This is a genomic window from Mesorhizobium carmichaelinearum (assembly GCF_900199455.1).
Taxonomy (GTDB): Bacteria; Pseudomonadota; Alphaproteobacteria; order Rhizobiales; family Rhizobiaceae; genus Mesorhizobium; species Mesorhizobium carmichaelinearum.
The window spans coordinates 55,750-109,944 of the sequence record NZ_FZQR01000009.1 but is presented as its reverse complement, the minus strand read 5'-3'; the positions used below and the strand labels follow the sequence as shown (position 1 = coordinate 109,944).

59 protein-coding genes (2 of these 59 cut by a window edge) are annotated in these 54,195 nt (G+C 63.7%); 32 read left to right on the top strand and 27 right to left on the bottom strand.

The genetic code is table 11. The features are described 5' to 3' along the window. A protein-coding gene (locus tag CKW40_RS21225; RefSeq protein ID WP_095201818.1) for an HlyD family secretion protein crosses the window boundary here: on the top strand, positions 1 to 114 show its 3' portion. Its footprint begins 990 nt before the window's first position; 114 of the gene's 1,104 nt are visible here — the last part of the coding sequence; its start codon lies beyond the left edge, outside the window; its stop codon occupies positions 112 to 114. Positions 115 to 121: 7 nt separating this feature from the next. Beyond that, on the top strand, positions 122 to 1,684 hold the full coding sequence (locus tag CKW40_RS21220) for a DHA2 family efflux MFS transporter permease subunit (protein ID WP_095201817.1): 1,563 nt from the start codon (positions 122 to 124) through the stop codon (positions 1,682 to 1,684). Here the strand turns inward: CKW40_RS21220 and CKW40_RS21215 are convergent. The 3 genes from CKW40_RS21215 to CKW40_RS21205 all read right to left on the bottom strand — a co-directional run bounded on the left by CKW40_RS21215 (position 1,576) and on the right by CKW40_RS21205 (position 4,203). Further along, positions 1,576 to 2,388, bottom strand: a complete 813-nt coding sequence (locus CKW40_RS21215) for a hypothetical protein (protein ID WP_143748351.1) — start codon at positions 2,386 to 2,388, stop codon at positions 1,576 to 1,578. The genes CKW40_RS21220 and CKW40_RS21215 overlap by 109 nt on opposite strands. Positions 2,389 to 2,560: 172 nt before the next feature. Further along, a complete protein-coding gene (locus CKW40_RS21210; RefSeq protein ID WP_095201815.1) occupies positions 2,561 to 3,802 on the bottom strand; it encodes an RNA polymerase sigma factor in 1,242 nt (413 codons plus the stop codon). Then, positions 3,799 to 4,203 (bottom strand): YciI family protein, encoded by a 405-nt coding sequence (locus CKW40_RS21205; RefSeq protein WP_095201814.1) that lies wholly within the window; start codon positions 4,201 to 4,203, stop codon positions 3,799 to 3,801. The genes CKW40_RS21210 and CKW40_RS21205 overlap by 4 nt, the downstream gene beginning before the upstream one ends. A gap of 199 nt (positions 4,204 to 4,402) precedes the next feature. Between CKW40_RS21205 and CKW40_RS21200 the strand changes: the two genes are divergently transcribed. Beyond that, positions 4,403 to 5,317 (top strand): DMT family transporter, encoded by a 915-nt coding sequence (locus CKW40_RS21200; RefSeq protein WP_095201813.1) that lies wholly within the window; start codon positions 4,403 to 4,405, stop codon positions 5,315 to 5,317. A gap of 30 nt (positions 5,318 to 5,347) precedes the next feature. Here the strand turns inward: CKW40_RS21200 and CKW40_RS21195 are convergent, their stop codons facing one another. Next, a complete protein-coding gene (locus tag CKW40_RS21195; RefSeq protein WP_179298055.1) occupies positions 5,348 to 6,238 on the bottom strand; it encodes a LysR family transcriptional regulator in 891 nt (296 codons plus the stop codon). 156 nt (positions 6,239 to 6,394) lie between these two features. Between CKW40_RS21195 and CKW40_RS21190 the strand changes: the two genes are divergently transcribed. The 3 genes from CKW40_RS21190 to CKW40_RS21180 are packed head-to-tail and all read left to right on the top strand — an operon-like array spanning position 6,395 to position 9,164. Then, positions 6,395 to 7,528 (top strand): aldo/keto reductase, encoded by a 1,134-nt coding sequence (locus CKW40_RS21190; RefSeq protein ID WP_439331001.1) that lies wholly within the window; start codon positions 6,395 to 6,397, stop codon positions 7,526 to 7,528. 38 nt (positions 7,529 to 7,566) lie between these two features. Then, entirely contained in the window at positions 7,567 to 8,556 is a 990-nt protein-coding gene (locus CKW40_RS21185; protein ID WP_095201810.1) for an aldo/keto reductase, read from the top strand. Positions 8,557 to 8,570: 14 nt separating this feature from the next. Continuing rightward, positions 8,571 to 9,164, top strand: a complete 594-nt coding sequence (locus tag CKW40_RS21180) for a flavodoxin (RefSeq protein ID WP_342202938.1) — start codon at positions 8,571 to 8,573, stop codon at positions 9,162 to 9,164. Here the strand turns inward: CKW40_RS21180 and CKW40_RS21175 are convergent. Continuing rightward, complete coding sequence (locus CKW40_RS21175) at positions 9,161 to 9,361, bottom strand: hypothetical protein (protein WP_095201809.1); 201 nt, start codon at positions 9,359 to 9,361, stop codon at positions 9,161 to 9,163. The two genes, CKW40_RS21180 and CKW40_RS21175, sit on opposite strands and share 4 nt — an antisense overlap. 251 nt (positions 9,362 to 9,612) lie before the next feature. Between CKW40_RS21175 and eglC the strand changes: the two genes are divergently transcribed. The 3 genes from eglC to CKW40_RS21160 are packed head-to-tail and all read left to right on the top strand — an operon-like array spanning position 9,613 to position 14,204. Further along, complete coding sequence (eglC, locus tag CKW40_RS21170) at positions 9,613 to 11,097, top strand: endo-1,3-1,4-beta-glycanase EglC (protein WP_095201808.1); 1,485 nt, start codon at positions 9,613 to 9,615, stop codon at positions 11,095 to 11,097. Positions 11,098 to 11,132: 35 nt separating this feature from the next. Next, entirely contained in the window at positions 11,133 to 12,878 is a 1,746-nt protein-coding gene (locus tag CKW40_RS21165; RefSeq protein ID WP_095201807.1) for a type I secretion system permease/ATPase, read from the top strand. Between the two features lie 3 nt (positions 12,879 to 12,881). Next, on the top strand, positions 12,882 to 14,204 hold the full coding sequence (locus CKW40_RS21160; RefSeq protein WP_095202018.1) for an HlyD family type I secretion periplasmic adaptor subunit: 1,323 nt from the start codon (positions 12,882 to 12,884) through the stop codon (positions 14,202 to 14,204). 69 nt (positions 14,205 to 14,273) lie between these two features. Here the strand turns inward: CKW40_RS21160 and CKW40_RS21155 are convergent, their stop codons facing one another. Together CKW40_RS21155 and CKW40_RS21150 are read right to left on the bottom strand one after the other, a co-directional pair. After that, complete coding sequence (locus CKW40_RS21155) at positions 14,274 to 15,584, bottom strand: hemolysin family protein (protein ID WP_095201806.1); 1,311 nt, start codon at positions 15,582 to 15,584, stop codon at positions 14,274 to 14,276. A 73-nt stretch (positions 15,585 to 15,657) separates the two neighbouring features. Beyond that, on the bottom strand, positions 15,658 to 16,572 hold the full coding sequence (locus CKW40_RS21150; protein WP_095201805.1) for a LysR family transcriptional regulator: 915 nt from the start codon (positions 16,570 to 16,572) through the stop codon (positions 15,658 to 15,660). Positions 16,573 to 16,697: 125 nt separating this feature from the next. Here CKW40_RS21150 and CKW40_RS21145 point away from each other — a divergent pair, with 125 nt between their 5' ends. Continuing rightward, complete coding sequence (locus tag CKW40_RS21145; protein WP_095201804.1) at positions 16,698 to 17,720, top strand: zinc-dependent alcohol dehydrogenase family protein; 1,023 nt, start codon at positions 16,698 to 16,700, stop codon at positions 17,718 to 17,720. A gap of 13 nt (positions 17,721 to 17,733) precedes the next feature. Here the strand turns inward: CKW40_RS21145 and CKW40_RS21140 are convergent, their stop codons facing one another. Then, the gene (locus CKW40_RS21140; protein WP_095201803.1) at positions 17,734 to 18,444 is read right to left on the bottom strand and encodes an LssY C-terminal domain-containing protein; all 711 of its coding nucleotides are present in this window, start codon (positions 18,442 to 18,444) and stop codon (positions 17,734 to 17,736) included. 109 nt (positions 18,445 to 18,553) lie between these two features. On the opposite strand from CKW40_RS21140, the gene CKW40_RS21135 reads away from it, so the two are divergent. Beyond that, positions 18,554 to 19,273 (top strand): gamma-glutamylcyclotransferase, encoded by a 720-nt coding sequence (locus CKW40_RS21135; RefSeq protein WP_095201802.1) that lies wholly within the window; start codon positions 18,554 to 18,556, stop codon positions 19,271 to 19,273. 7 nt (positions 19,274 to 19,280) lie between these two features. Here CKW40_RS21135 and CKW40_RS21130 read toward each other — a convergent pair whose 3' ends face one another. From CKW40_RS21130 to CKW40_RS21120, 4 genes are all read right to left on the bottom strand, one after another. Next, positions 19,281 to 20,087: an extensin-like domain-containing protein gene (locus CKW40_RS21130; protein ID WP_095201801.1), complete on the bottom strand. Its 807-nt coding sequence runs from the start codon at positions 20,085 to 20,087 to the stop codon at positions 19,281 to 19,283. A gap of 151 nt (positions 20,088 to 20,238) precedes the next feature. Next, entirely contained in the window at positions 20,239 to 20,478 is a 240-nt protein-coding gene (locus CKW40_RS43055; RefSeq protein ID WP_143748350.1) for a hypothetical protein, read from the bottom strand. 201 nt (positions 20,479 to 20,679) lie between these two features. After that, complete coding sequence (locus CKW40_RS21125; protein ID WP_179298066.1) at positions 20,680 to 21,723, bottom strand: extensin-like domain-containing protein; 1,044 nt, start codon at positions 21,721 to 21,723, stop codon at positions 20,680 to 20,682. 199 nt (positions 21,724 to 21,922) lie between these two features. Further along, entirely contained in the window at positions 21,923 to 22,348 is a 426-nt protein-coding gene (locus tag CKW40_RS21120) for a DUF3775 domain-containing protein (RefSeq protein WP_095201799.1), read from the bottom strand. A 141-nt stretch (positions 22,349 to 22,489) separates the two neighbouring features. Between CKW40_RS21120 and CKW40_RS21115 the strand changes: the two genes are divergently transcribed. Both CKW40_RS21115 and greA read left to right on the top strand, forming a co-directional pair. Beyond that, the gene (locus tag CKW40_RS21115) at positions 22,490 to 23,026 is read left to right on the top strand and encodes a tetratricopeptide repeat protein (protein ID WP_095201798.1); all 537 of its coding nucleotides are present in this window, start codon (positions 22,490 to 22,492) and stop codon (positions 23,024 to 23,026) included. Between the two features lie 273 nt (positions 23,027 to 23,299). Then, positions 23,300 to 23,773 (top strand): transcription elongation factor GreA, encoded by a 474-nt coding sequence (greA, locus tag CKW40_RS21110; protein ID WP_008877613.1) that lies wholly within the window; start codon positions 23,300 to 23,302, stop codon positions 23,771 to 23,773. A 245-nt stretch (positions 23,774 to 24,018) separates the two neighbouring features. Here greA and waaC read toward each other — a convergent pair whose 3' ends face one another. Genes waaC through rfaD form a run of 3 tightly spaced genes read right to left on the bottom strand, consistent with a single transcriptional unit; the run spans position 24,019 to position 26,920 of the window. Further along, the gene (waaC, locus tag CKW40_RS21105) at positions 24,019 to 24,993 is read right to left on the bottom strand and encodes a lipopolysaccharide heptosyltransferase I (protein ID WP_095201797.1); all 975 of its coding nucleotides are present in this window, start codon (positions 24,991 to 24,993) and stop codon (positions 24,019 to 24,021) included. Continuing rightward, positions 24,990 to 25,997 carry a lipopolysaccharide heptosyltransferase II gene (gene waaF, locus CKW40_RS21100; RefSeq protein WP_095201796.1) on the bottom strand — a complete coding sequence of 336 codons (1,008 nt, stop codon included), beginning with the start codon at positions 25,995 to 25,997 and terminating at the stop codon, positions 24,990 to 24,992. Before waaF ends, waaC begins: the two co-directional genes overlap by 4 nt. Continuing rightward, positions 25,970 to 26,920: an ADP-glyceromanno-heptose 6-epimerase gene (rfaD, locus tag CKW40_RS21095; RefSeq protein WP_095201795.1), complete on the bottom strand. Its 951-nt coding sequence runs from the start codon at positions 26,918 to 26,920 to the stop codon at positions 25,970 to 25,972. Before rfaD ends, waaF begins: the two co-directional genes overlap by 28 nt. 144 nt (positions 26,921 to 27,064) lie before the next feature. On the opposite strand from rfaD, the gene CKW40_RS21090 reads away from it, so the two are divergent. The 6 genes from CKW40_RS21090 (at position 27,065) to gmhB (ending at position 31,235) form a co-directional block, all read left to right on the top strand. Beyond that, positions 27,065 to 27,301 carry a type II toxin-antitoxin system Phd/YefM family antitoxin gene (locus tag CKW40_RS21090; RefSeq protein WP_095202016.1) on the top strand — a complete coding sequence of 79 codons (237 nt, stop codon included), beginning with the start codon at positions 27,065 to 27,067 and terminating at the stop codon, positions 27,299 to 27,301. Continuing rightward, positions 27,294 to 27,707 (top strand): hypothetical protein, encoded by a 414-nt coding sequence (locus CKW40_RS21085; RefSeq protein ID WP_244571236.1) that lies wholly within the window; start codon positions 27,294 to 27,296, stop codon positions 27,705 to 27,707. Before CKW40_RS21090 ends, CKW40_RS21085 begins: the two co-directional genes overlap by 8 nt. Positions 27,708 to 27,748: 41 nt before the next feature. Then, on the top strand, positions 27,749 to 28,381 hold the full coding sequence (locus CKW40_RS21080; protein ID WP_095201794.1) for a LysE family translocator: 633 nt from the start codon (positions 27,749 to 27,751) through the stop codon (positions 28,379 to 28,381). 137 nt (positions 28,382 to 28,518) lie between these two features. Further along, positions 28,519 to 30,009 (top strand): D-glycero-beta-D-manno-heptose-7-phosphate kinase, encoded by a 1,491-nt coding sequence (gene rfaE1, locus CKW40_RS21075; protein WP_095201793.1) that lies wholly within the window; start codon positions 28,519 to 28,521, stop codon positions 30,007 to 30,009. 7 nt (positions 30,010 to 30,016) lie between these two features. Then, positions 30,017 to 30,589, top strand: coding sequence for a D-sedoheptulose-7-phosphate isomerase (locus tag CKW40_RS21070; RefSeq protein WP_095201792.1), 573 nt, complete (start codon positions 30,017 to 30,019; stop codon positions 30,587 to 30,589). Beyond that, positions 30,543 to 31,235: a D-glycero-beta-D-manno-heptose 1,7-bisphosphate 7-phosphatase gene (gmhB, locus tag CKW40_RS21065; RefSeq protein WP_095201791.1), complete on the top strand. Its 693-nt coding sequence runs from the start codon at positions 30,543 to 30,545 to the stop codon at positions 31,233 to 31,235. The genes CKW40_RS21070 and gmhB overlap by 47 nt, the downstream gene beginning before the upstream one ends. Positions 31,236 to 31,250: 15 nt before the next feature. Here gmhB and CKW40_RS21060 read toward each other — a convergent pair whose 3' ends face one another. Then, entirely contained in the window at positions 31,251 to 32,045 is a 795-nt protein-coding gene (locus tag CKW40_RS21060) for a glycosyltransferase family 2 protein (protein ID WP_095202015.1), read from the bottom strand. 238 nt (positions 32,046 to 32,283) lie between these two features. After that, positions 32,284 to 32,763, bottom strand: a complete 480-nt coding sequence (locus CKW40_RS21055; RefSeq protein WP_019860544.1) for an Lrp/AsnC family transcriptional regulator — start codon at positions 32,761 to 32,763, stop codon at positions 32,284 to 32,286. Between the two features lie 255 nt (positions 32,764 to 33,018). Here CKW40_RS21055 and trxB point away from each other — a divergent pair, with 255 nt between their 5' ends. Then, on the top strand, positions 33,019 to 33,993 hold the full coding sequence (trxB, locus tag CKW40_RS21050) for a thioredoxin-disulfide reductase (protein WP_095201790.1): 975 nt from the start codon (positions 33,019 to 33,021) through the stop codon (positions 33,991 to 33,993). A gap of 90 nt (positions 33,994 to 34,083) precedes the next feature. After that, the gene (locus CKW40_RS21045; protein WP_095201789.1) at positions 34,084 to 34,980 is read left to right on the top strand and encodes a LysR family transcriptional regulator; all 897 of its coding nucleotides are present in this window, start codon (positions 34,084 to 34,086) and stop codon (positions 34,978 to 34,980) included. A gap of 33 nt (positions 34,981 to 35,013) precedes the next feature. On the opposite strand, the gene CKW40_RS21040 is transcribed toward CKW40_RS21045, so the two are convergent. The 3 genes from CKW40_RS21040 to CKW40_RS21030 form a co-directional block, all read right to left on the bottom strand. After that, complete coding sequence (locus CKW40_RS21040) at positions 35,014 to 35,514, bottom strand: methyltransferase family protein (protein WP_095201788.1); 501 nt, start codon at positions 35,512 to 35,514, stop codon at positions 35,014 to 35,016. Between the two features lie 886 nt (positions 35,515 to 36,400). Beyond that, positions 36,401 to 38,452: an elongation factor G gene (locus CKW40_RS21035; RefSeq protein ID WP_095201787.1), complete on the bottom strand. Its 2,052-nt coding sequence runs from the start codon at positions 38,450 to 38,452 to the stop codon at positions 36,401 to 36,403. A 201-nt stretch (positions 38,453 to 38,653) separates the two neighbouring features. Further along, complete coding sequence (locus tag CKW40_RS21030) at positions 38,654 to 40,183, bottom strand: putative bifunctional diguanylate cyclase/phosphodiesterase (protein WP_095201786.1); 1,530 nt, start codon at positions 40,181 to 40,183, stop codon at positions 38,654 to 38,656. 231 nt (positions 40,184 to 40,414) lie between these two features. On the opposite strand from CKW40_RS21030, the gene CKW40_RS21025 reads away from it, so the two are divergent. Both CKW40_RS21025 and CKW40_RS21020 read left to right on the top strand, forming a co-directional pair. Then, the gene (locus tag CKW40_RS21025; protein WP_095201785.1) at positions 40,415 to 40,810 is read left to right on the top strand and encodes a (R)-mandelonitrile lyase; all 396 of its coding nucleotides are present in this window, start codon (positions 40,415 to 40,417) and stop codon (positions 40,808 to 40,810) included. Positions 40,811 to 40,834: 24 nt separating this feature from the next. Further along, entirely contained in the window at positions 40,835 to 42,352 is a 1,518-nt protein-coding gene (locus CKW40_RS21020; protein WP_095201784.1) for an MFS transporter, read from the top strand. Positions 42,353 to 42,417: 65 nt separating this feature from the next. Here the strand turns inward: CKW40_RS21020 and CKW40_RS21015 are convergent, their stop codons facing one another. Then, positions 42,418 to 43,620, bottom strand: coding sequence for a pyridoxal phosphate-dependent aminotransferase (locus CKW40_RS21015; RefSeq protein WP_095201783.1), 1,203 nt, complete (start codon positions 43,618 to 43,620; stop codon positions 42,418 to 42,420). Positions 43,621 to 43,839: 219 nt separating this feature from the next. Between CKW40_RS21015 and CKW40_RS21010 the strand changes: the two genes are divergently transcribed. The 3 genes from CKW40_RS21010 to CKW40_RS21000 all read left to right on the top strand — a co-directional run bounded on the left by CKW40_RS21010 (position 43,840) and on the right by CKW40_RS21000 (position 46,340). Beyond that, entirely contained in the window at positions 43,840 to 44,736 is an 897-nt protein-coding gene (locus CKW40_RS21010) for an EAL domain-containing protein (protein WP_095201782.1), read from the top strand. Further along, positions 44,733 to 45,581 carry an EAL domain-containing protein gene (locus tag CKW40_RS21005; protein WP_095201781.1) on the top strand — a complete coding sequence of 283 codons (849 nt, stop codon included), beginning with the start codon at positions 44,733 to 44,735 and terminating at the stop codon, positions 45,579 to 45,581. The genes CKW40_RS21010 and CKW40_RS21005 overlap by 4 nt, the downstream gene beginning before the upstream one ends. Positions 45,582 to 45,731: 150 nt before the next feature. Further along, on the top strand, positions 45,732 to 46,340 hold the full coding sequence (locus tag CKW40_RS21000; RefSeq protein WP_095201780.1) for a glutathione S-transferase family protein: 609 nt from the start codon (positions 45,732 to 45,734) through the stop codon (positions 46,338 to 46,340). A 121-nt stretch (positions 46,341 to 46,461) separates the two neighbouring features. On the opposite strand, the gene CKW40_RS20995 is transcribed toward CKW40_RS21000, so the two are convergent. The 3 genes from CKW40_RS20995 to CKW40_RS20985 all read right to left on the bottom strand — a co-directional run bounded on the left by CKW40_RS20995 (position 46,462) and on the right by CKW40_RS20985 (position 47,399). Continuing rightward, the gene (locus CKW40_RS20995) at positions 46,462 to 46,716 is read right to left on the bottom strand and encodes a type II toxin-antitoxin system RelE family toxin (protein WP_095201779.1); all 255 of its coding nucleotides are present in this window, start codon (positions 46,714 to 46,716) and stop codon (positions 46,462 to 46,464) included. Then, a complete protein-coding gene (locus tag CKW40_RS20990; RefSeq protein ID WP_095201778.1) occupies positions 46,713 to 46,913 on the bottom strand; it encodes a hypothetical protein in 201 nt (66 codons plus the stop codon). The genes CKW40_RS20995 and CKW40_RS20990 overlap by 4 nt, the downstream gene beginning before the upstream one ends. A 273-nt stretch (positions 46,914 to 47,186) precedes the next feature. Then, the gene (locus CKW40_RS20985; protein WP_010910991.1) at positions 47,187 to 47,399 is read right to left on the bottom strand and encodes a cold-shock protein; all 213 of its coding nucleotides are present in this window, start codon (positions 47,397 to 47,399) and stop codon (positions 47,187 to 47,189) included. A 278-nt stretch (positions 47,400 to 47,677) separates the two neighbouring features. On the opposite strand from CKW40_RS20985, the gene CKW40_RS20980 reads away from it, so the two are divergent. Next, on the top strand, positions 47,678 to 48,007 hold the full coding sequence (locus tag CKW40_RS20980; protein ID WP_064989843.1) for a hypothetical protein: 330 nt from the start codon (positions 47,678 to 47,680) through the stop codon (positions 48,005 to 48,007). Positions 48,008 to 48,077: 70 nt separating this feature from the next. Here the strand turns inward: CKW40_RS20980 and CKW40_RS20975 are convergent, their stop codons facing one another. After that, positions 48,078 to 48,968 carry a LysR family transcriptional regulator gene (locus CKW40_RS20975; protein ID WP_095201777.1) on the bottom strand — a complete coding sequence of 297 codons (891 nt, stop codon included), beginning with the start codon at positions 48,966 to 48,968 and terminating at the stop codon, positions 48,078 to 48,080. 195 nt (positions 48,969 to 49,163) lie between these two features. Between CKW40_RS20975 and CKW40_RS20970 the strand changes: the two genes are divergently transcribed. Continuing rightward, positions 49,164 to 50,066: an MBL fold metallo-hydrolase gene (locus tag CKW40_RS20970; protein WP_179298052.1), complete on the top strand. Its 903-nt coding sequence runs from the start codon at positions 49,164 to 49,166 to the stop codon at positions 50,064 to 50,066. Positions 50,067 to 50,172: 106 nt separating this feature from the next. Here the strand turns inward: CKW40_RS20970 and CKW40_RS20960 are convergent, their stop codons facing one another. Next, positions 50,173 to 50,742: a methylated-DNA--[protein]-cysteine S-methyltransferase gene (locus tag CKW40_RS20960; protein WP_095201776.1), complete on the bottom strand. Its 570-nt coding sequence runs from the start codon at positions 50,740 to 50,742 to the stop codon at positions 50,173 to 50,175. A 181-nt stretch (positions 50,743 to 50,923) separates the two neighbouring features. On the opposite strand from CKW40_RS20960, the gene CKW40_RS20955 reads away from it, so the two are divergent. Both CKW40_RS20955 and CKW40_RS20950 read left to right on the top strand, forming a co-directional pair. Next, entirely contained in the window at positions 50,924 to 51,874 is a 951-nt protein-coding gene (locus CKW40_RS20955) for a lytic transglycosylase domain-containing protein (protein WP_095201775.1), read from the top strand. A 5-nt stretch (positions 51,875 to 51,879) separates the two neighbouring features. Continuing rightward, on the top strand, positions 51,880 to 52,368 hold the full coding sequence (locus CKW40_RS20950; RefSeq protein ID WP_095201774.1) for a GNAT family N-acetyltransferase: 489 nt from the start codon (positions 51,880 to 51,882) through the stop codon (positions 52,366 to 52,368). Here the strand turns inward: CKW40_RS20950 and CKW40_RS20945 are convergent, their stop codons facing one another. Continuing rightward, positions 52,369 to 52,704 carry a hypothetical protein gene (locus CKW40_RS20945; protein WP_095201773.1) on the bottom strand — a complete coding sequence of 112 codons (336 nt, stop codon included), beginning with the start codon at positions 52,702 to 52,704 and terminating at the stop codon, positions 52,369 to 52,371. Between the two features lie 179 nt (positions 52,705 to 52,883). Here CKW40_RS20945 and CKW40_RS20940 point away from each other — a divergent pair, with 179 nt between their 5' ends. Both CKW40_RS20940 and CKW40_RS20930 read left to right on the top strand, forming a co-directional pair. Then, positions 52,884 to 53,627 carry a DUF899 family protein gene (locus CKW40_RS20940; protein WP_095201772.1) on the top strand — a complete coding sequence of 248 codons (744 nt, stop codon included), beginning with the start codon at positions 52,884 to 52,886 and terminating at the stop codon, positions 53,625 to 53,627. Positions 53,628 to 53,888: 261 nt separating this feature from the next. Then, positions 53,889 to 54,195 carry the 5' portion of a cupin domain-containing protein gene (locus tag CKW40_RS20930; protein WP_095201771.1) on the top strand. It continues 158 nt past the right edge of the window, so only the first 307 of its 465 coding nucleotides appear in the window; it begins with the start codon at positions 53,889 to 53,891; its stop codon lies beyond the right edge, outside the window.

The following is a 54,195-nucleotide window of genomic DNA, read 5'->3' as shown; positions in this document are numbered from 1 at the left end:
AAGATCGTCCAGCGCGTTCCCGTCCGCATCACCATCGACCCGGACCAGGCGCGGAAGGTTGCGCTGCGGCCGGGCCTGTCCACCGTGGTCACGGTCGATACCGCGTCGCGCTGAGGACGCCATGTCAGAGCGCGCCGCCCCGCAATCCTTCCTCGTCAGCATCCTGCCGTTCATGGTGATGTGCGTCGGGATGTTCATCGCGCTTCTCGACATCCAGATTGTCGCCTCCTCGCTGCAGGATATCGGTGGCGGCCTGTCGGCGGCACAGGACCAGATCGGCTGGGTGCAAACCTCCTATCTGGTGGCGGAAATCATCGTCATTCCGTTGTCGGGCTGGCTGACCCGGGTGTTTTCGACACGCTGGCTGTTCACCATCTCGGCGGCCGGCTTCACGCTGGCCAGCATGCTGTGCGGCTTCGCCTGGAGCATCGAAAGCATGATCGTCTTCCGCGCGCTGCAGGGGCTGCTCGGGGCGTCGATGATCCCGACGGTCTTCACCTCGTCGTTCCACTATTTCCAGGGGCCGAGGCGGGTCTATGCGGCCGCGGTGGTCGGCAGCATCGCCTCGATCGCGCCGACGCTCGGCCCCGTCATCGGCGGCTGGATCACCGACACGCTGAGCTGGCACTGGCTGTTCTATGTCAACGTCATTCCAGGCACCATCATCACCATCCTGGTCGCGGCCCTGGTCAAGATCGACAAGGCCGACCCTTCGCTGCTGAAAGGCGCCGACTATATCGGCATGGTTCTGATGGCCGTCAGTCTCGGCACGGCGGAGTACGTTCTGGAGGAAGGTACGCGCTGGAACTGGTTCGACGATGCGACGATCCGCAACGGCGCCATCGTTGCCAGTGTCACCATGGTCCTGTTCGTCATCCGCAGCCTGACCTATTCGCAGCCGGTGGTCGATTTCCGCGCCTTCGGCAACCGCAACTTTGCCATTGGCTGCTTCCTGTCCTTCGTCACCGGCATCGGCATCTTCGCCACGATCTATCTGACGCCGCTGTTCCTCGGCTATGTCAGGGGCTACGACGCCTTGCAGACCGGTATGGCGGTGTTTTCCACCGGCGTCGCCTCGATGGTCGGCGTTCCCGTCTACATCTTTCTCGCCAAGCGCTTCGACACGCGCTGGCTGATGATGTTCGGGCTGGCCTCGTTCGGCGCGTCGATGTGGAGCTTTAGCGCCATCACCAGCCAGTGGGGCGCGGCCGAGCTTCTGATCCCGCAACTGTTCCGCGGCTTCCCGCAGGTCTTTGCGGTGGCGCCGAGCGTCAATCTCGGCCTCGGCAGCCTGCCGCCGGAACGGCTGAAATATGCGAGCGGTCTGTTCAACACGATGCGCAATCTCGGCGGTGCGGTCGGCATCGCCATTTGCGGCGCGATCCTGAACGACCGCACCAACTTCCATTTCCTGACCATCGCCTCGCATCTGACGCCACAGAACGAGGCCGCGATGCGGCTCGTCGACAATGTCGCGCTGCGCTATGGCCAACTGCCCGGCGCCGTCGCCGACGGCCATACCGCTTCGCTGAAGCAGTTGTGGGCGCTGGCCTATCGCGAGGCCTCGACCATGGCTTACGCCGATGCGTTCCTGGTGATCATGGCCGCCTTCGTCATCGCCACCGCGCTGGTTCCGTTCCTGCGCAATGTCACACCGAAGGCGCCGCCTCCAGACGCGCATTGAGGCGACCAAGGTGATTGGCTAGCCCGTTGCTGTCTTTCGCCGAAGGCGTGCCAACGGGCCTCGATTTCGGCACGAAGCTGATCGCGGCCAACGGAGAGTACGCTATGGGGCAGTGTGACGAACCGCTTGCCATCCTGCGTGGGGAAAATGTTGCTCAGCCGCGAGGCCGTGGAGTTCGGGGCGGGCGTGAAGGTCGCCATACCGATGCCGAACCGCCTTAACCCCCGACTGTTTCGGTTGACAGCCCGCCATAGAGGCAAGACCGTTTTATCCGCGAACGCCTCGGAGACCTGCAGCGCGGTGACATCCCGGTACTGCTCTTTCCCCAACGAATACCTCGGCGTGTCCGCCGAGAAGTCATACCATCGCTTCTTCAACACCTCGAAGGTAAGGTCGAGCGAGGAAATACCCGCCACTTCCCGCCAGGGGATGTCGAGAAAGACGTAGCCGTCGAGATTGAGGCGCAATCCGGCCGGCGATAGCAGCACCAGTGGCTTGGCGGTCAGCAATCCGTTGATTTGCCAGACAATCACGACGGCGGCCACAGCCGCCAAGGGAACACCCAACAGCCAGTTATTCCTGCCGAAGGCGACAACGAGCCCGACAACGAGAACAAGCGCTGAGAAGGCGATGTATTTCAATGCGGTCCTGCCGCTGCCATAGGCAATGATCTGGTTGACGTCTTGTGCCTGGACTGAACTCAAGGTTCGCCTCCCATGGCCGGCAACACTTTGCAGGCGAGAGCCGCCGCCAAGACAGTCATGGACGATACAGGCTGGCCATCAGCCCAACAAGCCCATGGCGCACCGCACAAGCATTGAAGTCGGCGTCACCGCATGGGCTCGCGGGCGGGTGCGTGCCGGCCAGCCGGGTGGCCTAGTGACCCGCGCGAGCGAGCAGCAGGGCACGCTCCCTGTCATTGCCGGTCAATCCGGCGGCCTGGCGGAACGCGGCGCGGGCTTCCGCCTGACGCCCCAGTTTCTCCAGGAGATCGCCGCGCACGGTGGGCAGGAGATGCGAGTCCTTCAGGCGCGGTTCGTCCTTCAGCGCCTCGACGATGGCAAGGCCCTGCGCCGGGCCGAACGCCATGCCGACGGCCACCGCCCGGTTGATTTCGACTATGGGCGAGGGGGCCGCCAAGGCGAGCGCCTGATAATAGGCCGATATCGCGATCCAGTCGATGTCGGCGGCGGCCCCGGCGCGGGCATGGCAGGCGGCGATCATCGCCTGCAGGAGATAGGGGCCGGGTGCCGATGTCAGGGTCATGGCGCGGTTCAGGCCGTCGAGGCCGCGCCGGATCAGCGACCAGTTCCATCGGCTGCGATCCTGGTCGAGCAGCAGGATCGGTTCGCCCGCTTTGCCGGTGCGGGCGGGGAAGCGCGAGGCGTTGAGTTCCATCAGCGACACCAGCCCCTGCACCTCGGGCTCATCAGGCATCAGCGCCGCCAGGGAACGGCCAAGGCGCAGCGCCTCGCCGCAGAGATCGGCGCGCAGCCAGTCCGGTCCGGCGGTCGCCACATAGCCTTCGTTGAAGATGAGATAGACCACCTCGAGTACGGCGGCGAGGCGTTCCCGCCGCACCTCGCCGCGCGGTGTCTCGAACGGGATGGCGGCATCGCGAAGCGCCCGCTTGGCGCGCACGATGCGTTGGGCGACCGTGACTTCGGGCACCAGGAAGGCGCGGGCGATCTGTGGCGTCGACAGTCCGCCCAGCAGCCGCAGGGCAAGGGCTGCGCGCTGCTCGGTCGGCAAGACGGGATGGCAAGCGGTGAAGATCAGCCGCAGAAGGTCATCGTCGATATCCTCGTCGAGCGCCGCCTCGATGTCGGGCATCTCGCGCTCCAGTTCGGCGAGGTCGATGGCGAGTTCGCGATGCTTGCCGTCGATCATGGTGGTGCGGCGCAGCCGGTCGAGCGCCCGGTTCCTGGCGACCTGCGCCAACCAGGCGGCCGGGTTGCGCGGGATGCCGTCCCGGGGCCAACGCTCCAGCGCCAGCAGGAAGGCATCGCCGGCGACCTCCTCGGCCAGCCCGACATCCCTGAGATAGCGGACGAGCCTGGCGGTGAGCTTCGGTTGCTCGATCCGCCAGACCGCTTCGATGGTGGCTGTGGCCGTCAACCCATCAGCTCGCTGAAGCCTTCCGCCGCCTTCTGAACGTCCTCGGGGAAATCGCTCATCTCAAAGACGCGGCGAACTTCGATCAGGTCATTTTCGCCGGCGGGGCAGCGGCGGGCCCATTCGACGGCTTCTTCACGCGAGCGCACGTCGATCACCCAATAGCCGCCCAGCACTTCCTTGACCTCGGCGAATGGGCCGTCGGTGACAACTGGCTTGCCGCCCTTGAAGCTGACCCGCGCGCCCGATGACGGCGGATGCAGCCCGTCGAGCGCCAGCAACACGCCGGCCTTCTTCAGCTCCTCATTGTATCGCATCATCCCCTCTACCGCCTTGGCGTCGGGCCTGACATCGGGCGCCGCCTCCGCGTAGCCACCGGGAATCATCAGCATCATGAACCGCATGGTCGTCTCCTTGTTTGGGTTGGTTCGATGATACGACGAACGGCGAGTGACGAAATCGACACGAGTGGCAAAAAAGTTCAAATCCCCAGTCGCGCCAAGGACCGAGGGTGTTGGACCGCCATATGGGTGAGGCTGCCATCTGGCCCTGCCAGTTTGCCCTGTTATGTCAGCCTGCATCCGTCACCTAGAGTAAGCCCGCGTGAAGTCATCCAGCCTGGCCGGCGCAATCTCCCCCACGATCCCGGTGCTCGTCTGCGTGTTCGGCATCTTCCTTTTGTCCGGGATGGATGCGGCGATGAAGGTGCTGGTCATTGCGGTCGGCGTCTACAACACGGTGCTGTGGCGCAGCATGCTGGCGACCTTGGTCGCCGGCGCCGGCTGGCTGGCGGGGCCGCGCTTGCTTCCTGCGCCCTCGGTGCTGAGGCTGCATGCGCTGCGCGCGGTGATTGTCGGCATTGTCCTGCTGTGCTTCTTCTGGGGGCTTGCAAGACTGCCGCTGGCGGAGGCGATCGGGCTTAGTTTCGTGGCGCCGCTGTTTGCGCTCCTGCTGGCCGCGCTGCTGCTAGGCGAAAGGATACAGCGCAAGGCGATCTGGGCCTCGCTCGCCGGCATTGCGGGCGTTGTCATCATCGTCGCCGGACAGTTCGGGCACACAAGCTACGCCAGGGATGCCTTGCTCGGCACGGCGGCGGTGCTCGTCTCGACGGTGTTCTATGCCTACAATCTGATCCTGGCGCGGCGACAGGCGCTGCTGGCCAAGCCAGTCGAGATCATGCTGTTCCAGAACCTTGGCGTTGCGGTCATGCTTGGTCTGGCGGCACCCTGGCTCGCCATTGCGCTGCCCGTCAATCTCTGGCTTCCGCTCGCAGGCGTAACGGCACTGTCGCTCGCCGGCCAGTTCCTGATGAGCTGGGCCTATGCGCGTGCCGAAGCGCAATATCTGATCCCGACGGAATACTCGGCCTTCATCTGGGCGATCGCGCTCGGCTGGTTCTTCTTCGGCGAGGCGGTGACCTGGACCACGCTGGCGGGAGCCGGCCTTATCGTGGCCAGCTGCCTGATCGCCGCACGCTCGAATCCCAGACTTGCCGAACCGATCGAAGTCGCGGTTTGAGAGGCCGAACACATACGCGCGGCACCCCTTTCAAACATTGCGGTGCCGCAGAACGTCCACCAGCAGGGATAGGGCCGGCGACGTGTGCCGTCGGCTTGGATAGTAGAGGTGGTAACCAGGGAAATAGGGGCACCAGGCTTCCAGAACCCGGACGAGCCGCCCGGCGGAGACGTGGGGGAGGACCTGGTCCTCCGGCATGTAAGCGAGCCCCAGTCCATCCAGGGCGGAACTCAGGCGCATGCCCAGGCTGTTGAACACAAGCTGGCCGTCGCCGCGTACCTTGACCTCCCGGCCGTCCTTCTCCAACCCCCATGGGAACAGTCCGCCGTGGGTCGGCAGCCGCATGTTGATGCATTTGTGCGCGGCGAGGTCGTGTGCCGTTTCCGGCACGGGAAACCGCGCGAAGTAGGCCGGTGAACCGACCACCGCCATGCGGATGTCGGGGCCGATGCGGACCGCGACCATGTCCTTCGCCACCTGCTCGCCCATACGCACCCCGGCGTCGTAACCCTCCGCGACAATGTCGGTCAGGCCGTAGTCGATGATGATCTCCACTTGCACGTCCGGATGATCCGGCAGGAACCGCTTGAGGGCCGGCTGCAGCACGGAAATCGCCGGGTGCTCGCCGGCGGTGACGCGCACGGTTCCAGCCGGTTTCTCGCGCAGTTCGTTCAAGGTCGCCAGTTCGGCCTCGATCTCCTCGAAGCGGGGCGCCAGGGTGCGCAACAGCCGCTCACCGGCCTCGGTCGGCGCAACACTGCGCGTGGTCCGCGTCAGCAGCCGCAGCCCGACACGCTCCTCGAGATTGCGGATGGTCTGGCTGAGCGCCGAGGGTGACACACCGAGCTTTGCGGCGGCGCGCGTGAAGCTCCGTTCCCGGGCCACGGCTGCAAAAGCGGCAAGATCGTTGAAGTTCTGCATGGGTATTTGTTAGCTCAGCTAACAGAGCCATACGGATTATAGCGCATTATCGCAAGGTACCACATCCCCTATCTTATGCGCATGCCGTGGCCTGCAGCAGGGTCCGAACGCAATTTCAGAGAAGGATGAGGAAAGATGGCAAGCGAACATATGAGGATGGGGCGCCGTGGCTTTCTGAGCGCGGCGGGAAGTCTGGCGGCGGTGCCGCTTCTCGCCGCCACCGGTTCGCAGGCTCAGGCAACCGCTCAGGCGACAGGCCTCAATGGCACACAATCTTTGAGCGGACGGCGCAAGCTTGGCTCGCTGGAGGTCTCCGCCATCGGCCTCGGTGTCCAGAACATGAGCCGGACCTATCAGACAATCATTCCGCTGCGGCCGGAGATGATCAACATCATCCGCACGGCCTTCGACCGGGGCGTCACCTTCTTCGACGCCGCCGAGGCTTACGGTCCTCACGAGGTGGAGCGCATCCTCGGTGAAGGCGTCGCGCCGTTCCGTGACCGCGTGGTGATCACATCGAAGTTCGGCTGGAACATCGACCTGGAGACGGGCAAGCGGCTCCCGGGGCTCAACAGCCGGCCGGACCACATCAAACTTGCCGTCGAGGGCATGCTGAAGCGGCTTCGCACCGACCGCATCGATCTGCTTTATCAGCACCGGGTCGATCCGCAGATTGCGATCGAGGACGTCGCCGGCGCGGTCAAGGATCTGATGGCGCAGGGCAAGGTCCTGCACTGGGGCCTGTCCGAAATGGGACTGAAGACACTGCGCCGCGCGCATGCCGCGCTGCCGGTCACGGCGGTCCAGAGCGAATATTCGATGCTATGGCGCGGACCGGAACGTGAAGTCCTTCCGCTTTGCCAGGAACTCGGCATCGGTTTCGTGCCGTGGAGCCCGCTTGGGGTGGGGTTCCTGACCGGCGCCATCGACGCCAACACGCGGTTCGCCGAAGGCGACATCCGCAGGGTGGAGACCCGCTTCGCGCCGGACAACCTGCCGCACAATCTGGCGCTGGTGGACCTGCTTAAGAGCTGGGCCGAGCGGAAGCAGGCCACGCCCGCGCAGATCGCGCTCGCCTGGCTGATGGCTCAGAAACCGTGGATCGTGCCCATTCCCGGCACGACGCAGATGCCGCACCTTCTCGACAATATCGGCGCCGCCTCGGTCCGGTTCACGTCGGACGAACTGGTGGAACTCAATGCCGCGGTCGCGTCAATTCAGATCCAGGGCGCACGCCTTCCCGATAGCGTCCTCGTGTTCTCCGGCGTGGAAGCGCCGGAGAAGGCCTGAGCCGCGCTTGCTCCCGAACAATCACAAGGAAGATCACCATGAAAACCAGAAAAATCGGGGACCTCGAAGTTTCCGCCCTTGGCCTCGGCTGCATGAGCATGAGCTCCGCTTACGGCCCACCTGCCGACAAGGCCGAGATGATCAGGTTGATCCGCGCCGCCCATGATCGTGGCGTCACCCTGTTCGATACGGCCGAAGCCTATGGACCCTTTGCCAATGAGGACCTCGTGGGCGAGGCACTGGTCCCCATTCGCGACCAGGTGGCCATAGCCACCAAGTTCGGCTTCGACATCGATCTCGTGACAGGTGCCCGCAGTGGCGGCACCAACAGCCGGCCTGAGCACATCAGGCAGGTGGCGGAGGCCAGCCTCAAGCGGCTGAAAACCGACCGCATCGACATCTTCTACCAGCACCGTGTCGACCCCGATGTGCCGATCGAGGATGTGGCGGGTGCTCTCAAGGACCTCATCGCCGAAGGCAAGGTCAAGCATTGGGGGTTGTCGGAAGCGGGTACCCAGACCATTCGCCGGGCGCATGCGGTGCAGCCGCTGGCAGCCATCCAAAGTGAATATTCGCTGTTCTACCGCGGCGCCGAAGCCGAGATCCTGCCGTTATGCGAGGAACTCGGTATCGGCTTCGTCCCGTTCAGCCCGCTGGGCGCGGGATTCCTGACCGGCAAGATCGATGAGAACACCAAGTTCGACGCGACGGACTTCCGCAACCTTGTGCCGCGCTTCTCGCCGGAGGCGCGCAAGGCCAACATGGCGCTGGTCGAGGTCGTGAAATCCGTCGCCGCGCGCATCGGAGCCACGCCCGCCCAGGTCGCACTCGCCTGGCTGCTCGCGCAGAAGCCCTGGATCGTGCCGATCCCCGGCACCACCAAACTGCACCGTCTGGAGGAGAATCTCGGCGCGGTCGACGTCACGCTCACGGTGCAGGACCTGCGGGAACTCGCTGACGCTCTGGCGAAGATCGAGGTTCAGGGCGAACGTTTGCCCGAAGCGGGACTGAAGATGACCGGGCTGTGAGTGGGGTCTGAACCGTGACCGATACCGACAAGCCGACCCGACGGGACATCCTCATGTCATCCCTGCTATTGCCACTCACGGCCGGCGTCGCGGCATCGGCCACAGAGGCCGAAGCCGCACCGTTGGCCAACGGCAAGTCGCTGGTGGCGTTCTTCACGCGGAGCGGGAATACAAGTGTCATCGCGGGACAGCTCAGCCGTGCCTTGCCGGCCGAACTCTTCGAGATCGCGCCGGCCACGCCTTACCCGGCCGACTACTTCGAGACCGTCGAGCAGGCGCGGCGGGAGCGCGATCGCGGCTACCGGCCGCCGCTCCGGTCCCAGCTTCCGAGCATGGCGGCTTATGCCACCGTGTTTCTGGGGTTCCCGATTTGGGGCGAGACCGCACCGCCTGTCATACGTTCTTTCCTCGCGTTGCACGACCTGGCGGGAAAAACCATCGTCCCGTTCATCATGCATGGCGGCTTCGGCCTGGGTGACAGCCTGGACGTTGTGGCCAGTCACGCCCCCCAATCGCGCCTGATCACGGGCTTCACCATGCAAGGGCCGCAGGAACGCCAGACCATCGAGCGCGTCGCCCAGTGGCTGAAGACGTTGGATGTTGATTAGTCGGCAGTAGCGATAGTGGAGTGCCCGCACTGCCTCGCGATGGCACCGGGCAGGCGGGTGGCCATCAGCTTGTCGATGCGGCCGTCGAGCCCGACCATTTCGAAGCGCCATCCCGGCGTCTCGACGCATTGTTGCCAGAGCGGCAATTGCGCCACCCCATCAAAAAGCAGGGAGCGCTTCTGTGTGACCTGAACCAAATATATTCGTAAGTAGATCGCTGTCTTCTATAAAATTTTATTAAATATTTCGCCGGTCGAATTACGGTCTGTAGACCGTGCGTCGGGTTGTTGTGCTTCCAGTCCGGAAAACGTCACTGAATGGTCGATGTAATGGTGAACTCTGTGGCAAGCTCCTGGAACGCTATCTTGCATGGCAATTTTGGTCCGGATGCGGCCACCTGGAATCGAACGATCCAGGCAGGCGAGGCATCAGGAGAAGGATTTATCCGATGAGCTTCTTCGTCAACGCCTTAGGCGTTCCTCTTCCCTACAGCGGCGCTTCCACCCATTGGTACTCGGCGGCAGGGGCCGGGCCGGACTTGTACGGCAGCTCCGGAAACGACTCGTTCTACGGAGCATCCGGTGTCACGATGCATGGTGGCGCAGGCGATGACATCTATTACCTCTATGCGGCGAGCAACAAGGTGGCCGAGGCCGCCGGGGCAGGCATAGATACGATCAGCACATGGATGAGCTACAAGCTCCCCGACAATGTCGAGAACCTCGTCGTCACAAACGCCAACAACTATGCTTTCGGAAATGGGTTGGACAATATCATCACCGCCAAGGCCGGGCACCAGACGCTGGACGGCGGCGCGGGAAACGATGTGCTGATCGATGGCGGCGGTGGTTACGACACTTTCATCGTCTCGAAAGGCAATGGAAGCGACCTGATCGCGAATTTTGCCGCTACCGACACCGTCCGCCTGAATGGCTACGGGTTCACGTCGTTCGACGCCATCCACTCCAGCATGATCCAGGCGGGATCGAACGTGGTGTTGAACCTCGGGTCCGGCGAGATCCTCGAGTTCAAGGACACGACCATCGACAAGCTGCAGCCCAGCCAGTTCGAATTGCCGATCGATAAGTCCGGAATGCAGCTCTCCTTCAACGACGATTTCAACACGCTGAATCTTCACAATAGCCAGGGCGGCACGTGGGACACCAACTTCTGGTGGGGAGCGCCGAACGGCAGCACCTTGACCAGCAACAACGAGCAGCAATGGTACATCGACGCCAATTACGCACCGACGAGTTCCGTCCACCCGTTCAGCCTGAACAATGGCGTGCTCACCATCACCGCGGCGCAGGCGCCGGCCGACATCAAGCCTCTGATCAACAATTACGAATACACCTCCGGCATCCTGACGACCCACGATTCCTTCTCGCAAACCTATGGCTATTTCGAAATACGGGCCGACCTGCCCGAGAACGCTGGTGCCTGGCCGGCCTTCTGGCTGCTTCCGGAAGACGGTTCGTGGCCGCCGGAACTCGATGTCGTGGAGACGATCGGCCAAGCCCCGAACTCGTTGATCATGACGGCGCACTCGAATGAGACGGGAACGCACACCAAGGTCACGTCGACGGTGAGTGTCTCGAACCCCGACGGCTTCCACACTTATGGCCTGCTCTGGACGCCGGACAAGCTCGTCTGGACCTATGACGGTGTTGAGGTCGCGGAAGCGGCGACGCCGTCCGACATGAACAAGCCCATGTACATGCTGGTCGATCTCGCGGTCGGCGGCTTGGCTGGCACCCCTCCGGATCACTTGGCCACGCCGGCCGAGATGAAGATCGACTACGTCCGCGCCTATACGCTGGACACTGCTCCGGCAAGCGCCCTGAACATCACCAGCAGCACCGCCACGCACAATATCGCCACGCACAGCAACAGCACGCTGCACGGCGGTTCCGAATTCGGGGGCCACGCGTAAGGTCTCGGGATCATGCAGCGTCGGGGAATGTGGAAATGACTGGACCGTCCGGCCTGCGTCCGGTCTTCATGCGCGCCATCGCCGATGTCGGCGTCTTCTCGCTGTTGATCAACATCCTGCTGTTGGTGATTCCACTCTACCTGCTGCAGGTCTATGACCGCGTGCTGCCGTCCTCCAGCGTCGAAACGCTTGTCTATCTTTCGGTCATCGCGGTTCTCGCGCTCGCTTTCCTCGGGCTGCTGGACGCGATCCGCGCCGTTTACACGCAGCGCGTCGCGGCGATCGTCGACCGGAAGCTGGGTGCCGGCACATTCGCCATTTCGCTTGGCGCAAAATATGCCGGCGGCTTGTCGCCGCTGCGCGACCTTGCCTCGGTCTGCGCCTTTATCAGGTCGCGCGGCGTGGCGGTGTTGTTCGACCTGCCCTTTGCCCCTGTCTTCCTCGCCTTGCTCTATCTCATCCATCCGGTGCTGTTCTGGGTGACGGTCGCCGGCGCGGCGCTTCTGCTTTTCCTGATCGTGGCCAATCAGCTTGCCATCGGCAGGAACGACGCCTTGTCAGCGGAGCGTTCGGCTTTGGCCAGCCAGGCGGAACAGGCCTTTGCCCGCAATGCCGAGACGCTACGCGCCATGGGCATGGTGGAGAACGCCGCGCGGGTCTGGGGACGGCACGTGGCGGCTGCCCTCACCTTGCATGACCGCTCCTCGAGTGCCAATGCGATCTTCAGCGGTGCCTCGCGGGCGCTGCGCATGATGCTGCAACTGGCGATCCTCGGCGCCGGCGCATGGCTGGTGCTCAAGGGGCAGATGACGGCAGGCATGATCTTCGCCTCCTCGCTGGTGTCGTCGCGCGCGTTGCAGCCGCTCGACCAGTTGATCGGCGCCTGGCGGCAGATCGCCGATGCCCGGCGAGCGTGGAGACGGCTGGAGGCGGCGCTTGCGGCGCGTCCGGCTGAAGCACGGAAACTGATCCTGCCCGATCCGGCAGGCGCGATTTCCGCGCACGACGTTTTCTTCATGGGGCCGAATGCGCAGCCCGGCACCGAACCCATCCTCAAGCGGCTGAACTTCCAAATTGGCGCCGGCGAAGCCTTGGCCATCGTCGGCCCGAGCGGCGCCGGCAAATCGACGCTGGCGCGGTTGCTTGTAGGTGCTGCCCGGCCGACCGGCGGCGCGGTCAGGATCGACGGCGCCGACCTCAGGAGCTGGGACGAAAACCAGCTCGGGAAGCATGTCGGCTACCTCGCGCAGGAGGTGGAGCTGTTTCCGGGATCGATCGCGCAAAACGTCGCCCGCTTCGACCCCGATGCGGATGACGCCGCGATCATCGAGGCGGCAAGGCGGGCTGAGGCGCATGAGCTGATCCTGGCGCAGCGGGACGGCTACCAGACATTGATAGGTCCGTCGGACAGAATGCTGTCGGGCGGCGAACGCCAGAGGATCGGGCTGGCGCGCGCCTTCTACGGCAATCCCAGAATTCTCGTCCTTGACGAGCCCAGCACCCATCTCGACGGCACGGGCGAAGCGGCGCTCGAGGCGGTACTCGCTGCCGCGAAGGCGGCCGGCACCACGATGGTCGTGATCACGCATCGCCCTTCGATTGCCGCGTCCTGCGACCGCGTGATGCTTCTGCGCGGCGGCGTGATCGAAGCCTTCGGCCCAAGCAGCGAGGTGCTACGGCATTCGGTCGTCGGCAAGGGCCTCCCCGCGCAGCCGAATACGGTGGTGACAGGGTCATTCGCCACGACGATCCGCACGCATAACATTCGTTTTGGATCGTAGATGATGGCGGCGCAGCGCCTCGTCTGGGAGGAGGGCAACCCGCGTACCGACATAAGGCGCGTGGCATTCGCCGGATACGCGGCAACAGCGCTCTTGGTGGGTTGCCTTGGCTATTGGGCCGTCAGCGCGCCCCTGTCTGGAGCGGTGATCACGCAAGGCACGATCTCGGCGACCGGCGGAAACATCCTGATCCAGCATCCCGAAGGCGGCATCATCAAGGAGTTGCTGGTCCATGACGGCGATCGCGTGCAACAGGCCCAGGATCTGATCGTGCTGGATCCGACAGCCGCGCAGGCCGAGCTCAACCGGCTGACGAGACAGTCGATCGCGCTGAGGGCGAGTGCGGCGCGGCTGGAGGCGGAACGCGACGGGTTGGACAGGCTCGCGCCAATGACCAAACCGGCGCCACCATCGCTCCAGGCCGATTTCGAAGCCCTGATTCGAGAACAGCAAAAAGAATTCGACGCCAGACTCGCCCGGTTCCGCTCGGAACAATCGATCCTCGCCCAGCGCGTCGCCATGCATCGGCAGTCGGTCGTGGCATTGCAGTCCCAGAAAGAGGCCATTCAGCAACAAGCCGAAATCGTGAAGAAGGAGCTCGGCATCAAGACCAGCCTGCTGGACAAGGGCCTCACCAATCGTAGCGAATACTCGCAGCTTTTGCGCAGCGAGGCCGATCTCGTCGGGCAGGCCGGAGCGCTGGAGGCCAATCTCGCAGTGGCCAACACCCAGATCGTCGAAGCCCAGGAGCAGACCGAGCGCCTGACCACGCAACGCGTGGAGGAGGCGCTGACGAAGCTGGACGAGGTTCGTTCCAACCTGGCCGACATCGAGGAACAGATCAGGGCAGCCGAGGCGGTGCTGCGGCGGACGACGATCAAGGCGCCGGCCGCGGGGATCGTGGTGTCTTCGACCTATAATGCCAAGGGCAGCGTGATTGCGCGCGGTGAAAAGATCATGGAGATTCTGCCTACGGCACCGGATCTGATCGTCGATGCAAGGCTGCGGCCGAAAGACGTCGATCAGGTCCGTGTCGGCCAACCGGCGAAACTGCGATTGTCCGCCTTGAACATGCGGCTCACCCCCGAGGTTTCAGCCACCGTGGCACAAATTTCCGCGGACCGGCTCATCGACGAGGCTACGCACGAGCCCTATTTCCGCGTCAAACTCAGGATTGCCGCCGAGTTGCCGCCCGGCGTGAAGCCCGAGCAGCTCTATCCCGGAACGCCGGTCGAGGCGTTCATCAGCACTGGCGACCGGACCTTCTTCGAGTATCTGGCACGGCCGATGCTCGATTCCTTCGCTCGCGCCTTCACGGAGCGGTAGAGGTTGCGGGCCGGACGATTCGCCGGCCCATCATCAATGACCGCCAGGCCAAAAGCCGACACCGAACAATCACCGCACCGCTTCGCGATGGGTGCCGGGCAGGCGGGTGGCGATCAGCTTGTCGATGCGGCGGCCGTCGAGGTCGACCACCTCGAAGCGCCAGCCTTGGGCGTCGACGCATTCGCCGGTCGCGGGCAGATGGTGCATGTGCGACAGCACATAGCCAGCGACGGTCTCGTAGTCGCGATTTTCAGGCAGGTCGATGCCCAGGATCTCGGCCATCTCGTCTGCCTGCATATAGCCAGCGAGCAGCCATGAACCGTCCTCGCGCTTGACGGCGTTTTCCTCGTCGCCGGCATCGAGGTCGGCGCGGAACACGCCGGTGATGGCTTCGAGAATGTCGGCCGGCGTGACGATGCCTTCGAAATGGCCGTATTCGTCATGCACCAGCGCCATCGGCACGTCGGATTCCTTGAGTTTGTGCAGCACGTCGAGCGCGTCGGCCTGGTCGTAGACGATGGGCGCGGCGCGCACATGCTTGCGCGGGTCGAGCGTGCGGCCGGCAAGGATCGCGGCCAGCACGTCGCGTGTCTGGACGACGCCGACCATGACGTCGACGCCGCCGTCGCCCGCCGGCAGACGCGAATGCTGGGTTTCCATCAAGAGTTTGCGGATCGCCGTGTCGTCGGACTGCAGGTTGATCCAGTCGACCTCGGTGCGCGGCGTCATCACCGCGCGCACGGCGCGGTCGCCAAGCCGCATGACGCCGGCGATCATGCGCCGCTCGTCGGATTCGATGGTGCCGTGATGCTCGGCCTCGGCGACCAGCATCTTGATCTCCTCGTCGGTGACCTTCTCCTCGCTTTCGCCGCGCTGGCCAAGCAGCCACAATATGGCGCGGCCGGAGATGTCGAGCAGGAACACAAGCGGAGCCGAGACGGTGGCGAGGATGGTCATGGCCGGGGCCGCGCGGGCGGCGACGCGCTCGGGATCGCGCAGCGCGATCTGCTTGGGCACGAGTTCGCCGACGATCAGCGAGAAATAGGTGATGATGGCAACGACAATGCCGACGCCGAGCGGGTCGGCGACGCTTTCGCGCATGCCTATCGAGGCCAGGTACACCGACAGCCGGTCACCCAGCGTGGCGCCGGAGAAGGCGCCGGAGAGCACGCCGACCAGCGTGATGCCGATCTGCACCGAGGACAGGAACTTGCCGGGGTTCGAGCCAAGGTCGAGCGCCCGACCGGCGCCGTTGACGCCGCGGTCGATCATCGCCTTGAGCCGTGCCGGGCGCGATGAAACGATAGCGAGTTCGGACATCGACAAAAGGCCGTTCACGCAGATGAGGACGACCACGATAGCAATTTCAACGTATAGCATGAGGGCTCAATAGCATTGCCGCGGGCCGCTCGAAAATAGCGGGCTGCCATTTTTAGAATATGACACGTGTCTTTCAGGCATTGTCCCAGCCCGGCGCCGAAAAATGTTCGACGAGGGCGTCGACGACAACCCGTATCTTTGGCGTGAGCGCGCGCGTCACCGGCCAGACGGCGTGCACGACAACGTTTTCCACCACACAATCTGACAGGACCATTTCGAGGTCGCCCTGCCTGAGGCTGTCGGCTGCCAGCCATGTCGGCAGGAAGGCGATGCCGCAGCCGGCCAGGGCGGCATCGAGCAGCGGCTCGCCATGGCCGAGAACCAGCCGCGCCTTGGGGACGAAGGTCGTCAGATGGCCGTCGCCATGCCTGATCACCCAGGGACGGACGATGCCCTCGCGGCCGTAACCGATGACGCTGTGCCGGTCGAGATCCTCGACCGATCGCGGCGAACCATGTTCCCTGAGATAGGCAGGCGCCGCACAGATGGCCGAGCGCTGTGCATAGATGCGTCTGGCGGCGAGCGACAGGCTGTCGTTCAGTTCTCCCATGCGGATGGCGAGATCGATGCCCTCCTCGATCAGGTCGACGCGGCGGTCGTTGAAGGAGATTTCCACCGTCAACTCGGGGAATTTCCTGGAAATCTCGAACAGGACGGGCGCGACGCAGCGCCGGCCAAAGGCGAGCGGTACGTCGATGCGCAGCCGGCCAGAGGGGATCTGCCGGCGCGCGGCGAGCAGCGACTGCGCTGTTTCGATCTCGGCCAGCGCCCTGACGCAGGCCTCATAATAGCTCACGCCTTCGCTGGTCGGGCTGAGGCTGCGGGTGGTGCGGTTGAGCAGGCGAACGCCGAGCCGCTGCTCCAATTGGGCGACCGACTTGCCGATCGCCGACTTCGTTACGTGCAGCCGCTCGCCGGCGCCGGTGAAGCTGCCGGCTTCCACGGCCTGGACGAATGCGACGATGCCTTGCAGGTCAGCCGGTTCCATGGCGATTCCAATTGGCGAATTCTAGTCCTCAATCAGTCATCCAATATGCCGCATGGGAGCCCTATTTTCCATAGTTGAAAGGCATAAATGTCTCGCGTGGCCATCAATCACGGAGCGCGACGGACATGAGCACCCAAATCAACCGATCCTGGCAGATGAGCGGTTTCGGCCTGTCCAGGCTGAGCCAGGTGACGGGCAAGATCCCTGAACCCGGGCCGCACGAGCTTCTGGTGCGCACGAAAGCCGTGTCGCTCAACTACAAGGACAGACTGATCGTCGACGGCATGCTGATCCCTGACGTCACCTTTCCCTTCGTGCCGACATCGGATGCGGTGGGCGAGGTGGTGGCTGTCGGCAGCGCGGTCAGCCGCTTCAAGGTCGGGCAGCGCGTGCTCGGCCAGGTCATCGCCGATTGGCCGGATGGCGATGCGCCGCCGGTGCTGCACAAGCATACGCTCGGTTCCTCGCTGCCGGGCATGCTTTCGGACCATGTTGTCTTTGGCGAGGAGGCCGCCGTGCTGGCGCCGCCATCGCTCAGTGATAGCGAGGCGGCGACGCTGCCGATCGCGGCGCTGACGGCCTGGTTTGCGATGGCCGAGGTGACAAGGCCGGTGGCGGGCCAGACCATTCTCATCCAGGGCACAGGCGGCGTGTCGCTGTTCGCGCTGCAGTTCGCCAAGGCATTTGGTTTGCGCGCCATCGTCACCTCGAGCAGCTACGAGAAATTGAAGCGCGCGAGGGAACTCGGTGCCTGGCGGGTGATCAACTATCGCACGCGGCCGGCATGGGACGAGGCCGCGCGTGAACTGACCGACGGGCTGGGTATCAACCACGTGCTGGAAATGGTCGGCGGCGACAATGCGCGGCGATCGCTGAATGCGCTGGCCGCCGACGGCCGCCTCTCGATCATCGGTCTCCTGGGTTCGATGGAGCTCAGTTTCCCGATCCTGCCCTTCATACGCAACCGTCTTGTCGTGCAGGGCCTGTCGATCGGCCATCGCCGGTCCTTCGAGCGGATGAACGGGGCGATCGAGGCGCTCGGCATCAAGCCGGTCATCGACAAGGTCTTTGGCTTTGACGAGGTGCCGCAGGCTCTGCTGCATCTGGAGAAGGGGCCGTTCGGCAAGATCGTGATTACTACGACCTGACCTCTGCGTCCGATCACTGCTGCTGCTGCTTCAACACGCCGATGATTGCCTTGCCGTCGGTGAAATAGGGGTCGCCGCCGCCATTGCGTCCGGTTTTGGTGGCGCCGATGCCTGCCATCTCGCTGGTCGATGCCAGCAGACCGGCTGCGTTGAGGTCGCCGATCAGGAAGTCGCGTTCGGCATCGATATCCGGACCGATGTGATGGGTGATCGCGCCGGTGTCGTGGCTGAGGCCGACGCCGCGATCGAAGCTGGCGGCACCCAGCCAGAGCGGGCGGCCGTCGTCGCCAACCGTATCCGTCTGCCAGAAACGGACGTGGTGGCGCCGGTCGGCACTGTCGCCGACCGGCTTTTCGAAAGCGAGATCCTGGGCGCGGCCTTCGAACAGCAGGCGGCTCATCGGCGCATCGGGATAGGGGCGGGAAAACAAGACACTTTCGCCGATGTCGATGGCGGTTCTCAAAGTGACGGCGTCAGCGGTGTCCCAACCGGCAACGGCGAAGGCGTGGACCACCTCCCTCTCGGTGCCGACAAGGCCGATATTGATGGGGTCGCCGGGAATGCCTTGCGGCGTGTGGGTCACCATTTCGAAGCGCTGGTCGCGAAAACCGCGCTCCCGGAACGTCCAGAATTCCGCCGCCGCGACATAGGCAAGCGCGACCCAGGCGCCCAGTAAAGACGCCAGCCAGATTGTCGCGCGTCGCCGAAGGCTTCGTTGGCTCATGAAGGAGGCTCGATTCGTGCGGTATCTGTTGCCTGACGGTCCCTGGAAATCAATGGCCAGCGATGCGCAGCCGGTCTATCGTCGGCCATCGTTTTGCGCGGGGGCGGAAATGAAGGGGAAATCGGCAGGCCGCGGACCGATGGCGTTGACAGCCGACCTTGTCGCCAGGGTCGAGCGTATTGAACCGGATCCCGGCCCCGAGCCTGGAACAGCTGAGCACACGGATGCGGAGTTCGACAGTCTTGTCGAGCAGCTCTTGTCGCAATACCGGCCTGAAGCGCTGTGGGTGTTTGCCTACGGCTCGCTGATCTGGAATCCTGAATTCGTTCCTGTCGAGCAGCGCCCGGCCACGGCACTGGGGTGGCATCGCTCATTCTGTCTGAAACTGACGCGCTGGCGCGGCACCCGCGAATTGCCGGCCCTGATGCTGGCTCTCGACCGCGGTGGCAGTTGCAACGGCATTGTCTACCGGCTGCCCGTGGAAGATCATTTCGGGCAAATCGGCCAGTTGATGCGCCGCGAGATCGATGCCAACCCGCCAACCAATGTGCCACGCTGGATCAAGGTTCAGACGAGGGACGGTCCGCTACGCGCCCTGGCCTTCGTCGCCGCGCCGGACGGCATGGCCTATGCAGGACGGCTGCCGCCCGAGCAGGTTGCGGATACGCTGGCGCGGGCCGCCGGACATTGGGGCTCGTCGGCGCAGTATCTGTTCCGGACTGTCAGCAAGCTGGAGGAAAGCGGTATCCACGACCGGAATCTCTGGCGAATCCAGGATCTCGTGGCACGGCAAATCATCGCTTCCACCGCTGGCGCGGAACCCGCGTGATCATTTGCTAGCGGCAGGCGCGATAGCCGTTCTTGCGGTTCTTGATGTCGAAATGGAAATGGTTGCGGTGGTCGTAATTGTAGCCGGGGCCGAGCACGGTGGTGAAATACTGGCAGCCATCGGCGCGCACATTGTTGAGGAAGCCGCGGGTGCGGAAGGCGAACAGGCCGGGCTTGCGGACGTCGATGTCGTCGCCATTGTTGAGCTCGATGCTCATGACGTCGAGCGCGTTGCCCTTGCCGTGCTCGGACAAAACACCTTCGCCGGCGATGTTGCGGCAGGAATAGCTGGAGCCCTGGTGGATGGTCTTGACGCCGGAGAAGTAGCGCCAGCGGGCGGAGGGAACGAGTTCATTCTTCGTCCAGGCGGCGAAGGTGGCGGCCATGTCGCAGGTCAGCGTCGCGGCGGGCTTCATCTCGACACTGCCGATGGCCGTGACCTTGACGGGATAGTCGATGCCGCACTGGCCTTCATGGATCGGCGCCAGGTCGGTGTAGGCGACATCGAGGCGCTTCAACTGCTGGCGGCAATCGATTTCGCTGGCGGGTATCTGTTCAGCCGGTGACATCGGGGTATCCACGCGCGGATAGGCGGCCTGCGTCATGTAGGGGTTGGAGGGGACAAGCCGCTGCATGCCCGTATATTGCGGCACGGCCGAAGTTTGTGCGCCGACATCGACAGCCGGTTGCAGCGATAGCACGCTGCCGGTGTTGCAGGCCGAAACCGCCGCGACGGCGAGGCCGGCGGCCAGCAGCGTCACGGGTTTCGATCGGCGCGCGGTGGCGGAAAACACGGCGCGAAATTTGCCGGCCATTGGCGGAATCCTAATTCTGGATATCCGGCATTTTAACGATCAAGGGTAAAGGAAAACTCAGCGCCCGCGTTCACGCCTGCGGCTGAATTGCGGCCAGCCTTATGCGGCACAGCTACCGACGCAAGCGCCGAGCTACTCCTGTTCGACTGACTTATCCGACGCAAATGTCTATCAGGTTGCCGTTGTACATGCGCCAGCACAGATCCTTCCCCTTGTAGTGCCGATGCTGGATCTGCTGATACAAAGGCATAGGTTTTGCACGGTTTGCAGGTTTGGCAATTTTTTCATGCCTGTGATGATGTGTGTGCTTTTTGGTGTGCGACGAGGCAGCAGTGATGCTCGGCATGAGCAAAACAGCCAGAGACAGCAAAATAAACGCCGCATGTTTCACTTGATTTTCCTTGAGGCCTGTTGGGACGGTGGAGGATTCATGATGCTGTTACCTGACACCCCGTGGTAGATGAGGTGATGGCTCACAACAGCCACATGGCCAATCTAGCTAGATCAATTCCAATTCTGGAACAAGCTTGGAAACAGTTGAGGGTTCGATAGTTCAGGCGCTAGAACCGCATGCGGCGCGCGACGGGCGACTTTATTGGCAGAACGTGCCGCCATGCCTACGCGGTTCGAGATCAAGATGGAAATGCAAGGCGTGGTCCGCGTCGGCGCCGGGTCCGAGCACGGTCTTGAAGGGCCCGCAGGCGGCCTTGCGGACGGCGTTGAGGAATTTGCCGTCCTTCTCCGGCGGCGTTGGACCGACCTCGACCTTCTTTCCGTCCGAGAGTGTGAAGCTGGCGATGTCGAGCGCGTTGCCGAAGGCGTGCTCCGACAGTTTCCGGGTGCCGTGGCGCGGCCGGCAGACGAAGGCCGAAGCCTGGTTGATCGACTTGAGGTCGGCGCCGAATTCGGCTTTCGCCGCCGGCTGAATGACGTCGGCGGCAAACCGCGCCGCTGCCTCGGCCATCGGGCAGTTGAGCTCGGTGCCGGGGGAAATCGCGATCGACTTGCCAAGGCTCTTCAGCACAAGGGGGTAGGGGATCGCGCAGCCGATTTCGGGACTGCTTTCCGCCTTGTGTTCCTCGAATTCGACGCCGAGCGCCTTCAGCCGCGCGCGGCAGGCGACTTCCTCGGCTGGCATCTTTTCGCCGGGCCGGTCGGCCGAACGCGGGTCGGGAAGCATCTTCTCGTCGCCGGCATCCGCCGGTTTTTCAGGCGGCTGCGGCGCAACAGCCGGCGGCTGAGCCTCAGGTTCAGCGGTGTCGGGCCTTTGTGTCGGGATCGGCACCTCGGCCGGCGGCTCCGGCTCGCTTTCCGTTTCGGTTGACGGCTCTCGGGCCGAAGGTTCGGGGGCTGACGGCTCGGGGCGTGCCTGCTTTGCCTGACGAGACTTTTCTTCATTGAGCTGGTTGGAGGCGTCCGGGACCTTTGGACCTTCCGTCTTTTGCTCTTGCGCCGGTGCGGCGTCGGCCTTTGGCGCGTCCGTGGGACGCGGCTCGGGTACTGGAACATCGGCGGGCGAGGTTTGCTGCTCCTGCGTTTCCTGTGGCGCCTGCTTTGGCGGCTGCTTACCCTGCGCTCTCACGCGCCGTTTGACCCTCGGCTGCTGGTCCAGACGCTGTGTCGACGACTGATCCATCCGAGGGGATAGCGGCTGGTAATGCCTGTGACGATGTCTGGCGTCGGCCGGCGCCACCAGCAGGACCGCAGCCGCCAGAGGCAGCGCCAAGGTGCAAAATCGGGAGAAGCTCAGCGTTGCCATCGATCCGAAACGGCGCCGGCATGCCGAAGTTGCCTGGACAGATGCTTCGCGGCGATCACAATCGGTTACCGCTGCGTTACGCGCCGATCGCTTCGAGGCCTTCTTCGAGCCAATCGGCGAGCAGCGGCATACCAAGCAGATATTTCGCCGTGCGCTTGTTGGCGCGTTCGCGCGCCGCCGTCACGGCATCCACCCATTCCGAAGCGTCGTAGTCGCCACGGCCGACCCAGGCGAGTGCGATCAGTTCGGCCGCCTCGTCGACATTGAGATCGTTGATCAGCTCTCGCAGCTCTTCCTCGGTCAGGTTTTCCGAACTTTCCTCGGCAAGGCCGTCATGATGATGATTGTCGTGCGTGTCGCCGTCGAATTCGATCTCGTGTTCGGCGCCGTCGGCATAATCCTCGTTGACGGCGGCACTCAGGGCCTTGGCCTTGAGGATGAACAGGCGCACGGTGTCGGGGCCGATCGTAAGGTCCCAGTCCTTTTCAAGCCGCCGCTGCACGGGCCGTCTCCGTCAGTCGTTTGCCGGATGATAGCGAATTTGCGGCATCCGTCACCTCATCTTCTCCACGCGTGTTTTTCCGGGATGAAACGCGGAGCGCTTGGCGTTAGTGTTGTATTCTCACCCCTCAAGGAGGCTTCGATGCATAAAAGAATGCTGATCCAGGCGGCGACTGCTCTTGTCGCGCTGCAGTTCTTCGCCGTCCCGGTGTTCGCGGCGGGCAGTAGCGGTGGCAGCGATGCGACCGTCACCCAGTGCAAGAAGGGCGAGGTCTGGGACAAGAAGAAGAAAAAGTGTGTTGCGCCCCAGGAAGGCATGCTGGACGACGACAGCATTTATGATGCAGGCCATGCGCTGGCGATGGCCGGGCGCTATGATGAGGCGATCTCGGTGCTCACCCTTGCCGCCAACAAGCAGGATCCGCGCATCCTCAACTATCTCGGCTATTCGCACCGGCATTCCGGCCGTGTCACCGTCGGCCTTGGCTATTACGAGGAAGCGCTGCGCATCGACCCGAACTACACGCTGGTGCGTGAATATCTCGGCGAGGCGCATCTGCAGATCGGCGATTTGGCCGGCGCCCAGCAGCAGTTGATGGAGATCGAGAAGCGCACCGGCAAGGGATCGCGCGAATACGGCATGCTGTCCGAGCAGATCGACCATTTCATGCGGAGCTGATCAGGCTCCCGAGGCTTCCCGAAGCGGCCGCGAGCAATCGCGGCCGTTTTTATTGTTGTCTCTGTCTCTTTAGCCGCCTCGGTTGATGAAATCGGGGATGATTTTTGCAAAACCGATTTTTTGGGCGTGAAAAACCCGCGAAGATTGCTATATCTTAGCAAATTGCGGTGAAACGGTTCCGTTAGCCCGAGGCTGCCGGACCGTTTTCTTTTTGTACCCATCGACAAGGCTTTCCCCGAAACGCGGGGGTGGCGGCAGGAAAGGTCAGGCATCATGAACAAGGTCCCGATGACAGGCGAGGGGTTCGCGTCATTGAAGGAAGAACTGCGTTGGCGCCAGCAGGAAGAGCGGCCGCGCATCATCGAGGCGATCTCCGAAGCGCGCTCGCATGGCGACCTATCCGAAAATGCCGAATATCATGCCGCCAAGGAGGCGCAGAGCCTCAATGAGGGCCGTGTCAACGAGCTCGAGGATCTGATCGCGCGCGCCGAGGTGATCGACGTCACCAAGCTCAGCGGCGACAAGGTCAAGTTCGGCGCCACCGTGGTGCTGGTCGATGAGGACACCGAGGAAAAGAAGACTTATCAGATCGTCGGCGACCAGGAAGCCGACGTGAAGTCCGGCCGCATCTCGATCTCCTCGCCGATCGCACGGGCGCTCATCGGCAAGGAAGTCGGCGACGCCATCGAGGTCAATGCGCCCGGCGGTGCCAGGGGTTATGAGATCGTCCAGGTGCAGTTTATCTAGGACCTTTGATAATTCTACTCTGGCGGCCGACTGCAGCGCCGCGCGTCCTCTCGGACGCGCAAAGGACGCTGTAGGTTTTTCAGTTGGCGCATGATCCTTTCCGAAAATCGATACGATTTTCGGGGTCATGCGCGAGCGGTTTTCTGCGCTTCCGGTGCTTACGTACTTTAAGTACGCTCCGCTCGTCGCGGGGCGACCCCGAAGAACCACGCTATTCGACTCGCCAGAGCGAATTCTGAAAGGTCCTAGGCCGGCGCTTGTAATCTAAGAATCAGTAGCCTCTCCACTTCCGCCATCACCTCAGCCGGCGTCACACGCCCCTCTGCTGCAGCTAGCAGCGTCGACGCATAAGGCCCGCGCGGGCCGGTCAAACCCGGCTCGGTCGCCAAAAACACCGCGACCGTCGGCAGGCCGAAGGCGCTGGCGAGATGGGTCAATCCCGTATCGGCGCCGATCACCAGCGTTGAGCGGCCGAGGATGCCGGCGATGTCGGCGAGTGGCGATTTTGGCACCACGACCGTGGATGGCACGGCCCTGGCGATTGCCTCTGCCACCGCCTTCTCACGCTCGTTTGACCAGGTGGTGACCGGCGTCATGCCGCGCTCGACCAGCAGGCGGGCGGTTCCGATCCAGTCTTCGACAGGCCATTTCTTGTCCTCGCGGCTGGTGCCGTGCAGCAGGAAGGCGGTTTTTCCGGTGATGCCGGGCAGGCCACCGGGTGGCGGCACAATGCCCGAAGCGAGCGTCGAAAGATCGGGCTGATAGCCAAGCGCCAGCCCGAACAGCCGCCTTGTCCGTTCGATGGCGTGCAGGTCGCTGGGAACGCCGTAGGTGACGTCGTAAAACAGGGTCGCCGAGGGTTCGCGCGCGCTCGACCGATCGAAGCCAGCGATCGGTGCGCCGGCCTGCCTTGCCACCAGGGCCGATTTCAGCAGGCCCTGCGCATCGATGACCAGGTCGTAGCGGCATGCGCGCAAGGTGCGGCGCAGCGCGGCCGCTTCGCGCCAGGTGCCGCCGCTTAACAGCGCCTTGCGCCAGCGCCGGATGGCGACCGTGTGAATCCTGCCGATCGCCGGGTGCAGCGCGACAATGCCGGCGAACGCCTCTTCGACGCACCAGTCGAAGGACACGTCCGGCCTGACGAGGCTGGCATCCTCGACGGCCGGAAAGGTGTGGATGACATCGCCCATCGACGATGTCTTGACGATCAGGACCTTCATGCCGCGGCCGGAAGTTCCAGCAGCCGCTCCGCCGCCGCCGCGACCTGCCCGACTTGCAATGTCTTCAGGCAGTTGAAATGGCCGAGCGGGCAGACTTTCTGGTGGCAGGGCGAGCAGGAGAGGTGCAGCCAGACCAGTTCGCGCCGTTCCGCCAGCGGCGGCGTGTTCTCGGGCGAAGTCGAGCCATAGACGGCGACGATCGGCGTGCCGACGCCTGCCGCGACATGCATCAGCCCGCTGTCGTTGGAGACCGCCAGCCTTGCCGCCGCGATGAGGTCTATGGCGTCTTCCAGCCGCGTCTGGCCGGCGAGGTCGACGACGCCGGGGGCAAGGGCGGCGATCTCCGCGGTGACGTCGCGGTCGTTCTTGGAACCGAACAGCGCGACCTTCAGGCCCTTGCTCATGAACTCGCGGGCAAGACCGGCATAGCTTTCGCTCGGCCAGCGCTTGGCCGGGCCGAATTCGGCGCCAGGCATAAGGGCCACGAACTTTCGCGGCGCCAGCCCGAAACGGTCGAGCAGGGTGGCCTGGTTGCCGGCATCCACGGTCAGGTGAGGCGCGCGAAAACTGCCGCCCTTGGCGAGGCTGAAATAGGCCTGCGCGGTGCGTCGTTTCACGGCGTCCGGCAGCGGCACGATGTCGGTCAGCAGGCCATAGCGCATTTCGCGCAGATGGCCGAAACGGCGTGGAATGCGGGCAAAGAACGGGATCAGCGCCGATTTCCAGCTGCCGGGCAGAATGTAAGCCATGTCGTAGCGGCCGCGCAGCAGGCGGCCGAAGCGGCGGCGAATGGTGAATTCGAGCGCGCCGGGCTTCAGCGGCAAGTCGATCTGCTGGCGGATTTCGGGCATGCGCTTGACCAGCGGTGCGGCCCAGGCGGGCGCCAGCACGTCGATCGCGGCGTTGGGATGGAGTTCCTTCAGCGCCGAGAACAGGCACTGCGCCATCACCATGTCGCCCACCCAGCGTGGGCCGATCACGAGGATCGTTGGGCTTTCAGCCATTCGACATAGTCTCTGACACCGGTTTCGACTGTCCGGAATTGGCCACTATAACCGGCCGCGCGCAAACGGGACATATCAGCTTGCGTGAAGCTCTGGTAGCTGCCCTTGAGGTGGTCGGGGAAGGGGATAAATTCGATCTCGCCTTTGCCCAGCGTGTCGATTACGGTTTCGGCGATGGCGCGGAAGGGTTGGGCGCGGCCGGTGCCGCAGTTGAAGATGCCGCTCGAGCCGCGTTTCCACAGCCACAGATTGACGTCGGCGACGTCGCCGACATGGATGAAATCGCGGCTCTGTTCGCCCGGTCCGAAGCCGTCATAGGCGCCGAATAGTTTCGGGTTTTCGCCGCGCTCGACCTGGTTGAACAGATGGAAGGCGACCGAGGCCATGGCGCCCTTATGCGCCTCGCGCGGTCCGTAGACGTTGAAATAGCGCAGGCCGGCGACCTGCGAATGATCGGTGTCGAAGACGGTGCGCCTGACATAGTCGTCGAACAGTTTCTTCGAATAGGCATAGACGTTGAGCGGCCGCTCGAGCGCCGGTTCTTCGCGAAATTCCGAACCGCCGCCGTAGACGGAAGCCGAGGAGGCGTAGAGGAAGGGCAAGCGCAGTGCCTGGCAGGCATGCAGCAGCCGCTTCGAATAAGCAAAATTCACCTCCATCATGAACTTGCCGTTCCACTCTGTGGTGGTCGAGCAGGCGCCCTGGTGGAACACCGCCTCGACACGGCCGAGCGAACCGGCCTCGATGCGGGCCAGAAAATCGTCCTTGTCGAGATAGTCGGCAATGCTGAGATCGGCGAGATTGGCGATCTTGTGGCCGTCGGTGAGATCGTCGACGACCAGGATGTCGTCATGGCCTTCGGCATTGAGCGCGGCGACGATGTTGGAGCCGATCATGCCGGCGCCGCCCGTGACGATGATCATGAAGGCCTCTGGTTGCTTGCGATTCCGGTCCTTATAAGGGAGGCCAGCCGGGCTGTCGACAAAGCAAGGCGGTCGTTTCGTCTCTCTCTTTCAAGCTTGTCTGTTTTGTCCATTTTGTCTATTATGGACAAAACGGAGTGTCTGATGAAACACTATCCATCGACCGATCTGAAACAGAATCTCGGTGACGTGCTTGCGGCTGCCAGCCAGCAGCCCGTCTCCATCACTCGTCACAACAAGCCGAGATATGTCCTGATGAGCATCGAGGCTTACGAGGCTCGCTTCGGCAGCGACAGTCGCCGCGTCTACGCAGCGCAGGATGCTCCGTCCGAACATGTGGAGATGCTCGAGGAGTACGCCGCGGAATTGGACCGTGATTAAACCCGTCGCCGCGGACGTCTGGCGATATCCATATCTGTGGCATCGCCAACATGGAGACGGCGAGACCGAAGGCCGCAAAACGAGGCCTGTCGCCTTCGTCGCCGTTCTTCCCGGCAAGGCCGGAGGCACGAACCTTTTCATCCTTGCAATCACCTCCACGCAGCCGGGCCGTGATCGCGTAGCCGTTAGCGTTCCGGAAATTGAACGCCACCGCGCCGGCCTTGACCCTATCCCCCTTTGGGTCATAGTCGACGAGTACAACCACGATATTCTGGAATCGTCGGCCTATTTCGAACCGGGTGCGCGTATCGGTGCCTTCAGTCCGTCATTCCACAAAAAAGTCATCTCGGCTTTCATTGCAGCTGTTCGAGCAGGTCAATCCAAAGCCATCCCGCGGGCGGACTGAACGGCCTGCAATCGGGCAGGGCAGGATCAAAGGGACAAAAAATGCCGTCGACCGAACTGCTCATTGCGTTTTTCGCCACCACCGCGATCTTCGCCTATATTCCAGGCCCCGCCATGCTTTACGCCGCGGCGCAGACGATGGCGCGCGGGCGCTGGTCGGGACTGACGGCGGCACTTGGCATTCATCTGGGCGGCTATGTGCATGTCTTTGCCGCTGCCGCCGGCCTGTCGGTGCTGTTCCACGCCGTGCCGCCGCTCTACATGGCGGTCAAGCTGGTCGGCGCGCTCTATCTGATCTGGCTCGGCGTCGCCCTTTTCCGCAAGCGCGTGGAGGGCGACGTGGCGTTGCCGGCGATCGAGTGGAAATCGGCACGCCGCGCCTTTTTCGAGAGCATCACTGTCGAGGTGCTCAATCCCAAGACGGCGATTTTCTTCATGGCGTTCCTGCCGCAGTTCATCGACGCCTCGGCGGCGCTTCCAGTCTGGCTGCAATTCGTCGTGCTCGGCACCATCGTCAATTTGATGTTCTCCTCGGCCGACATTGTCTGCGTGTTCCTTGCCGGCCTGGTGATCGGCCGGCTGCGGCGTTCGAGCCGGGCGCAGCGGCTGATGCAGCGGGCCGGCGGGGCCGTGCTGGTTGGGCTCGGCGTTCACGTTGCCCTGCAGAAAAGCTGACCGCTTGGAGTGTGCCGGTCCCGTGCTGCCGTTGCGCTGCGTAGATTTGCGGTATATCGGCAGGCATGACGATCCGGCCCGTAAATTGACAATTTTCAGCACGACAGAGATCAGCCTTTCCACACATTGCCAGTGACATGATCAAGCACAATCCGCCTTCGCCCGAACCCCTGCACCGCGCCATTGCGCGCTTTGGCGGCGTCACCGTGTTGGTGGTCGGCGACCTCATCCTCGACCGCTTCGTCAACGGCGTCATCGAGCGGATTTCGCCGGAGGCGCCGATCCCGGTGCTGCATGGGCGCGGCGAAAGCTTGGCGATGGGCGGCGCCGGCAATGTCGTGGCCAACATCGTCTCGCTGGGCGCGCGTGCCATTCCGGTGTCGGTGATCGGCACCGACACGGCCGGCGACAGCCTGGTGCGGATGCTTGGCGAGCTTGGCGCCGAGACAGCGGGGCTGTCGCAGCAGCGCGGCCGCATGACCTCGTCGAAGAGCCGGTTCAGCGCGCTCAACCAGCAGGTACTGCGCTTCGACGAGGAAGAGATCAAGCCGCTGGACGAGGCGGAGCGGGCAGGGCTGATCCGGCATTTCCGTGCCGCACTGACGGGAGCCGATATCGTCATCCTGTCCGATTACGGCAAGGGCATCCTGCTCGACGGCGTCGCCGCCGAACTGATCGCCATCTGCCGCGCGGCCGGCAAGCCGGTGCTGGTCGACCCGAAGGGCCGCGACTATGCGCGCTATGCCGGCGCGACCGTCGTCACGCCCAACCGCAAGGAACTTGGCGAGGCTGTCGGCCATGCGGTGTTCGCCGATGGCGAGATCGTCGCGGCAGCGCGCCAGCTGATTGCGGCGCATGGCTTCGACTTCGTCGTCGCCACGCGCAGCGAAAAGGGCATGAGCGTGATCGGTCCCGACGAGGCGCGCCACATAGCCACCCAGGCGCGAGAAGTGTTCGATGTCTCCGGCGCCGGCGACACGGTGATCGCGACCTTTGCGCTGGCGCTCGCGTCGGGTGCCGATCCCGTCGCGGCGGCCTCGATCGCCAATGCCGCCGGTGGCGTCGTGGTCGGCAAACGCGGCACCGCGCGGCTGACGGTCGAGGAACTCACTGGCGCGCTGTTTCGCTCGCACGGGCCGACCGCCCACAAGGACGCCATCCTCGATGCCGCATCGGCCGCGCGCATGGTGGCGGCGTGGAAGGATGAAGGTCTCAGTGTCGGCTTCACCAATGGCTGCTTCGACATATTGCATGCCGGCCATGTCAGCCTGCTGCACGCGGCGCGCAGCCAGTGCGACCGGCTGGTGCTTGGCTTGAACAGCGATGCCTCGGTGCGGCGGCTGAAAGGGCCGGGCCGCCCAGTCAACGACCAGCATGACCGTGCCTGCGTGCTCGCGGCCCTGGCCTCGGTCGATGCGGTCGTGGTGTTCGAGGAGGATACGCCGCTGGCGCTGATCGAGGCGCTGCTGCCCGACATATTGGTCAAGGGCGCGGATTACACGATCGACACCGTGGTTGGTGCCGATGTCGTGCAGAAGGCCGGCGGACGCGTGGTGCTGGTCGATCTCGTCGCCGGCAAGAGCACCACCGGCACCATCGGCAAATTGCGCGCCGGCTCTACAAGCTGAGGTTTTGATGTCTGAACTGAACGACTATCTGGTCCGCTCTGCGGCCGCGATCACGGCGATGGTCGAGCGTGACCTGACAGGCGAGATGGAGCGCGCGGTCAGCGCCGTGGTGACCGCGCTTTCGTCAGGCAAGGCCTTCCTGATCGCCGGCAATGGCGGCTCGGCCAGCGATGCCATCCATATAGCCGGTGAGCTGGTCGGCCGCTTCCTCAAGGAGCGCAAGGCCTACAATGTCATCGCGCTGCCGGCCAATGCCGCAGTGCTGACCGCCTGGGGCAATGATTACGGCTTCGACACGGTGTTCTCGCGCCAGGTCGAGGCGCATGGTTCGGCGGGTGGCGTGCTTCTGGCGATCTCGACCAGCGGCAATTCGCCAAGCATCCTCGCCGCCGCCGAGCAGGCGCGGATGATGGACATGACGGTGATCGGCCTGACCGGCGACACAGGCGGCAAGCTCAAGCCGCTGTGCGACATCCTGCTCAACGTGCCCTCGACCTCGACGCCGATCATCCAGCAGGGACATCTCTGCCTCTATCACTACCTGTGCGAAGTGGTCGAAACGCGCCTCAGCAACGGCTGACAAGGTGGTGTCGCCACACAAGCTGACCGAGCCGGGTCTGTGGGTCGAACGGATCGGCGACCGGGTTTTCCCACCGCACCTGCCGGCGCTGTTCCTCGACCGCGACGGCACCATCAACGTCGATACCGACTATCCCAGCGATCCGGCCGAGATGGAGCTCAGGCCGCAGATGCTGCCGGCGATCGCGGCCGCCAACCGAACTGGAATCCCGGTCGTCGTGGTCACCAACCAGTCCGGCATCGCGCGTGGCTATTTCGGCTGGAGTGCCTTTGCGGCGGTGAACGGCCGCGTGCTCGAGCTGTTAGGCAATCAGGGCGTGTTCGTCGACATGGTGCTTGCCTGCGCCTACCACGAGGCCGGTGTCGGGCCGCTCGCCGTTGCCGATCACCCGATGCGAAAGCCCAATCCGGGCATGCTGATCGAGGCGGGCAAACGCCTCGATCTCGATCTCCAGCGATCGTTGATCGTCGGCGACAGACTCGCCGACATGCAGGCGGGAAAGCGCGCCGGCCTGGCACAGGGCTGGCTGGTCGACGGCGATGCGGCGGCTCAGCCCGGCTTCGCCATCAGGCCCTTACGGGACAGCAGTGACCTCGGTGGCCTGCTCGCAGCCATTGAGGCGCTCGGCCGGGACAACAGATCCTGATCCAGGCCTGACCGCTCACGCAGGATCGTTGCGTTCCGAGGCCTCGTAGAGTTTGGCCTCGGTGGCGAAGGAATAGATCATCACCGACATCGAGTAGACGAAGCCATGCCGGCCGCACAGGAAGTAGCGCTTGGCCAGGTAGAATTTCAGGAAGTTGCCGAACGGCGACAGCACCAGCCGCACCAGGCCCGGCTTCTTGCCCTTCTCGACCAGCGTGACGGCCTTGAGGCCGGAATAGGCGTTGGCCCGGGCAAGATCCTCCTCGACCGATATTTCGCGGCGATGCAGCAGGACGCCCTCTTCGATCGTGCCGGTCTCGCCCGGCACGTGGAAGGCTTCGTGCACCCGCGCGGTGAGATCCATGGTGGCGCCTTCCCGGCGGAAAAGCCGCATCAGCCTGTTGTGCAGCACCCAGCGGTGCGCGTAGCCATAGCCCTTCAGCCAATCGCGGCGGCGGATATACCAGCCGCTGATCTTGTCGTCGGGGCCTTGCGTGATCGCCACGATCGACTGCCGCAGCTGGTCGTCGACGCGCTCGTCCGGGTCGATCGAAAGACACCAGGGCTGGGTTGCATGGTCGAGCGAGAACTGCCGCTGACGCGGAAAACCCGGCCAGTCATTGTGCAGCAGCCTAATCGGGTAGCCCTTGGCGATATAGCTTTGCACGCATTCGACGGTGCCGTCCGTCGAGCCGGAATCGACGATGATGATCTCGGCGCAGAAGTCGATGCTTTCCAGGCACGGGCCGATCATATCGGCCTCGTTCACGCAGATGATAAGCGCCGAGACCGGGCTTGCAAATCGAGTCATGGTCCCCTTCCCATGGCGGGCCGCCCCCTCAACGACGCTGCTTTCGCTATCCATTTCTGCGCAATCCCGGGTGCAAAACCGTTACACACTTTTTCAGGAATTGCTTAAGAAACCAAGCGGGCGGCGAAGTCCGGCAGAGCCGTCCAGCCTTGTACATCAGCGTCTGTCGAATACCAACGCGGCGCCGGTGTGGCGAAGGTCGGGGATTCGCGGCGGCGCACAGGGCATCCGCCCGGCCTCAGGGACGCTCGAAGGAGACCAGGCCTTCATCCTTGACCCGGCGGATGGTGAGCGCGGTGCGCACCGTGTCGACATTCGGCGTCGAGGTCAGTTCCTCGATGACGAAGGTCTGGAAGGCGCCAAGGTCGCTTGCCACGCAATGCAGCAGGAAATCGGATTCGCCCGAGACCATCCAGGCATCACGCACGATCGGCCAGCCGCGTGTGCGCTCGGCGAAGGTGCGCAGTTCGGCATCGGCCTGGTGATGCAGGCCGACCAGGCAGAAGGCGACGACATCGAGGCCGAGCGCCGGCGCATTGAGCAGCGCGCGGTAGCCGCGGATGATGCCGGCTTCCTCCAGCCGTTTGACCCGGCGCAGGCAGGGCGGCGCCGAAATGCCGACGCGGTTCGACAGCTCGACATTGGTCATGCGCCCGTCGGCCTGCAGCTCGCGCAGGATTTTCCAGTCGATGGCGTCGAGGTCGGCTTTCAGGGGCATGGCTGTCTCAGCTCGGCGCAAGAATCTTTCGCAATTTTGTAATTAAACGACTTTTGTGTTGGCGCCAGCCCTCATCAACGCGATTTTTGAACGGTAACGAAAGCGGCGATCGTGCGAATAACCGCTTGGGCCGAAGCTTTCCGGGGACGACGGCCCGTTCGTCTTGCTGGCGTGATTGGCAACCCTTACATTAGGCGCGACATTTCACGCTATTCCCCAAGGCACACCCGATTGTCTGCCCCGCAGAGGTTCTAGATGACCACCAAGCATGCGCCCGTTCTCATCATCGGTTCCGGTCCGGCCGGCTATACGGCGGCGGTCTATGCCGCCCGCGCCATGCTGAAGCCGATGCTGGTCGCCGGCCTGCAGCAGGGCGGCCAGCTGATGATCACCACCGATGTCGAGAACTATCCCGGCTTCGCCGACCCGATCCAGGGACCGTGGCTGATGGAGCAGATGCTCAAGCAGGCCGAGCATGTCGGCACCGACATCATCAACGACATCATCACCGAGGTCGACCTCAACGTGCGGCCGTTCCGCGCCAAGGGCGATTCCGGCACCACCTACACCGCCGACGCGCTGATCATCGCCACCGGCGCGCAAGCCAAGTGGCTGGGCATTCCGACCGAGCAGGATTTCATGGGTTTCGGCGTCTCGGCCTGTGCCACCTGCGACGGCTTCTTCTATCGCGGCAAGGATGTCGCGGTGGTCGGCGGCGGCAATTCGGCGGTGGAGGAGGCACTCTATCTGTCGAACCTCGCCAAGAGCGTCACGGTCATCCACAGGCGCAGCGACTTCCGCGCCGAGCGCATCCTGCGCGAGCGGCTGCTGAAGAAGGACAATGTCCGCGTCATCTGGGACACGGTGGTCGACGAGATCACCGGCCGCCCGGGCAAGGCGCCGCTGCCGCCTTCGGTCGAAGGGCTGAAGCTCAAGCATGCGGTGACCGGCGCCGAGACGCATCTCAAGGTCGACGGCGTGTTCGTGGCGATCGGCCATGCGCCCGCGGTCGAGCTGTTTGCCGGCAAGCTGAAGCAGAAGCCGAACGGTTACCTGTGGACGGCGCCGGATTCGACCCGCACCGATGTGCCTGGCGTGTTCGCCGCCGGCGACGTGACCGACGATATCTACCGCCAGGCGGTGACGGCGGCGGGGCTAGGCTGCATGGCGGCACTGGAAGCGGAAAAGTATCTGGCCGGTATCGAGGTGCATCGCGAAGCAGCGGAATAGGCCGCTTGCAAAACTGTTAAAAAAACGGCTTAGAAACGCCGTGTAAAAGCCTGATTTTTCATTCAGACGCCAAACAGAACGAGGGGAATCATGGCGTTGGACTGGGACAAGCTACGCGTGTTTCACGCTGCGGCGGAAGCGGGGTCGTTTACGCACGCGGCCGAGACATTGCATCTGTCGCAATCGGCGATATCGCGGCAGGTCAGCGCGCTCGAGCATGATGTCGGCGTGCCGCTGTTCAACCGCCATGCGCGCGGCCTGGTGCTGACCGAACAGGGCGAGATGCTGTTTCGCACGGCGCATGACGTGCTGATGAAGCTCGAGACCATCAAGTCGCGCCTGACCGAGACCAAGGACCGGCCCTCCGGCGTGCTTCGCGTGACGACGACCGTCGGCCTCGGCGCCGGCTGGCTGACCGAACGGGTGCAGGAGTTCATCGAGCTCTATCCCGAGATCAGCCTGCAGCTGATCCTGGCCAATGAGGAACTCGACCTCACCATGCGCCAGGCCGATTGCGCCATCCGGCTGCGCCAACCGCAGCAGCCGGACCTGATCCAGCGCCGCCTGTTCACCGTGCATTTCCACCTCTACGCGGCACCCGCCTATGTCGCCAAGCATGGCAAGCCGGCCTCAGTCTCGGAGCTCAGAAACCATCGCATCGTCACCTTCGGCCTGCCGGTGCCGTCGCATCTGTCGGAGTTGAACTGGCTGGAGACGGTCGGCGATTTCGAGGGCGGCCAGCGCGTGCCGTCGCTGCAGATCAACGACATTTTGTCGATCAAGCGCGCGGTGCAGGGCGGTGCCGGCATCGCCATGCTGCCCGATTATGTGATCAACAAGGATTCCGGTCTGGTGCAGCTTTTGCCGGAAACCGAGGTGCCGTCCTTCGACACCTATTTCGCCTATCCCGACGCGATGAAGAACCAGGCCAAGCTGCATGTGTTTCGCGACTTCATTATCGCGAAAGCGCGCAGTTGGTCATTTTAGCCCTAGCGGACGATCGGTAGTAGCACTGGTGATCTATTCGCCCCGCCAGGGTCTCAGGCGCGGCAGCCAGCCGGGGACGTTGCGGCGATAGGTTTCGTATTCGGCGCCGTAGCGGCGGGCGAGCGTCGGCTCTTCGTAGAACCTGACGAAGGAGCCCATGACGACAGCGCCGATGGCGGCATAGGCGACAAGCGTCCAGCTCGAGAACAGCAGCGCCTGGCCGAGGATGATCGACAGCACGGCGACATACATGGGGTTGCGGACATGGCGGTAGATGCCGCCGATCACGAGCTTCTCGGTCGGCGCGACGGGGGCAGGCGTGCCCAGCCCCTCGAGCGCGAAGCGGGCGAAGGCATGCAGCAGCACCGCGGCTGCGGCGACGATGAGGATGCCGCCGGCAGGAACAAAGCCCGGCACGGTGGACCACGGCAAGCCCCAGTGATCGCTGAGCAGCCAGGGAACAAGCCCGGCAACCACACCCGGCGCTGCGATCAGGAAAACGCCGCTGCCGGCAATCGCTGAAAAAGGACGCATTGGCTGTTTCCTGCCTGGCTGCCTTAGATTTGGACGGCCGCTGCCTGATTCCAGGTCATCAGGTGTTTTTCGGATTTTTGGAGCAAAATCGGCCGGGAATGACGTTTTCATGACGACAAAGGCTCAGCCGCGTGCTCGATTTCGGCGATTTTTCTGGTCCTATTGGCTCCCGGAATGGGTTAGACCACAGCCTGCGTCTTTTTGCATGCGTGTGTTGCAAAATAGATGCTTGTTTCTTGGGCATGAAGAGCAGATATGTAGATCATCTCCTGGGCGCGTTCTCCTCCCATTAGCGCCCTCGAGTGTTCCCCTCTGGAGGTTAGCCTTAACAGGCACTTCCAATCAAACTCAGCCGGATCTTCGTTGATCCGGCTTTTTTGTTGCCCGGACCCTGCTGCCGCGGCCGGAGATTTCATCAGAATTGCCACGTAACAGTGTCATGTAACCTCTGGTAACATGACAACGATGCGTTCCGCTGCTATGAAGAGGCTAGGACGCGGTGTGGTTCGGACGAGGGATGGGGGCATCACTCGTACGGCCCGGGCTCAGGCGGCTACCGCGTCCGAACCTATTCCCGCCGAAAGCGCGGCAACCCTACATGCGGCGGACCTGCCGTTTCCTCTCCCAAGAAAACGGTCCGCGAACAAAACGGCGTCCGGCCCCCCCGGGCGTCGTTTTTTGGTTTTTTGTGGAAGTTGTCAGCCCAAGCCGCGGCTCGCTTTTGACGCGACATGCATTGGTGCTGCGTCATAGACTTCGACAATCCTCAACGTTGGCGCTGCCCCTCACTGTCCTGCCCGTCCTCCGCAGCAGCTGCGCTGCAGCTGCGGAGGGTGGACCGGACATCTCTCCCCGTGAACGGGGAGAGAGTGGCTAATCGGCGAAATCAGGCGGCCTTGCCGTTGGCGTTCATCGCTTCGTCGGCGAGGCGGCCGGTGAGCTCTGCCATATGGTCGAAGGCGGCGCGGTAGCTGGCGACGCCCGCGGTCGCCGAGCGCAGCTCGATGATCAGGTCGCCGATCTCGGCTTGCGGCATGGTCGCCTCGACGACATCCCATCCCGGCCAATCGGGCCGCGCATCATAGCCGAGGATCTGGCCGCGCCGCTGCGGGATCAGCGCGATGATCTTCGAGGTGGCGTCGGATGGCGTGACGATCTCGACCTTCATCACCGGCTCCAGCAGCACCGGCGAGCAGGCGGCCATGCCTTCCTTCATGGCGAGCTTGGCCGCCATCTGGAAGGCCATGTCGGAGGAATCGACCGCATGGTAGGAGCCGTCCGACAGGTTGACGGCGACGTCGACGACGGGGAAGCCCAGCGGGCCTGTCTTCAGGTAGTCGCGTATGCCTGTTTCGACCGACTGGATGTAGGTCTTGGGCACGACGCCGCCGGTGATGGTGTCGGTGAACTGGAAACCGGAGCCGCGCGGCAGCGGCTTGATCTCGATCACCACATCGCCGAACTGGCCGTGGCCGCCTGACTGCTTCTTATGGCGGCCGCGCTGCTGCGCCGGTTTGCGGATCGTCTCGCGATAGGGCACCGCCGGCGCGTGGCCTTCGACCGGGATCTGGTTCTTGCCCTCCAGCCGCTCGCGCACGACGCGCAGATGCATTTCGCCATGGCCGGACAGCACCGTTTCGGCAGAGTCCTGGTTGTGGCGCAGGCTGAGCGAGGGATCCTCCTCGGCCAACCGCTGGATGGCGGCCGACATCTTGACCTCATCCTTGCGTTCCTTCGGCCGCAGCGCGAAGGCGAAGACCGGCTGCGGTGGCTCGAAGGCGAACAGCTGCTTTGTGCCGCCCTTGGCCGAGGTCAGCGTCTGGCCGGTCTTGACCTCGTCCAGCTTGCCCAGCGCCACGGTGTCGCCGGCCTTGGCGGCGGTGAGCTTGAACTGGTCCTTGCCGAGCATCTTGTAGATGCCGGAAACCTTGGCCGTGTCGCCGCCGGGCAGCCAGAGTTCCGAGCCGTCGGCGACCTGGCCGGACAGGATGCGCGACACCGACAGCTTGCCGCCATGCGGCGTGTGGATGGTCTTCATCACCTGGACCACAGTGGCGCCGCTGTCCTGGGCGCCAAGCCGCTTGCGGGTCGCCTCGATGTCGGGCGCGTCGTGGCGGATGGCCTTCAACAGGCGCAGCACGCCATTGCCCTTCTCGGCGGTGCCGATCAGCACCGGCGTCACGACGCCTTCGCGCAGGTCGGCGGCGAGGTCGTCGAAGATCGCGTCCTTCGGCGGCTCGATCTCCTCGAGCAATTGTTCCATCAGCTGGTCGTCATGGTCGGCCAGGGTCTCCAGCATGGAAAAGCGTGCTTCCAATTCGCGCGCCTTGTCGTCGCCCGGTATCTGAGCCACCTCGCTCTCTGCATATTCGCGATAGATGTAGGCGCGCTCCAGCGCCAGATCGATCGAGCCGATGACGACCCCGTCCTTGCGCAGCGGAATCTGGCGCAGCAGGAGCGGCACAGAGCTTGCCGGCTGCAGCATCTTCAGCGTGTCGCGCACGCCGGCGATTGCCTTGTCGACCTTGTTGAGGAACAGGAGGCGCGGCACGCCGAGATCGTCGAGCTTGCGCATGATGAGCTGCAGGGCAGGGATCTTCTTTTCGTCGGCCTCGGCGACGACCACCGCGAGGTCGCAGGCGGCCAGCACCGGTTCGGCCTCGAAGGAGAATTCGATGGAGCCGGGACAATCGACGAAGGTGATCTGCTCGCCCATGAAATCGGTGGTGGCGACCGTTGCCTCGACGCTCATGGCGTGGGCGCGCGCTTCCGGCGAATGATCCGAGACGGTGTTGCCTGATGAAACGGGATTTTGTCGGGGGATGGCGCCCGTACGGGCTAGTATGGCTTCGAGAAGTGTCGTCTTACCGCTTGCAAAGGGACCGACTATGGCAATGCATTTCGGTCCCGTGCGTCGTCCTCCGGCGCGAGTACCCATGGCTGACCTCCACTCAGGCGTTTCCCTAGGGACCGACTGGCTTGCATGGTTCAGGCGTGGTCAATCGGTCCTGAGCGGCGGCCGGCCTGTTCGACCGTCGCGGGCGGGGTTCTTTTTCATGTCGCCACCTGCCCAAAAGCATCGTCCCACTTGTTTGCCGGCAGGGCAAGGAAAATAGAAATCCGCTGCCGTGCGGCGGCCTCAGGCGCTTAGTGCCAGGGGTTCTCCATTGATGGCGCGCGAGGGGGCGACCTTGTCGCGCGGTGCCGGCCTGCCGAACAAATAGCCCTGGAAACGGTTGCAGCCGGCGGCCTTGGCCAGCGCGAACTCCTCCTGTGTCTCGACGCCTTCCGCCACGATGGTGACGTCCTGGATGCGCGCGATCTGCGCCAGCGCCGAAACGAAGATCTGCGCCACCTGGTCGTGGGCAAGGCTGCGTATGTAAGAGCGGTCGATCTTGATGCTGTCGATGGGCAAGGTTTTTAGATAGTTGAAGCCGCAATGGCCGGTGCCGAAATCGTCGAGCGCGATGTGGAAGCCGAGACCGCGCAGTGCTTCGAGACGCCGCAGGATTTCGGGCGTCGCGGCTGTTGCCACCGTCTCGGTGATCTCGATGATGAACTGAGCCGCCGAACGGCCGCTTTCCCTGAGCACGCGGTCGCACATGGTGACGATCTCGTCGCGCTTCAGCTGCTCGCCGGAGACGTTGATCGAGATGCGGCGCCCGGGGAAATGGCCGATATCGGCGCAAGCCCGCTTGAACACCCATTCGCCGAGCATGTCGATCAGCGTCGAGCGTTCGGCGATGGGGATGAACTCGGCCGGCGAGATCAGGCCGCGAACCGGATGACGCCAGCGGATCAGGCCTTCGAAAGCACAGGCGGAGCCGTCCGGGTTGACGATCGGCTGGTAGTGCAGTTCGAGCTCGCCGAGATAGACCGCCGCGCGCAACTCCCGCTCGACCAGGCGCCGGTAGCGCTTGTCGGACAGCATCTCCTCGTCGAACACGGTGACGCGGCCACGGCCCGCCGCCTTGCTTTCATAGAGTGCCAGGTCGGCAACCAGCATCAGCTCCGCCGTGTTGGAGGCATGGGCCGGCGCCAGCGCCACGCCGACCGAGATGGAGAGCGGAATGGTCTTGCCTTCATGCGATTTGCCAGCCCGCATCGTATCGAGCAATTGCCTGATATCCTTGTTGATGGCGACGAGGTCGCTGTGCGGAATGATGACGCCGAATTCGTCGCCGCCCAGCCGCCCGACCATGCCGCCGGCAAAGATGCGTTCCGACGTCTTGACCAGGTGCACCAAAGCGAGGTCGCCGAACTGGTGTCCGAACGTGTCGTTGAGCTGCTTGAAGTGATCGACGTCGATCAACAGCAAGGTCGCCTCGCGCCGGTCGCGCATGGTGCCCAGGCTGTCACGCAGCGCTTCGAGGAAATAGCGCCTGGTCATCGCCCCGGTCATGGCGTCCCTGGTCAGGAAATGATGTTTTTCCGCCTCGGCCGCCGCCGCCGAGCGCAAGCGATGGACGACGCTGCTGCGCATGTACATCAGCGCCAGCAAGGCAAGGCCGGTGGCCAGCATCGAGACGGCCAAGGGGCTGCCCGAGGGCAGGTTGCGCGAGATGTCGAAAGCGCCGAGTGCGGCCGCGCCGATGCTGAGTAGAAGCAAGGCCTGGATGCCGCGATAGATCCGGCCGCTATGGTCCTTGATCGTCGCCAGTATGCTCATCCGCCAGCCCCCGCAAATGCAGGCCCACGGCTAGTGGGGAGCCGTTAAGAAGACATTGAATTCGCCGTCGTTTCGCGCTGTGTCGCGATGCGGGAAAGGTTCATGGTTAAGGAGAGAGAACCGTTTCTTCGCCCAGGCATCGCAAACCGTCGGTTGCGCCTGACATGATATCGGCCGAGAATGCATTTTGCCTCGACGAGGGGCCTTCACCACCAGTTTCAGGGTCAGACGATGAAGATCATTGCTTGCGGCAGCGTGCCGACCATCATAGCGCCGGAAAAATACTTCACCGGCCGGGTTCTGCAGACGCCGATCATCGAGGCGGAGGCGCCGGCGCGGCTGAGAGCGACGCTGGTGAGCTTCGAGCCGGGCGCGCGCACCCACTGGCACACGCATCCGCTCGGCCAGACGCTCTACGTCACCTCGGGCGCCGGGCTTGCCCAGATATGGGACGGCCCGGTCAAGGAGATCAGGGCCGGCGACGTGATCTGGTTCGCGCCCGGCGAGAAGCACTGGCATGGCGCTGGAGCGAAAACAGCGATGACGCATATCGCCATGCAGGAGGCGCTCGACGGCGTCCATGCCGACTGGCTGGAAGCGGTTTCCGGCGAGCAGTATGGCAGCTGAGCCTGGCCGCCTGTAGAAATCATCATGCCAAAGAACCGTCTGCCGCTCGTCGCCGCCGTCTATCTCGGCTCGTTCGTCGCCTTGCTCGACGTCAGCATCGTCAATGTCGCGCTGCCGACCATCCAGGAGGCGCTGCACACCGATTTCGGCGGCCTGCAATGGGTGGTCGATGCCTACACGCTGTGCCTCTCGGCTTTCATGCTGTCGTCGGGGCTGATCGGCGACCGCTATGGCCGCAAGCGCTCATGGCTGGCCGGCGTCGGCATCTTCGTGGCCGGTTCGCTGCTCTGCGCCGTCGCACCGAACCTGCCAGCGCTGCTGGCCGGCCGGGTGGTGCAAGGCATTGCCGGCTCGCTGCTCATTCCAGGCGCGCTGTCGATCCTCACGCAGGCCTTCCCGGATCCGCGCGAGCGGGCCGGCGTCATCGGCGGCTGGGCTTCGTTCGCCGCCGTTTCGCTGGTCGTCGGCCCGGTGTTGGGCGGCATCCTTGTCCAGACGGTCGGCTGGCAGAGCATTTTTCTCATCAACCTGCCGCTCGGCCTTTTCACCATTGCGCTCGGTGCCGCTTCGATCGAGGAGACGGCGCATCCCGAACATGCCCATCTCGACCTTGTCGGCCTGGCGCTCTCGATCCTGTGGCTCGGCGCGCTGACCTTCGGCCTGATCTCGGCCGGCGAGAGCGGCTGGGGCGATGCCTGGACCATCACGGCCATCATCATCGGTGTGGTTGGCCTGGCGGTCTTCCTTGGCTTCGAGGCGCGTACGCCCCGGCCGATGCTGCCGCTCGGCCTGTTCCGCGATGTGCGCTTTGCCGTCGCCAATGTCGCCTCGTTCGCGCTCGGCTTCACCTCCTACAGCAGCGTCTTCTTCTTCTCGATGTTCCTGCAGCAGGTGCAGGGCTGGTCGCCGACGCAGACCGGCCTGCGCATGGCGCCGGCTTTCCTTGTCCAGATCGTGGTGTCGCCATGGATCGGCAGGCTGAGCGCCCGCTACGGCCATTCGCTTTTGATGACGGCGGGCTATGTGCTGATCGGCCTCTCCATGCTCGGCATGTGCTGGGCCGGGCCGTCGACGCCATACGCGGTGCTGTGCGTATTGTTCGCCATCAACGGCCTCGGCAACTCGCTGGCGATCCCGACCGGCAGTGCCGCCGCCATGTCCTACGCGCCGCGCGAGCGCTCGGGCATGGTGTCGGCGGTCATCAATGCCACCCGCCAGAGTGGACTGGCCATCGGCATCGCGCTGCTCGGCGCGCTGATGAGCATGCGGGCGACCAGCCTGCTGACCGGATATCTCCGCGATGCCGGTGTCGCCAATGCCGAAGCGGTGGCCCGGGCCGCCATCTCACGGCATGATTTTACGACCGACGCGGCGGTGGGCACGAGTGGCGTGCACGACCTTTTCACGATTGCCTATGCCGGCGGCTTCCATGCCGCGATGCTGGCGGCGGCGATCGGCGCATTCCTCACCGCCGCATTGCTGATCACCGTGCTGGCGCCAGCCGAGGCGCGGTCCGCCAGGGAGGCCAAGCAGCAGGCGTGAGCCGGTACACGGGCAACAAAAAACCCGGCGGTGACGCCGGGTTTTTGCATTTCAGGCTGAGCTGATCAGGTCAGCGATGCCGTAAAACGCTGGATGCGCGTGCAGGCTTCCTCGAGCAGCGTCTCCGAGGTGGCGTAGGAGATGCGGAAGTTGGGGCCGAGGCCGAAGGCCGAGCCGAACACCACCGCTACACCTTCGGCCTCGAGCAGTTCCGAGCAGAAGGCCTCGTCGGTGTCGATCACCTTGCCGGCCTTGGTCTTCTTGCCGATCAGCTGGGCGCAGGACGGATAGACGTAGAAGGCGCCTTCCGGCGACGGGCACGTGATGCCGCGCGCCTGGTTGAGCATTGAGACGACCAGGTCGCGCCGGCCCTGGAAGATCGCCTTGTTCTTGGCGATGAAGTCCTGCGGGCCGTTGAGCGCCTCGACGGACGCCCATTGCGCGATGGTGCAGGCGCCCGAGGTCTGCTGGCCCTGGATCATGTCCATCGCCTTGATCAACTGGACGGGACCTGCGGCATAGCCGATGCGCCAGCCGGTCATGGCATAGGCTTTCGACACGCCGTTCATGGTCAGCGTGCGCTCATAGAGCTTCGGCTCGACCTCGGCGATGGTCTTGAAGACGAAGTCGCCATAGGTCAGGTGCTCGTACATGTCGTCGGTCAGCGTCCAGACATGCGGATGCTTGAGCAACACATCAGCCAGCGCGCGCAGTTCGGCCTCGGTATAGGCGGCACCCGACGGGTTCGACGGCGAGTTCATCAGCAGCCATTTTGTCTTCGGCGTGATCGCCTTCACCAGCACTTCGGCCGTTAGCTTGAAGCCATTGTCGATGGAGGTGTCGGCGAATACCGATGTGCCGCCGCAGATCGCCACCATTTCGGGGTAGCTGACCCAATAGGGGCGCGGGATGATGACCTCGTCGCCGGGGTTCAGCGTCGCCATGAAGGCGTTGAACAGGATCTGCTTGCCGCCGGTGCCGACGATGGTCTGCTCAGGCTTGTAGTCGAGATTGTTCTCGCGCTTGAACTTTTTCGCGATCGCCTCGCGCAGCGGCACGATGCCCGACACCGGCGGGTACTTGGTCTCGCCGCGGCGGATCGCTTCGATCGCCGCATTCTTGATGTTGTCGGGCGTGTCGAAGTCCGGCTCGCCGGCGCCGAGGCCGATAATGTCACGGCCGGCATTTTTCAGCTCGCGCGCTTTCTGCGTCACCGCGATGGTGGCGGAAGGCTTTACGCGGGAAAGGGTGTCGGCAAGAAAGGCCATGACCTCTGTCTCTCCTTGGGAAGATCGGCGCGGCCAGGAGCGGCCGCGGCGCTTCTCATGTCGCATGATTTCGCCCAGTGCAAGCATTGTCGGCTGATCCAGGCCTCAAGGAGCCGTGATTGCAACCTGTGAGCGACAACAAAAAATTCATTAACGGGCGGTAAGGGCTTGAGTGGCAGGATCGCAATCCATTCCGCCAATTCGCGGAGCGAGGGACCCTTGTCGCGCAGCATCGGGCTTGCCCATATCATCCGTCATGATGACGGCACCTCGTCAGGTGTCTGGGGTATCTACACGCTGCAAAGTGCCTTCCAGCCGATCTTCGCCTTCAAGGAAGGCAAGCTGTCGGTTGCCGCCTTCGAAGGGCTGATCCGGCCGTTCCGTGACGGCGAGCCGCAATCGCCGATGACCTTTTTCTCGACCTGTCCGGCCGCCGACCGCCTGCATGTCGAGGCGCTGACCAGGACGCTGCATCTGCTCAATGCCGGCGCCTGCCTGCCGCAGGAGGCGTCGATCTTCGTCAATTTCGACCCGTCGGTGTTCACCGAGCGATCGATCGCCGACAATGCCTTGCGTGAAATGCGGCTGGTGCTGCACGAGGCCGGCATCGATCCGGGCCGCGTCGTGTGCGAGGTGACCGAGCAGCGATCGGCATCGCAGGAGGCCCTGCATGGCTTCGTCGCCGCACTCAGGGCCAACGGCTTCCGCATCGCGGTGGATGACTATGGCTCAGACGATTCCGACATCAACCGCATCAAGGAGTTGAAGCCAGACATCGTCAAGTTCGACGCCACCTGGATCACGCAGCTTATGGAGTCCGGCGCCGGCTTCGCGCTTTTGACCACCATGGTGAAAAGCTTCGAGGAACAGGGCATCCGCACGGTGTTCGAAGGCATCGAGGAGGGATGGCAACTGGAGCTCGCCGAGAAGTCCGGCGCTTCGATGGTCCAGGGCTTCGTGCTGGCGCGGCCGGAACTGGCGCCGACCAGCTTTCGCGTTTTCGGCAAAAGCAGTCCGGACCCGGTTGCCGCTGCAAGTGATGCGTCCACTGCCCCCGGCGTCGCGCCGCGTACAGGGCGGCCGGCAAAAGCCTTCGGGCGCAGGGTCACGCCATGAGGTTCGAGCGGCGGCGCACTGTCGGCGACGCGATCTTCGCCGACGAAATCGGTATCGAATATGGCGTCTTTGGCGACTTCCGCTTGCGCAGCGCCTACCAGCCGATCTTCGCGCCGTTTGGGCGTTCGCTGCACGCGGTGGCAGTCGAGGGGCTGATCGAACCGCACCGTGCCGGCCGGGCAGGGTCGCCGCGCGCGTTCTTCGAAAGCGTCGCCGCGCCGGACCGGCTGTTTGTCGAGACCATGTGCCGGATGCTGCATCTTCGGAATTTCCACAATATCGGCGTCGACGGGCTCGATCTGTTCTTCAACTACAATCCGATGGTCAACGACCATGCCGGGCGGGCGCTGGCCGAGATCCGGCTGATGAGCCGGCATCTCGGCGAGCTCGGCCTCGCCCCCGGCATGCTGGTCTGCGAAATCACCGAACAGGCGGCGGATGACGCGCTTCTCGCCCGGCTGGTGCGGGAAATGCGGCGCGACGGCATCCGCATCGCCATCGACGATTTCGGCACCGGCCATTCGACCGAGGAGCGGGTAAGTCTGCTGCAGCCTGATATCGTCAAGATCGATGGCGGCTGGTTTGGAGAGTTCTGTCGCCACGCCGCCGCCGAACGCTTCTTCCGCCCGCTGGTCTCCAGCCTGCACGACCGCGGCGCCAAGGTGCTGGTCGAAGGCATCGAGCAACCCGTCCATCTGCGCGTCGCCCTCGACGGCGGCGTCGACCTGCTGCAGGGTTTTCTTCTCGCCCGCCCGGCGCTAGCCGGCACCATCTTCAACGAAGAACCGCTGTCAGTCGACGCGCTGCTGGGCAGGGACAACAAGGTCGTGCCGTTGTTCGGGTAATTGGCGAAATCCGCGACGACCTTCTCCCCGTGAACGGGGAGAAGGACGCTCTTATCAGCGCCGCTGATAATCTCGCCAAAACAAATCATTGGTTGAAGGCACGGCGGCTGCGATAATCGCTTGGTCGAGGCAGCGCTCCGGGGACCGTCCATGATACTGTACAGCATGATCGACAGCGGCAATTGCTACAAGCCGCGCCTGCTGATGGCCAAGCTTGGCCTCGCCTTCACCACGATCGAGGTGAGTTCGCACACCGGCGACACGCGTAAAGCCGACTTTGTCGCCAAGAACCCGAACGCCATGGTGCCGCTGCTCGAACTCGACGACGGCCGCCGGCTGGCGGAGTCCAACGCCATCCTGCTCTATCTCGCCGAAGGCACGCGCTTCCTGCCGGCAGACAAGTATGAGCGCGGGCTTGCCTATCAATGGCTGTTCTTCGAGCAGTACAGCCACGAGCCCTATATCGCCGTGCGCAAGGCGCTGCTGACCTTTCCCGAACGCGTCAGGGATGCGACGCCCGAGCGGCTGGCGATGACGCTGGAGCGCGGCCACAAGGCGCTCGGTGTGATGAACAGATATCTGGAGAACAACGCCTTCTTCGCTGGCGGCGCCTTCAGCATCGCTGACATCGCGCTCTATGCCTACACGCATACGGCCGAGCAAGGCGGCTTCCAGCTCGACGCCTATCCGGCCGTCGTGGCCTGGCTTGGCCGCGTCGAAGCGGATCCAGGGCATGTGCCGATTGGATGGGTCGGGTAGGGTAGGGTAGGGTAGGGTAGGATACTCTTGTCCTCACGCTCGTCGCCGCTTCGCGGCTCGCTCCGGACGGGGGCGACGCCCGGTCGGGCTTGCGGCCTTCGGCCGAGAAGCCAACCGAGGACTATTTCAACAGATGGTCGTAATCAGCGTGTGTGCCGATCCAGAACCAGATCACATCTTCATTGTTGCGTATGGCGACAGCCCGATAGTTCTCGTCAACGCGCGCCGACCAATATCGACCGACCTGTTTGAAATGCAGTGAGGGATGAAAAGGATCAGAACGCAGTCTGGCAAAACGCCTGTCCGCTTTGGCTCTGATTGACGATGGCAGTTTTTCATAAGCCTCCCAGAATGATGGAGAGGCGAAGTGATTCACAGCGGCCGGGTCCGGCCAGCGCGATGGTCAGCCAATGCCTGCTCGGCAAGCTTGTCCAGCCGGCCTGCCTTCGCGTCGGCCTCCATCTGCCGATCCCACATGTCCGCCTGAAGCGCCTCGAACCAGGCGGCAAACGCCTTCAGTTCCTCGGGGCTTAGTTCGGCGACGGATTTTTCGATTTGCTCAAGTTTGGTCATGGCCGAGTGGTACCACTATTGGGATAAAAGTACCACCGGGTGGACCATAGCGCGGGTTGCGGCACCTAACCCCAGACAAACAAAAAGGCGGGATAAATCCCGCCTTCCCATCCTTGGTAGCCTGATCGGGAGCGTCCGGTCCGGGCTGGCAGCTATCTGCTGTTCCAGCGTGTCGGGTCTTTCCACTCCGGGCGCGCTTCTCGCGCGACCGTCAGTACATCCGTGACTTGCCGCGCGCCCCGGGCTCTCGCCCGGCGCGCGCCATTCGCAAAATCAGGCTGCCTTGCTCAGAGACCCAGCGGACGATTTGCCAGTGCGGCGGTCCTGCTCGATCTCGAAGTTGATCTTCTGGCCTTCGACCAGGGTCGACAGTCCAGCGCGCTCGACAGCGGAGATGTGGACGAAAACGTCCGCGCCGCCGGCGTCAGGCTGGATGAAACCGAAGCCCTTGGTGGCGTTGAACCACTTGACCGTTCCAGTTGCCATTTTAGATAGTCCTTCAACATTTGCTTTAGTTTGACCAGACCAAGTCCAGCCGGTGTGCATCGAGATTTTGGAGATAGACGTCAGCAAACGCGAAGATCGCGAGGCCCGGATCGATCGGCCGAAATATCAATGGGGCTGATATAGGCTGCTTTCGTTCCAAAAACAAGACTGCGTAAAAAAGCCGTGATCGAAGGGTTGCCCAATGATTGCCCCAATCTGGTAAAAGCCTCGCAACGGGGTCGGAGGCCGAGGCCGGTCGGTCCGCAGGGGAGGAGACCATGAAAACCATTGTGCTTGCCGCTTGTCTGACGCTGGTGGCCGCCGAGGCGCAGGCGATCTCGCGTTACGACCCGACGCATATGAGCTGCGGCAAGGTGCAGTCGACGATCGCGCGGCAGGGCGCGGTCATCCTGCGCTACCAGTCGAAGCGCGTGCCGGGGCTGCCGCTCTACGACCGCTATGTGCAGAGCCAGCAATTCTGCACCATGGGCGAGGTGAGGACGCGCGCCTATGTGCCGAGCGCAGACACCAAGTCCTGCCCGGTCTACAACTGCAAGCGCCCGGACAATGACCGGCATTTCCGCCGGCGGTTCTTCCACAACAACTAGCGGACACATCAACCGGAGCCGGAAGCCTGCGCTCAGTCGAACAACCGCGCCTCTGGGGACAAAATTGCTTTCAATCTTGGATGTGTTCCATGAGCATGGACACGAACCGCGTCACTTTTTGCGGGCGAAAGCGCGCCGCCGGATAGACGACGTGAATGCCGCCGGAGGGCAGCGTCCAGTTCGGGAGCATATGGACGAGACGGCCCTGCGATAGATAATCGACGACCAGATAGTCCGGCAGAACCGCCAGTCCGCCGCCGGCGAGCGTCGCTTCCAGGACGGCCGGGGTCGAGTTGATGGAGAACGTCTCGCGCATGGTGATGGTGCGCCGCTCGAAATCGCCTCGGCTGAAGGTCCAGGTGAACGGCTTGCGAAGGACGGAATTGGCAACGAGCGGCAAGGAAGAAAGGTCTTCCGGTTCGTCTACCTTGACCCCGGCGGCGAAATCCCGCGATGCGACCAGGATTTGCCGGAAGGTGCCGATGCGTCGCGCCTGCTGGCTGGAGTCTTCCAGCCAGCCGACCCGGATTGACAGATCTATCTTGTTGCCGATCAAATCAATTATCGCATCGGAAATGAACAGTTCGACGCGGCAGGCCGGAAATTTCTGCCGAAAGCGGGCGGCGATCGGGGCCAGCACGATCGCGCCATAGTCATTGGACGCAGAAACCCGCAGCACGCCGGCCACTTCGGTGTTGCCCTCGCCAACCTCGGCGACGGCCTCTTCGACGTCTCGCAGGATCAGAACGCAACGTGCATGCAAAAGACGGCCTGCTTCGGTCGGCTCGAGCCTCCGCGTCGTGCGCACGAGAAGCGTGGTCCGCAGTTCGGCTTCAAGGCGGGCGACCTGTTGGCTGACGACGGCTTTCGTGATGCCGAGTCGCTCGGCTGCCCGGGTGAACGAGCCTGCATCGATGACGGTAGCAAAATAGGCGAGGCGGTTGAGGTTGATTGGTTCCACGGGACGCCGTCAGTTTTATTGTAAGCTTACAGCATACAGTCTGTATTATTATAGGAGATTTATCAATTAATCCACGGGCTTTACCTCTGCGCTGTCCTCTCCATCGGGGGCGCAATCGTGGCTTGCGCTCTTCCCTCTCGGACAGCTGGCCACGCCACGCGGCCTGACCCCCATTTCAGTCAAAGGAGCTATTCCATGTTCACGAGGAGACAGATCATGAAGACCTCATTGGCCCTCGGCGCAACCGCCGTATTCGCCCCCGCCGAGCGCGGCCAAGCCGCCGGCACCACGCTTGGCTGGAAACATTTCCCAGCGGGTCCGAACGGCTTCTTCCGCGCGCCTGTGCTGGTGTCCGGGCCAAGCGAGGCCCTGCTGATAGACGGCGGCTTCACCTATCCGGACGGCAAGGCGCTCGCCGAGGCCATCAAGGCCACCGGCAACAAGCTGACCACCATCTATGTCAGCCAGTCCGATCCCGACTACTACTTCAGCCTGAAGCCGGTGCGGGAAGCCTTCCCGGAGGCAAAAGTGATTGCTGCCTCCGCCACGCTCGAAGCCATCAAAGGCAGTGTGGAGAAAAAGCTCGCGGTCTGGGGCCCGCAATTGAAGGAAAACGGCCCCCAGGCGCTGTCCGACATCGTTCTGCCCGAAGCATTCGACGGCCCAACGCTTAGTGTCGACGGCGAGACGATCGAGATCGTCAATGCGGAAGAAGGACTTGCCAATCGCCGCTACCTGTTCGTGCCGTCGCTCAACGCCGTCTTCGGTGGGGTGATGATCTTCGCGGGCGTTCATGTCTGGACCGCCGACACCCAGACCAGGGAAAGCCGTGCCGCCTGGGTCAAGACGCTGGAGGCGATTGCCGCCCGCAAGCCCGCCGTGGTGGTGCCCGGCCATATGGCCCCCGATGCCGCAACCGGTCCTTCGGCGGTGGAATTCACCAAGTCCTATCTACTCACCTTCGAGGAAGAACTGAGCAAGGCGGCCGACAGCGCCGCGCTAAAGGCCGCCATGGAGGCCCGCTTCCCAGGCCTTGGTATGGGCGTCGCCCTCGATATCGGATCCAAGGTCGCCAAGGGCGAGATGAAGTGGGGGTGACATGGCGACGAACCTCGACTTGATCCGCAGGACCTAGGAGGGAGCCTCCGAGGAGAACGGCCGCAATCTTCGGCCGTTCTTCCCCAGACGTCGAATGGTCGGTGGTTCAGAAGCCGAAGGACACCTGCGCCGGCGGCGGTGGGCCGACGCGCACGCCTTCCATGGCCAGCATCTTCTCCTTGGTGACCGAGCCGCCGGGCGCCGAGAAGCCGCCGATCTTGCCGCCGGCCGCCAGGATGCGGTGGCAGGGGATGACCAGCGGCACCGGATTGGCGCCAAGCGCAGCACCGGTTTCGCGCGGCAGGCCGGGTTGGCCGGCGCGTTTGGCGAGTTCCCCATAGGTGGTGGTTTGCCCATAGCCGAGTTTGCGTGCCGCGTCGTAGATGGCGAGGCGGAAATCGTCGACGCCGTCGAGATCGACCGGAACATTGGTGAAGTCGACGTCCTCGCCGGCGGTATAAGCCTTGATCGAAGCGATCAGCTCGACCACCCATAGCGGCTGCGCCGTGGAGGCGGAAACGCCGGCATGGCGCATCAGCCGCCGTTCCACCGATTCACGGCTGCGTTCGGGCAGGCAGAGCCGGATCAGGCCCTTTTCGCTCCAGGCAATGCCCATGAAACCGATCACTGTTTCTAACACTGCGTGGCCGGCTGTGATCGAAGCTGTCGTTTCCATGATGCGCTCCTTTCCGCAAAGTGGCGAAATCCGGCATTTCATCCGGTACATATCAGGAACAATATGGCAGTTCGGCCCGCGTCTCGCCACCCGAAAACCACCTGATGGCCCCGATTGCCGGTCATGAGTCGCTGGTGTAAGGGATTTCTTAACACCCCGATGAACCGGACCCGAACGCGGCTTGCCAGCAAAACAAACCCTTATCGCGATCGGCGTGATCGTGGCGGCGGCCGGCATCAGCGGCTGCACCTCGACCTCGCAGATGAAAGCCGCGCCGTCCCTGACCGAAACCGCGACCGTAGCCGGCAGCGATGCCGGCTTTACCATACCGCTGCCGGAGACGGTTTCGGTGCTGCCGCAATCCTCGGGCATCGCCCCCGTCCAGACCGCGGAACTGACACCTGGCCCGGCCGCAACGCCAACGCTTGATCCCGCCGCCCAGCCGGCTGCCGCGACCGCCGCTTTTGCCGGCTCGACGCCGGCGGCCCCGGCCATACCCGCTGTCATGACCGCCAATGCCTGGCAGGCGCCGCCACCGGCCAAGGCGGGTCAGTCCGTCAAGGCGGCTCAGACGGCTCAGACCTACACCACCGCAGGGCTCATCGTCCCGGCAGTCGCCGGCAGCGGCCAGAAACTGCCTGGCGTGCAGCAGGTGGCCTATGTGGTGCCGCAGAACCCGGCTGCCCTGGTGCAGTTTCCGTCCGCGCCGCTCAGCCCTGCCGCTCCGGAAGAGCACACAGGCATGCGCGGTGACGTCGACCGGCTGATCGTCAAATACGCCGCCCTCTACCAGGTGCCGGTGGATCTGGTGCGCCATGTCGTCAACCGCGAGAGCACCTTCAATCCCAAGGCCTACAACAATGGCCATTGGGGGCTGATGCAGATCAAGCACGCGACGGCGCGCGGCATGGGCTATGACGGGCCGGCCAAGGGCCTGTTCGACGCCGAGACCAACCTCAAATACGCGGTCAAATATCTGCGCGGCGCCTGGCTGGTGGCGGACGGCAATGCCAAGAAGGCCGACTGGCTCTACCAAACCGGCTATTATTTCGACGCCAAGCGCAAGGGCCTGCTCGAGGCGACTGGCCTCGGTGTCGACCGCAAGCGGCACCGCCTGCAGCCCGACGCCTGAGCGCGATGCCTGAACCGCGCCCGCCGGCCCTGAACGACATCCGGCTGCGCAAGATCCTCGACGAGACGCTCGTTGCACCGCATTGGCCGGACGGTTTTGCCATGCGCTGTTTCGAGCCCGGCGACGCGCCGCCTTTGCATGCGCTGCTGAGCGAGGTGTTCGACGACGGCACCGACGGCCCCTTCGACGAATGGTGGCCGCGCATATCAGATGACCCCGAATTCGACCCGGCGCTGTGTTTCCTCGTCATCGACGCCAAAGGTCGGCTGGCGGCCGCGGCGCTGTGCTGGACGTCAGCCTTCGTCAAGGATCTCGCCGTTCATCCCGAGGCGCGTGGCAAGGGCATCGGCGAAGCGCTGATGTGGCACGCCTTCGCGATCTTCCGTGACCGGGGTGCGGCCCATGTCGACCTGAAGACCAACACCGTCGAAAACGCCGCCGCCGTCAGGCTCTACGAGCGGGTCGGCATGTTCGAGGTGGATTGGTACTCCTGACTAAATATCCGGCGCGTTGCCGATCTTCTTTTTGAGCTCCAGTGCCCAGGCGCGGCCCTCGTCGCCACCCCACAAGAGCCAGGCGATGTGGCCGGCCGAGGGGTTTGCCTCATTGCCGTAATTCTTGCCGCGCTTGTCGACCTCGTGGCGAGCAAAATAGCTGACCATGCGGCGGATGGTGGACGGTGCGAGCTTCTCGCGGTTCATCAGTTCCGTGGCGCGCGCCACACCGATCTCGGTGCCGCCGCGGCCGAATTGCTTGCGCAGCCGCAAGCCCTTGGCGGCGTTGTCGGCCACCACTTGCGGGCAGCGCAGGTCGACCTCGTCATCGTTCATTACTCTTCCCCGTACCCACCGGCTTTAACCCGGGGTGAGAATGCTGGGAAGCCGCGGAGGTTCCCGCAACAATCGCTGCGTGGCATCCGCAAGAATGTCGGGAACCGGTCGTCGCCAAACGTCCTTGGGTCGCAGAGCAACAGCGCCGGGACGCCGGCGACGACTTAAGGGAGCCGATCATGATCACCTTTCCCAACGAATCCGCCAAATACCGCACCGCCCGCGAAAAGCTCTTGAAGAAGGAAATCGAGCTGCGGCGCGCCATGGAAGCCGTGGCCGAGGCGCGGCGCGCTTTGCCGCCGGGCGGGCTGATCCGCCAGGACTATGTCTTCGATGCGCTCGATGCCGACGGCAAGCCGGCGAAGACAAAACTGTCGGAGCTGTTCGCGCTGGATAAGGATTCGCTCGTCCTCTACCAGATGATGTTTCCGCGCCATCCCCGGGAAATGCGCGATGTCGCGACCGGTGGCGGCACGGCCAGGCTCTCCCGGCCGGACCAGCCATGCCCGTCCTGCACGGCGCTGCTCGACCAGTTCGACGGCGCTATCGGCCATCTCGAAGCCGCCGGCTTCAATTTTGCGGTGGTGGCCAAGACCGGGCTGGAAAACCTGGTCACGCTCGGCCGGGATCGCGGCTGGGAGAACCTGCGGCTGGTGTCGTCAGCCGCCAACAGTTTCAAGCGCGACTACAATGCCGAGGATGCCGACGGGGCGCAGATCCCGCTGCTGTCGGTGTTTCATCGCGATGGTGATGGGATCAGGCATTTCTGGTCGTCGGAACTCGGCTTCGCGCCGACCGACCCCGGCCAGGACCAGCGCGCCATCGGCACCTGCGAGATTCTGTGGAACCTGATGGATTTCACGCCGGAAGGCCGGCCGGATTGGCGCGAGCAGCTGCAATATGGGGAAGGGTGTTGCCATTGAGGGCAATGCGGCGGGGTGACCCAGCGCCAGAGAATGCAAACGGTCCAAGATCGGCGCTCTACGGCGCCCCCCTCTGTCCTGCCGGACATCTCCCCCACAGGTGGGGAGATTGGCAGCTTTGGCGCCGGCTCTTTTCTTTGCAACGATGAAAATTGGCGAGGGCCGCGATGACGGCCAATCTCCCCCCTCGTGGGGGAGATGTCCGGCAGGACAGAGGGGGGCGCCGTAGAGCGCAACGTGAACCCAATCGAGGGAGAACTCATGCCCAAGATCAACCTCTCCGCCGTGCCCGTCCGCAAGGGCTCCGGCTATCCCGCGCCCTTCGACGCCCCTTGCGCCACCCGCACACGACAGCGCGTCGGCGATGCCGGCGGCCTCCGCGATTTCGGCGTCAACCTGATGACGTTGCCGCCCGGCGGCTGGTCGAGCCAGCGCCACTGGCACAGCCATGAGGACGAGCTCGTCTATGTGCTGGAAGGCGAGCTGACGCTGGTCGAGGATGGCGGCGAGACGCTGCTCAAGGCCGGCGATAGTGCTGCCTTCGCCAAGAACAGCGGCAACGGCCATC

Coding starts and splice junctions, on each gene's coding strand:
- greA (WP_008877613.1), top strand. CDS start 23,300: ATGAACAAGGTCCCGATGACAGGCGAGGGGTTCGCGTCATTGAAGGAA.
- CKW40_RS20950 (WP_095201774.1), top strand. CDS start 51,880: ATGCCTGAACCGCGCCCGCCGGCCCTGAACGACATCCGGCTGCGCAAG.
- CKW40_RS21060 (WP_095202015.1), bottom strand. CDS start 32,045: ATGACTCGATTTGCAAGCCCGGTCTCGGCGCTTATCATCTGCGTGAAC.
- CKW40_RS21000 (WP_095201780.1), top strand. CDS start 45,732: ATGATACTGTACAGCATGATCGACAGCGGCAATTGCTACAAGCCGCGC.
- CKW40_RS21145 (WP_095201804.1), top strand. CDS start 16,698: ATGAGCACCCAAATCAACCGATCCTGGCAGATGAGCGGTTTCGGCCTG.
- CKW40_RS21160 (WP_095202018.1), top strand. CDS start 12,882: ATGGCGGCGCAGCGCCTCGTCTGGGAGGAGGGCAACCCGCGTACCGAC.
- waaF (WP_095201796.1), bottom strand. CDS start 25,997: ATGGCTGAAAGCCCAACGATCCTCGTGATCGGCCCACGCTGGGTGGGC.
- CKW40_RS21035 (WP_095201787.1), bottom strand. CDS start 38,452: ATGGGTACTCGCGCCGGAGGACGACGCACGGGACCGAAATGCATTGCC.
- CKW40_RS21005 (WP_095201781.1), top strand. CDS start 44,733: ATGAGGTTCGAGCGGCGGCGCACTGTCGGCGACGCGATCTTCGCCGAC.
- CKW40_RS20945 (WP_095201773.1), bottom strand. CDS start 52,704: ATGAACGATGACGAGGTCGACCTGCGCTGCCCGCAAGTGGTGGCCGAC.
- CKW40_RS20970 (WP_179298052.1), top strand. CDS start 49,164: ATGTTCACGAGGAGACAGATCATGAAGACCTCATTGGCCCTCGGCGCA.
- CKW40_RS21125 (WP_179298066.1), bottom strand. CDS start 21,723: ATGGATCAGTCGTCGACACAGCGTCTGGACCAGCAGCCGAGGGTCAAA.
- waaC (WP_095201797.1), bottom strand. CDS start 24,993: ATGAAGGTCCTGATCGTCAAGACATCGTCGATGGGCGATGTCATCCAC.
- rfaE1 (WP_095201793.1), top strand. CDS start 28,519: ATGATCAAGCACAATCCGCCTTCGCCCGAACCCCTGCACCGCGCCATT.
- CKW40_RS21015 (WP_095201783.1), bottom strand. CDS start 43,620: ATGGCCTTTCTTGCCGACACCCTTTCCCGCGTAAAGCCTTCCGCCACC.
- CKW40_RS21055 (WP_019860544.1), bottom strand. CDS start 32,763: ATGCCCCTGAAAGCCGACCTCGACGCCATCGACTGGAAAATCCTGCGC.
- CKW40_RS21140 (WP_095201803.1), bottom strand. CDS start 18,444: ATGAGCCAACGAAGCCTTCGGCGACGCGCGACAATCTGGCTGGCGTCT.
- CKW40_RS21090 (WP_095202016.1), top strand. CDS start 27,065: ATGAAACACTATCCATCGACCGATCTGAAACAGAATCTCGGTGACGTG.
- CKW40_RS21150 (WP_095201805.1), bottom strand. CDS start 16,572: ATGGAACCGGCTGACCTGCAAGGCATCGTCGCATTCGTCCAGGCCGTG.
- CKW40_RS21185 (WP_095201810.1), top strand. CDS start 7,567: ATGAAAACCAGAAAAATCGGGGACCTCGAAGTTTCCGCCCTTGGCCTC.
- eglC (WP_095201808.1), top strand. CDS start 9,613: ATGAGCTTCTTCGTCAACGCCTTAGGCGTTCCTCTTCCCTACAGCGGC.
- CKW40_RS20980 (WP_064989843.1), top strand. CDS start 47,678: ATGAAAACCATTGTGCTTGCCGCTTGTCTGACGCTGGTGGCCGCCGAG.
- CKW40_RS21205 (WP_095201814.1), bottom strand. CDS start 4,203: ATGCGGTTCATGATGCTGATGATTCCCGGTGGCTACGCGGAGGCGGCG.
- CKW40_RS21115 (WP_095201798.1), top strand. CDS start 22,490: ATGCATAAAAGAATGCTGATCCAGGCGGCGACTGCTCTTGTCGCGCTG.
- CKW40_RS21040 (WP_095201788.1), bottom strand. CDS start 35,514: ATGCGTCCTTTTTCAGCGATTGCCGGCAGCGGCGTTTTCCTGATCGCA.
- CKW40_RS20990 (WP_095201778.1), bottom strand. CDS start 46,913: ATGACCAAACTTGAGCAAATCGAAAAATCCGTCGCCGAACTAAGCCCC.
- CKW40_RS21080 (WP_095201794.1), top strand. CDS start 27,749: ATGCCGTCGACCGAACTGCTCATTGCGTTTTTCGCCACCACCGCGATC.
- trxB (WP_095201790.1), top strand. CDS start 33,019: ATGACCACCAAGCATGCGCCCGTTCTCATCATCGGTTCCGGTCCGGCC.
- CKW40_RS20985 (WP_010910991.1), bottom strand. CDS start 47,399: ATGGCAACTGGAACGGTCAAGTGGTTCAACGCCACCAAGGGCTTCGGT.
- CKW40_RS20960 (WP_095201776.1), bottom strand. CDS start 50,742: ATGGAAACGACAGCTTCGATCACAGCCGGCCACGCAGTGTTAGAAACA.
- CKW40_RS20940 (WP_095201772.1), top strand. CDS start 52,884: ATGATCACCTTTCCCAACGAATCCGCCAAATACCGCACCGCCCGCGAA.
- CKW40_RS21165 (WP_095201807.1), top strand. CDS start 11,133: ATGACTGGACCGTCCGGCCTGCGTCCGGTCTTCATGCGCGCCATCGCC.
- CKW40_RS21220 (WP_095201817.1), top strand. CDS start 122: ATGTCAGAGCGCGCCGCCCCGCAATCCTTCCTCGTCAGCATCCTGCCG.
- CKW40_RS21135 (WP_095201802.1), top strand. CDS start 18,554: ATGAAGGGGAAATCGGCAGGCCGCGGACCGATGGCGTTGACAGCCGAC.
- CKW40_RS21195 (WP_179298055.1), bottom strand. CDS start 6,238: ATGCAGAACTTCAACGATCTTGCCGCTTTTGCAGCCGTGGCCCGGGAA.
- CKW40_RS21070 (WP_095201792.1), top strand. CDS start 30,017: ATGTCTGAACTGAACGACTATCTGGTCCGCTCTGCGGCCGCGATCACG.
- CKW40_RS21025 (WP_095201785.1), top strand. CDS start 40,415: ATGAAGATCATTGCTTGCGGCAGCGTGCCGACCATCATAGCGCCGGAA.
- CKW40_RS21030 (WP_095201786.1), bottom strand. CDS start 40,183: ATGAGCATACTGGCGACGATCAAGGACCATAGCGGCCGGATCTATCGC.
- CKW40_RS21190 (WP_439331001.1), top strand. CDS start 6,395: ATGGGGCGCCGTGGCTTTCTGAGCGCGGCGGGAAGTCTGGCGGCGGTG.
- CKW40_RS21045 (WP_095201789.1), top strand. CDS start 34,084: ATGGCGTTGGACTGGGACAAGCTACGCGTGTTTCACGCTGCGGCGGAA.
- CKW40_RS21020 (WP_095201784.1), top strand. CDS start 40,835: ATGCCAAAGAACCGTCTGCCGCTCGTCGCCGCCGTCTATCTCGGCTCG.
- CKW40_RS21130 (WP_095201801.1), bottom strand. CDS start 20,087: ATGGCCGGCAAATTTCGCGCCGTGTTTTCCGCCACCGCGCGCCGATCG.
- CKW40_RS21155 (WP_095201806.1), bottom strand. CDS start 15,584: ATGCTATACGTTGAAATTGCTATCGTGGTCGTCCTCATCTGCGTGAAC.
- rfaD (WP_095201795.1), bottom strand. CDS start 26,920: ATGATCATCGTCACGGGCGGCGCCGGCATGATCGGCTCCAACATCGTC.